The sequence below is a fragment of the Flavobacterium sp. 1355 genome (assembly GCF_017833415.1).
In the GTDB taxonomy this organism is placed as follows: Bacteria; Bacteroidota; Bacteroidia; order Flavobacteriales; family Flavobacteriaceae; genus Flavobacterium.
In genome coordinates this window covers 115,343-173,013 of record NZ_JAFICC010000005.1, presented here as the reverse complement: position 1 = coordinate 173,013, position 57,671 = coordinate 115,343, and the positions used below count along the sequence as shown (strand labels likewise).

General features: G+C 37.8%; 58 protein-coding genes (1 of these 58 cut by a window edge). 29 read left to right on the top strand and 29 right to left on the bottom strand.

Translation table 11 applies throughout. The features are described 5' to 3' along the window. The 3 genes from JOD96_RS08080 to JOD96_RS08070 all read left to right on the top strand — a co-directional run. On the top strand, window positions 1–850 hold the 3' portion of the coding sequence (locus JOD96_RS08080; protein WP_209563769.1) for a hypothetical protein. It extends 1,325 nt beyond the left edge of the window; the window shows 850 of its 2,175 coding nt (coding positions 1,326–2,175); the start codon falls outside the window, past its left edge; the stop codon is at window positions 848–850. 192 nt (window positions 851–1,042) lie between these two features. Then, complete coding sequence (locus JOD96_RS08075) at window positions 1,043–1,432, top strand: response regulator (RefSeq protein WP_209563768.1); 390 nt, start codon at window positions 1,043–1,045, stop codon at window positions 1,430–1,432. Next, entirely contained in the window at window positions 1,429–3,423 is a 1,995-nt protein-coding gene (locus JOD96_RS08070) for an ATP-binding protein (RefSeq protein ID WP_209563767.1), read from the top strand. Before JOD96_RS08075 ends, JOD96_RS08070 begins: the two co-directional genes overlap by 4 nt. A gap of 299 nt (window positions 3,424–3,722) precedes the next feature. Here the strand turns inward: JOD96_RS08070 and JOD96_RS08065 are convergent, their stop codons facing one another. Both JOD96_RS08065 and JOD96_RS08060 read right to left on the bottom strand, forming a co-directional pair. After that, window positions 3,723–3,926 carry a hypothetical protein gene (locus JOD96_RS08065; protein ID WP_209563766.1) on the bottom strand — a complete coding sequence of 68 codons (204 nt, stop codon included), beginning with the start codon at window positions 3,924–3,926 and terminating at the stop codon, window positions 3,723–3,725. Between the two features lie 124 nt (window positions 3,927–4,050). After that, window positions 4,051–4,506, bottom strand: coding sequence for a response regulator (locus JOD96_RS08060; RefSeq protein ID WP_209563765.1), 456 nt, complete (start codon window positions 4,504–4,506; stop codon window positions 4,051–4,053). Window positions 4,507–4,839: 333 nt separating this feature from the next. Here JOD96_RS08060 and dinB point away from each other — a divergent pair, with 333 nt between their 5' ends. The 6 genes from dinB (at window position 4,840) to JOD96_RS08030 (ending at window position 12,885) form a co-directional block, all read left to right on the top strand. After that, window positions 4,840–6,024: a DNA polymerase IV gene (gene dinB / locus JOD96_RS08055; RefSeq protein ID WP_209563764.1), complete on the top strand. Its 1,185-nt coding sequence runs from the start codon at window positions 4,840–4,842 to the stop codon at window positions 6,022–6,024. Between the two features lies 1 nt (window position 6,025). Then, window positions 6,026–9,082 carry a DNA polymerase III subunit alpha gene (locus tag JOD96_RS08050; protein WP_209563763.1) on the top strand — a complete coding sequence of 1,019 codons (3,057 nt, stop codon included), beginning with the start codon at window positions 6,026–6,028 and terminating at the stop codon, window positions 9,080–9,082. A gap of 64 nt (window positions 9,083–9,146) precedes the next feature. After that, a complete protein-coding gene (locus JOD96_RS08045; RefSeq protein WP_209563762.1) occupies window positions 9,147–9,761 on the top strand; it encodes an alpha-ketoglutarate-dependent dioxygenase AlkB family protein in 615 nt (204 codons plus the stop codon). A 194-nt stretch (window positions 9,762–9,955) separates the two neighbouring features. Beyond that, window positions 9,956–10,135, top strand: a complete 180-nt coding sequence (locus JOD96_RS08040) for a DUF3606 domain-containing protein (protein ID WP_245188371.1) — start codon at window positions 9,956–9,958, stop codon at window positions 10,133–10,135. Window positions 10,136–10,137: 2 nt separating this feature from the next. After that, window positions 10,138–10,317 (top strand): hypothetical protein, encoded by a 180-nt coding sequence (locus JOD96_RS08035; RefSeq protein ID WP_209563761.1) that lies wholly within the window; start codon window positions 10,138–10,140, stop codon window positions 10,315–10,317. Between the two features lie 180 nt (window positions 10,318–10,497). Next, entirely contained in the window at window positions 10,498–12,885 is a 2,388-nt protein-coding gene (locus JOD96_RS08030) for an ATP-dependent helicase (protein WP_209563760.1), read from the top strand. A gap of 57 nt (window positions 12,886–12,942) precedes the next feature. Here JOD96_RS08030 and JOD96_RS08025 read toward each other — a convergent pair whose 3' ends face one another. The 4 genes from JOD96_RS08025 to JOD96_RS08010 all read right to left on the bottom strand — a co-directional run bounded on the left by JOD96_RS08025 (window position 12,943) and on the right by JOD96_RS08010 (window position 15,746). Beyond that, window positions 12,943–13,191, bottom strand: a complete 249-nt coding sequence (locus JOD96_RS08025) for a hypothetical protein (RefSeq protein ID WP_209563759.1) — start codon at window positions 13,189–13,191, stop codon at window positions 12,943–12,945. A gap of 153 nt (window positions 13,192–13,344) precedes the next feature. Next, on the bottom strand, window positions 13,345–13,551 hold the full coding sequence (gene xseB, locus JOD96_RS08020) for an exodeoxyribonuclease VII small subunit (protein WP_209563758.1): 207 nt from the start codon (window positions 13,549–13,551) through the stop codon (window positions 13,345–13,347). Next, window positions 13,529–14,965, bottom strand: a complete 1,437-nt coding sequence (gene xseA, locus JOD96_RS08015) for an exodeoxyribonuclease VII large subunit (RefSeq protein ID WP_209563757.1) — start codon at window positions 14,963–14,965, stop codon at window positions 13,529–13,531. Before xseA ends, xseB begins: the two co-directional genes overlap by 23 nt. Window positions 14,966–15,278: 313 nt before the next feature. Continuing rightward, a complete protein-coding gene (locus tag JOD96_RS08010) occupies window positions 15,279–15,746 on the bottom strand; it encodes a JAB domain-containing protein (RefSeq protein WP_209563756.1) in 468 nt (155 codons plus the stop codon). 593 nt (window positions 15,747–16,339) lie between these two features. On the opposite strand from JOD96_RS08010, the gene JOD96_RS08005 reads away from it, so the two are divergent. The 4 genes from JOD96_RS08005 to JOD96_RS07990 all read left to right on the top strand — a co-directional run bounded on the left by JOD96_RS08005 (window position 16,340) and on the right by JOD96_RS07990 (window position 19,141). Continuing rightward, entirely contained in the window at window positions 16,340–17,176 is an 837-nt protein-coding gene (locus tag JOD96_RS08005; RefSeq protein WP_209563755.1) for a DUF6585 family protein, read from the top strand. A 94-nt stretch (window positions 17,177–17,270) separates the two neighbouring features. After that, window positions 17,271–18,050, top strand: a complete 780-nt coding sequence (locus tag JOD96_RS08000; RefSeq protein ID WP_209563754.1) for a hypothetical protein — start codon at window positions 17,271–17,273, stop codon at window positions 18,048–18,050. A gap of 475 nt (window positions 18,051–18,525) precedes the next feature. Beyond that, on the top strand, window positions 18,526–18,690 hold the full coding sequence (locus JOD96_RS07995; protein ID WP_209563753.1) for a hypothetical protein: 165 nt from the start codon (window positions 18,526–18,528) through the stop codon (window positions 18,688–18,690). A gap of 10 nt (window positions 18,691–18,700) precedes the next feature. Next, window positions 18,701–19,141: a hypothetical protein gene (locus JOD96_RS07990; protein ID WP_209563752.1), complete on the top strand. Its 441-nt coding sequence runs from the start codon at window positions 18,701–18,703 to the stop codon at window positions 19,139–19,141. A 591-nt stretch (window positions 19,142–19,732) separates the two neighbouring features. Here JOD96_RS07990 and JOD96_RS22565 read toward each other — a convergent pair. The 11 genes from JOD96_RS22565 to JOD96_RS07940 all read right to left on the bottom strand — a co-directional run bounded on the left by JOD96_RS22565 (window position 19,733) and on the right by JOD96_RS07940 (window position 28,040). Then, on the bottom strand, window positions 19,733–20,014 hold the full coding sequence (locus tag JOD96_RS22565; RefSeq protein ID WP_317195276.1) for an IS1 family transposase: 282 nt from the start codon (window positions 20,012–20,014) through the stop codon (window positions 19,733–19,735). Window positions 20,015–20,046: 32 nt separating this feature from the next. Then, window positions 20,047–20,400, bottom strand: a complete 354-nt coding sequence (locus JOD96_RS22560; RefSeq protein ID WP_317195275.1) for an IS1-like element transposase — start codon at window positions 20,398–20,400, stop codon at window positions 20,047–20,049. A gap of 141 nt (window positions 20,401–20,541) precedes the next feature. Continuing rightward, entirely contained in the window at window positions 20,542–20,733 is a 192-nt protein-coding gene (locus tag JOD96_RS07980) for a cold-shock protein (protein WP_209563905.1), read from the bottom strand. Between the two features lie 125 nt (window positions 20,734–20,858). Next, a complete protein-coding gene (locus tag JOD96_RS07975) occupies window positions 20,859–21,965 on the bottom strand; it encodes an Ig-like domain-containing protein (RefSeq protein WP_209563751.1) in 1,107 nt (368 codons plus the stop codon). 281 nt (window positions 21,966–22,246) lie between these two features. Beyond that, entirely contained in the window at window positions 22,247–23,923 is a 1,677-nt protein-coding gene (locus tag JOD96_RS07970; RefSeq protein ID WP_209563750.1) for a PD40 domain-containing protein, read from the bottom strand. A gap of 223 nt (window positions 23,924–24,146) precedes the next feature. Beyond that, a complete protein-coding gene (locus tag JOD96_RS07965; protein ID WP_209563749.1) occupies window positions 24,147–24,740 on the bottom strand; it encodes a hypothetical protein in 594 nt (197 codons plus the stop codon). Then, window positions 24,724–25,233: an RNA polymerase sigma factor gene (locus JOD96_RS07960; protein ID WP_209563748.1), complete on the bottom strand. Its 510-nt coding sequence runs from the start codon at window positions 25,231–25,233 to the stop codon at window positions 24,724–24,726. Before JOD96_RS07960 ends, JOD96_RS07965 begins: the two co-directional genes overlap by 17 nt. Next, entirely contained in the window at window positions 25,223–26,101 is an 879-nt protein-coding gene (locus JOD96_RS07955) for an alpha/beta fold hydrolase (RefSeq protein WP_209563747.1), read from the bottom strand. Before JOD96_RS07955 ends, JOD96_RS07960 begins: the two co-directional genes overlap by 11 nt. A gap of 489 nt (window positions 26,102–26,590) precedes the next feature. After that, window positions 26,591–27,121: a hypothetical protein gene (locus tag JOD96_RS07950; RefSeq protein ID WP_209563746.1), complete on the bottom strand. Its 531-nt coding sequence runs from the start codon at window positions 27,119–27,121 to the stop codon at window positions 26,591–26,593. Beyond that, window positions 27,099–27,521 (bottom strand): hypothetical protein, encoded by a 423-nt coding sequence (locus JOD96_RS07945; protein ID WP_209563745.1) that lies wholly within the window; start codon window positions 27,519–27,521, stop codon window positions 27,099–27,101. The genes JOD96_RS07950 and JOD96_RS07945 overlap by 23 nt, the downstream gene beginning before the upstream one ends. A gap of 48 nt (window positions 27,522–27,569) precedes the next feature. Then, window positions 27,570–28,040, bottom strand: a complete 471-nt coding sequence (locus tag JOD96_RS07940) for a hypothetical protein (protein WP_209563744.1) — start codon at window positions 28,038–28,040, stop codon at window positions 27,570–27,572. A gap of 267 nt (window positions 28,041–28,307) precedes the next feature. Here JOD96_RS07940 and JOD96_RS07935 point away from each other — a divergent pair, with 267 nt between their 5' ends. The 3 genes from JOD96_RS07935 (at window position 28,308) to JOD96_RS07925 (ending at window position 31,503) form a co-directional block, all read left to right on the top strand. Continuing rightward, window positions 28,308–30,311 (top strand): sensor histidine kinase, encoded by a 2,004-nt coding sequence (locus tag JOD96_RS07935; RefSeq protein ID WP_245188369.1) that lies wholly within the window; start codon window positions 28,308–28,310, stop codon window positions 30,309–30,311. Window positions 30,312–30,313: 2 nt separating this feature from the next. Further along, window positions 30,314–31,054, top strand: coding sequence for a LytR/AlgR family response regulator transcription factor (locus JOD96_RS07930; protein WP_209563742.1), 741 nt, complete (start codon window positions 30,314–30,316; stop codon window positions 31,052–31,054). Window positions 31,055–31,173: 119 nt separating this feature from the next. Next, on the top strand, window positions 31,174–31,503 hold the full coding sequence (locus JOD96_RS07925; RefSeq protein ID WP_209563741.1) for a DUF4870 domain-containing protein: 330 nt from the start codon (window positions 31,174–31,176) through the stop codon (window positions 31,501–31,503). A gap of 651 nt (window positions 31,504–32,154) precedes the next feature. Here the strand turns inward: JOD96_RS07925 and JOD96_RS07920 are convergent. Together JOD96_RS07920 and JOD96_RS07915 are read right to left on the bottom strand one after the other, a co-directional pair. Continuing rightward, window positions 32,155–32,634, bottom strand: a complete 480-nt coding sequence (locus JOD96_RS07920; protein ID WP_209563740.1) for a hypothetical protein — start codon at window positions 32,632–32,634, stop codon at window positions 32,155–32,157. A gap of 92 nt (window positions 32,635–32,726) precedes the next feature. Further along, window positions 32,727–33,392, bottom strand: coding sequence for an IS6 family transposase (locus JOD96_RS07915; RefSeq protein WP_209563739.1), 666 nt, complete (start codon window positions 33,390–33,392; stop codon window positions 32,727–32,729). A gap of 569 nt (window positions 33,393–33,961) precedes the next feature. Here JOD96_RS07915 and JOD96_RS07910 point away from each other — a divergent pair. After that, the gene (locus JOD96_RS07910; protein ID WP_209563738.1) at window positions 33,962–34,231 is read left to right on the top strand and encodes an RNA-binding domain-containing protein; all 270 of its coding nucleotides are present in this window, start codon (window positions 33,962–33,964) and stop codon (window positions 34,229–34,231) included. A gap of 124 nt (window positions 34,232–34,355) precedes the next feature. After that, on the top strand, window positions 34,356–34,868 hold the full coding sequence (locus JOD96_RS07905; protein WP_209563737.1) for a hypothetical protein: 513 nt from the start codon (window positions 34,356–34,358) through the stop codon (window positions 34,866–34,868). 1,059 nt (window positions 34,869–35,927) lie between these two features. On the opposite strand, the gene JOD96_RS07900 is transcribed toward JOD96_RS07905, so the two are convergent. From JOD96_RS07900 to dinD, 5 genes are all read right to left on the bottom strand, one after another. Further along, window positions 35,928–36,881: an alpha/beta hydrolase family protein gene (locus tag JOD96_RS07900; RefSeq protein WP_209563736.1), complete on the bottom strand. Its 954-nt coding sequence runs from the start codon at window positions 36,879–36,881 to the stop codon at window positions 35,928–35,930. A 215-nt stretch (window positions 36,882–37,096) separates the two neighbouring features. Then, window positions 37,097–37,924 (bottom strand): helix-turn-helix domain-containing protein, encoded by an 828-nt coding sequence (locus tag JOD96_RS07895; RefSeq protein ID WP_317195274.1) that lies wholly within the window; start codon window positions 37,922–37,924, stop codon window positions 37,097–37,099. Window positions 37,925–38,054: 130 nt separating this feature from the next. Further along, window positions 38,055–38,270: a hypothetical protein gene (locus tag JOD96_RS07890; RefSeq protein ID WP_209563734.1), complete on the bottom strand. Its 216-nt coding sequence runs from the start codon at window positions 38,268–38,270 to the stop codon at window positions 38,055–38,057. 794 nt (window positions 38,271–39,064) lie between these two features. Next, window positions 39,065–39,505, bottom strand: a complete 441-nt coding sequence (locus JOD96_RS07885) for a hypothetical protein (protein WP_209563733.1) — start codon at window positions 39,503–39,505, stop codon at window positions 39,065–39,067. A gap of 35 nt (window positions 39,506–39,540) precedes the next feature. Next, the gene (gene dinD, locus JOD96_RS07880) at window positions 39,541–40,413 is read right to left on the bottom strand and encodes a DNA damage-inducible protein D (protein ID WP_209563732.1); all 873 of its coding nucleotides are present in this window, start codon (window positions 40,411–40,413) and stop codon (window positions 39,541–39,543) included. A 231-nt stretch (window positions 40,414–40,644) separates the two neighbouring features. On the opposite strand from dinD, the gene ppsA reads away from it, so the two are divergent. From ppsA to JOD96_RS07850, 6 genes are all read left to right on the top strand, one after another. Continuing rightward, window positions 40,645–43,050 carry a phosphoenolpyruvate synthase gene (gene ppsA / locus JOD96_RS07875; RefSeq protein ID WP_209563731.1) on the top strand — a complete coding sequence of 802 codons (2,406 nt, stop codon included), beginning with the start codon at window positions 40,645–40,647 and terminating at the stop codon, window positions 43,048–43,050. Between the two features lie 115 nt (window positions 43,051–43,165). After that, the gene (locus tag JOD96_RS07870; RefSeq protein WP_209563730.1) at window positions 43,166–44,356 is read left to right on the top strand and encodes a PAS domain-containing sensor histidine kinase; all 1,191 of its coding nucleotides are present in this window, start codon (window positions 43,166–43,168) and stop codon (window positions 44,354–44,356) included. Further along, window positions 44,349–45,398, top strand: coding sequence for a response regulator (locus tag JOD96_RS07865; protein WP_209563729.1), 1,050 nt, complete (start codon window positions 44,349–44,351; stop codon window positions 45,396–45,398). The genes JOD96_RS07870 and JOD96_RS07865 overlap by 8 nt, the downstream gene beginning before the upstream one ends. 118 nt (window positions 45,399–45,516) lie before the next feature. Continuing rightward, the gene (locus JOD96_RS07860) at window positions 45,517–45,966 is read left to right on the top strand and encodes an Hsp20/alpha crystallin family protein (RefSeq protein WP_209563728.1); all 450 of its coding nucleotides are present in this window, start codon (window positions 45,517–45,519) and stop codon (window positions 45,964–45,966) included. 91 nt (window positions 45,967–46,057) lie between these two features. Further along, a complete protein-coding gene (locus tag JOD96_RS07855) occupies window positions 46,058–46,888 on the top strand; it encodes a restriction endonuclease (protein ID WP_209563727.1) in 831 nt (276 codons plus the stop codon). Between the two features lies 1 nt (window position 46,889). Continuing rightward, the gene (locus JOD96_RS07850) at window positions 46,890–48,245 is read left to right on the top strand and encodes an MBL fold metallo-hydrolase (RefSeq protein WP_209563726.1); all 1,356 of its coding nucleotides are present in this window, start codon (window positions 46,890–46,892) and stop codon (window positions 48,243–48,245) included. Here the strand turns inward: JOD96_RS07850 and JOD96_RS07845 are convergent. Continuing rightward, window positions 48,242–50,746: a cation-translocating P-type ATPase gene (locus tag JOD96_RS07845; RefSeq protein ID WP_209563725.1), complete on the bottom strand. Its 2,505-nt coding sequence runs from the start codon at window positions 50,744–50,746 to the stop codon at window positions 48,242–48,244. The genes JOD96_RS07850 and JOD96_RS07845 overlap by 4 nt on opposite strands. Window positions 50,747–50,850: 104 nt before the next feature. Continuing rightward, complete coding sequence (locus JOD96_RS07840; RefSeq protein WP_209563724.1) at window positions 50,851–51,288, bottom strand: OsmC family protein; 438 nt, start codon at window positions 51,286–51,288, stop codon at window positions 50,851–50,853. Window positions 51,289–51,610: 322 nt separating this feature from the next. Here JOD96_RS07840 and JOD96_RS07835 point away from each other — a divergent pair, with 322 nt between their 5' ends. The 5 genes from JOD96_RS07835 (at window position 51,611) to JOD96_RS07815 (ending at window position 55,465) form a co-directional block, all read left to right on the top strand. Next, the gene (locus JOD96_RS07835; RefSeq protein ID WP_209563723.1) at window positions 51,611–52,138 is read left to right on the top strand and encodes a hypothetical protein; all 528 of its coding nucleotides are present in this window, start codon (window positions 51,611–51,613) and stop codon (window positions 52,136–52,138) included. Between the two features lie 49 nt (window positions 52,139–52,187). Then, the gene (locus JOD96_RS07830; protein WP_209563722.1) at window positions 52,188–52,856 is read left to right on the top strand and encodes a BON domain-containing protein; all 669 of its coding nucleotides are present in this window, start codon (window positions 52,188–52,190) and stop codon (window positions 52,854–52,856) included. A gap of 404 nt (window positions 52,857–53,260) precedes the next feature. Beyond that, the gene (locus tag JOD96_RS07825; protein WP_209563721.1) at window positions 53,261–53,740 is read left to right on the top strand and encodes a hypothetical protein; all 480 of its coding nucleotides are present in this window, start codon (window positions 53,261–53,263) and stop codon (window positions 53,738–53,740) included. A gap of 72 nt (window positions 53,741–53,812) precedes the next feature. Then, window positions 53,813–54,649, top strand: a complete 837-nt coding sequence (locus tag JOD96_RS07820; RefSeq protein ID WP_209563720.1) for a universal stress protein — start codon at window positions 53,813–53,815, stop codon at window positions 54,647–54,649. Between the two features lie 249 nt (window positions 54,650–54,898). Beyond that, window positions 54,899–55,465: a hypothetical protein gene (locus JOD96_RS07815; protein WP_209563719.1), complete on the top strand. Its 567-nt coding sequence runs from the start codon at window positions 54,899–54,901 to the stop codon at window positions 55,463–55,465. A 59-nt stretch (window positions 55,466–55,524) separates the two neighbouring features. Here JOD96_RS07815 and JOD96_RS07810 read toward each other — a convergent pair whose 3' ends face one another. Genes JOD96_RS07810 through JOD96_RS07800 form a run of 3 tightly spaced genes read right to left on the bottom strand, consistent with a single transcriptional unit; the run spans window position 55,525 to window position 57,623 of the window. Further along, window positions 55,525–56,253, bottom strand: a complete 729-nt coding sequence (locus tag JOD96_RS07810; protein WP_209563718.1) for a TIGR00730 family Rossman fold protein — start codon at window positions 56,251–56,253, stop codon at window positions 55,525–55,527. Window positions 56,254–56,273: 20 nt separating this feature from the next. Continuing rightward, on the bottom strand, window positions 56,274–56,945 hold the full coding sequence (locus JOD96_RS07805; RefSeq protein WP_209563717.1) for a BON domain-containing protein: 672 nt from the start codon (window positions 56,943–56,945) through the stop codon (window positions 56,274–56,276). Between the two features lie 18 nt (window positions 56,946–56,963). After that, on the bottom strand, window positions 56,964–57,623 hold the full coding sequence (locus JOD96_RS07800) for a BON domain-containing protein (protein ID WP_209563716.1): 660 nt from the start codon (window positions 57,621–57,623) through the stop codon (window positions 56,964–56,966). Window positions 57,624–57,671: the final 48 nt, after the last annotated feature.

Here is a 57,671-nt window from a genome sequence, read left to right as displayed (position 1 = left end):
GCTTACCAAAGAAAAGCGTTATCTGAACGAAGCGGAAAAAGCGGCAAAAAAACTGGAAGATCTCGGGCTTGATATTTTATACCAGGCCAATAATACCGCCTTTGCAGCCGGCGCATTACTGGAACTGTATAAAATTACCCATAAAAAATTATACCTGGACTTAAGTTATACCTGCCTTACCGGATTATTTAAAAACATTCAGCTCTATGACTGCAAATACGGCTTTGGCAAGAATTACACGAATTTCTTCTCGATCTTTCCCCTCAATGACGCGCCTTATACGGCCGCCTATGAAGAATTGGAAGTATATGCCGCCCTATCCGAATATATGGTTCAGGCCAAAGATGTGGAAATTTTACCGGCCCTAAAAACACTGCTTCCGGAGTTCATTAAGTATGCGGTTGCAAGGATTGCCTACTATTATCCTGCAATGCTGCCCAAAGAAATGCTTTCAGAAGAAGTAAAAACCGGAGAAATACAGCCGGATTTATGGGTTCCCCTGGAAGATCTGTACAATGGCTGGGAAAAAAGCGGACAGGTAGGTCAGGAAGTCTATGGCGCCGGCATGCCATTTGGCGTGGTGCCAAGGCAATACATTAAAATAGAGGATGACTTTCTGCTTTTTATCGATTATCCTATTATCGGGCAAAACAAAAGAGGAAAATCAATCACCATCCATCTGGATGGTGATATAGCCATGTGCTGTAATTTGAAGATTATAAAACTGGGAGACCGAAAAATTAACATGAAAGTGTTTCAGGATAAAGAACTTCTGAAAGCCTTCCACGAAAATGCTAATAGACACGAGTATAGAGTTTCAGGTCAGAGCGTAATTAAGGTGCAATGGTAAAGCCTCACAATGGAGGAAAGAAAATTTAATACTAAAAAAAGGAGTAAGGATTCCAGAATTGGCTCATTATCAAAATATAAGCTTATGGAAAATCGGGCAATGCCCTGATTAATCCATGCAGTGTAAAGCGATAAATCGCATTTTTTAAATAAAGTATTTTTTAAAATCACGATAATTGATTAACTTGCTGTAATGGGATATACAAAAATTTTTCACATTGACGATGACGCTGATGATATTGAATTCTTTCTGGCGGCCGTAGAGTACCTCTCAGATGGGGCAAGCTGTTTTTCTTTTACCAATTCTGTAAAGGCACTGCAAAAACTGACAAGCGGCGAGCTTATGGCCGACATTATTTTTCTGGACCTCAATATGCCGATTATAAACGGGCAGGAATTTCTGGCTGCCTTAAAATCGACGGCAGGCTTAAAGGATATACCGGTAATTATGCTTTCTACATCGTCGGATGCTGCAGCAGCCCGTAAACTCAAAGCTGAAGGAGCCAGCGGTTTTCTCACAAAACCTACCAGTATAAAAGAACTTTCGAATCTGCTGCGTCCCTATTTAATCCAAAACTTATGAATATCGAAAACCAACAGGAACTTTATTTATTAGTAAAAAGCGCTCCGGTGGGCATCTGTATTTTGGATGCCGGGTCCCTTATAGCGGAAATAGTAAACGAAAATTATATAAAAGCAACCGGAAAGCCGCGCGAGGCCATCCTTGGGCATCACCACTGGGATACATTCGCCGAAGCCCGCCCCCACTACGAGGCTGCACTGGCCGGTGTTATAAAAAGCGGCGAGCCTTACTCGGCAGAGGAAGCCCAGGTCACACTCGTTAGAAACGGCAGAGAAGAGACCGTCTATTTTTCTTTTGTCTATTCCCCACTAAAAGATGCTGCCGGGAGGGTAAAAAAAGTCGCCATCTGGGTTATGGACCAGACCCTGCAGGTTATCCAAAGACGTAAGGTGGAGGAAAGCGAAGAGTTCTCCCGTACGGTTTTTTACAATTCCCCGGTGGCCAAACTGGTTTATATGGGACCTGATATGGTGCTGCACCAGGCCAATGAGAAAATGATTGAAATATTTGGCAAAGGCGACTCGATCATTGGCAAACCGATAATGGAAGCAGTGCCGGAGATGAAGCAGACACACCTCTTTGGCGTTTACCAGCATGTGCTGAGCACTGGCGAGATCCATACCGAAACGGCATCTCCCATTATGTTCATACAGAATGGATCACCTTATCATGGCTACTATGATTACACCTACAAACCTCTGTATGACTCCAAATGCAAAATTTATGGTGTTATCTGTACGGCTATTGATGTAACTCAGGAGGTTATTGCGCGCAACAAACTCGAGGAGGCAGAACAAAGCATGAGGGGCGCGGTTGAACTGGCGCAGCTCGGTACCTGGAGCATTGATGCGGCCACGAATGGGCTCACCTATTCCGACCGCCTGATCGAGTGGTTTGGTTTTGATCCGGCGGCAAAAGAGTATAATAAAGTAATACCGATTATCTCTGATGAAGATCAGGAAAGGATAGCAAACGCCGTAGCATGGGCACTGGATCCTGAGTCGGGAGGGCTGTATGATGAGACTTACACAGTGATTCATCCCACAACGGGAACGAAAAGAATATTGCATGCCCAGGGTAAAACTGTGTTTGATCCCGAGGGCAGGCCTCTGCGTCTGAACGGAACCGCCCAGGATATTACCATCCGGATGGAACTGCAAACGGAACTGGAAAACCAGATACAGCAGCGTACCGAAGAGATCGGAGCGGTTATAGAGGAACTAAGGGCCACAAATGAAGAATTGGAAAACACCAACATGCAACTCATACATTCCAATGGGGAACTCGAGCAATTTGCCTACATAGCTTCCCATGACCTGCAGGAACCGCTTCGCAAGATCAGCACCTTTGTACAGCTGCTCGAGGGAAAAATCACAGCACATCTGGATGAAAAATCACAAGGTTATATCCATAAAATAAAGGATGCCACAAGCCGTATGGGCAAATTAATCCGTGATGTCCTGGCCTACTCTGCCCTTCCGAAAGATGATGCCGATTTTGTGGCCGTCAGCCTTGAAGATACCGCCAAAAATGCGCTGGAAGATTATGATGTGGTGATGGAGCGCACCGGGGCTAAAGTGACCTGGGATACCCTGCCGGTCATAAAGGGCATTCCACTGCAGATGTCCCAGCTGTTTTTCAACCTTATCGGGAATTCGCTAAAGTTTATACGCCCCGATATACAGCCTAAAATCCATATCCATTGCAGTATTGCCTGCGATGAAGAGATTCGTTCAGTACATCTTAAGGAAGGAATATCCTATTATAAGATCCAGTTTACCGATAACGGGATTGGCATGAAGCCCGAAGACACCCCGAAAATTTTTAATATATTCCAGAAGCTGCACGGAAAAAATGAATTTGCAGGCACGGGAATCGGTCTGGCCATGTGCAAAAAAATCGTCCAGAACCATAATGGCGAAATTGATGCTAACCAAAGCAATGAGAATGGAGCGGTATTTAACGTGTACCTGCCGATACTAAATCCCTGATTATCAGAAATATAAAAAGCCGGCAACAAAATAAGTGACCAATAGAAGTCTGCTTTTACTTAAATTTATTATATCGCACTTTAAAAAATTACCTTACATCCAAATCAGCAGCCCTATAGACCTGCCTCTGATTTTTCCTAATAGTAAGCTAAGTGGTAATTACCTAAGATAAAACGATATACTTTTATCGGAGCGATTTGGATGAGTGCTTAACAGGCAGAAATATAGTATAGCCAAAGAACATCAGATATTGTCGCTGGGTGGTCCGGTTATTCAGGCAATTTATATTTTTGGCGCTTTCAGCTGTTTAATTGCTGTGTTATTGCTACCCAGGTCATCATAAAAGGAACCTCAATAATTAAAATGCCTGTATGAAACTCTTTGCCGCCAGCTGTTCTGGCCCTACTATACAGCCACGATTGCTTTGCCAGTTCGCTTCGCTCCTGTGCAGTGAAATCCTTTTGTGCCGGGGTTCGGCACAAAAGATTGCTTGGCCAGTTCACCACGCTCAGCTGGAAGGTATAGCGGGAAGAGCTTCTAAAAAACAGCAGCAGCAACTCCCGCCAATCCAAATCCCCTTTTCAATAGCGTGAAGTTGCAAAAAGTCTCTTTTAAGCAGCCTAAAATCTAAAGCAAAAGAAACTTTTTCTTTTCCTGGAGGGTCCCAACAGGATTCATCGAGAGCACTTCCCGTAGCAATGATTTGAGTTTCTCAAAAGAACTGGGTTTGACCGCATAACAGGTAGCCCCGAGTTCTGATGCTTTCTGTATATTTTCCGGATCACTGCTGGTGGAGAGCATAATGATGCTGACTTCTTTAAGGCCTCCTGAAAGATTTCTTATCTCCCGGAGACATTCCAGTCCTGACTTGCCGGGCATGTTGATATCCAGGAAAATAAATTCGGGAAGCTCCGAGCCGGAAAGTGTAAGCAGGCTATCCATTAAATGCATGCCATCCTGCTCCTGTCTTAGGATAACATCCTGGTCAATTTCGCTCAGCGCATCAGTAAAGAACTCCCTGTCATCGCTGTCGTCATCGGCCAGGTAAATAAACCGCTGGGAATTGTATTTTTCAAATGCCATTTTACTATACTTTATATTAACGGGTAAAATTAGGAAGCTGCTTTGGACAAACAATTCCAAAGTAAAGGCACGTGTCATTTTAAAACTGCAAAATGATATCCTGAATTTGATAAGGGGAGTGTAAAGGTAAGGTATAATTCAGAAAAAACACATTAAAAAAAAATCTTTTTACCTTTTCTTAATCTTCCTGTTTTTTAAAGTTTTCAATATTGGCGCGCCTTTGTGCTGTAAGAAAAAAATGGCTAATCAAATTTGTTATAAATTAGAACATACCAATACTGAAATAATGTTATAACCTGTACTAATTTTGTAGTGTATAAATGAGAAAAGACTATGGAAAGGGCAGTTGTGCACATCGATATGAATACGTTTTTCGTGTCCTGCGAAAGACTGACTAATTCCGAATTAAACGGAATACCGCTGATCATCGGCGGAGGCGAAAGGGGTGTTGTGGCCTCGTGCTCTTATGAAGCACGTCGTTTTGGAGTGCGCTCCGCGATGCCCATCCATATGGCCATGAAGCTTTGCCCACAGGCCAAAATCATGAAAGGTGACATGGAATTATACTCACGCCTTTCCCATGACATCACCGCGATCATTCAGGAAAAAGCGCCCGTGGTGGAAAAGGCCAGCATCGATGAATTTTATCTGGATATTACCGGCATGGACAAATTTCATGGCAGTTATAAATGGACAAATGAACTTGCCCGGACCATAATTAAAGAAACGGGCCTTCCCCTCACCTTTGCGCTTTCCATCAATAAAACCGTATCGAAAATCGGGACCGGGGAAGGCAAGCAGAAACAGAACCTGGAGATACCCCAACAGCTGGTGCAGTCTTTTTTAAATCCTTTGTCCATCCAGAAAATACCCATGGTCGGGGAAAAAACATTCCAGCTGCTCTCGCGCATCGGGATCCGTAAAATCCAGACCCTTTCGGAGATGCCCTGTGAGGTCCTGCAGCAGATGATCGGCAAAAACGGCGTCGAGCTATGGAAAAAAGCCAACGGCATCGACCATAACCCGGTAGAGCCTTATACCGAAAGAAAGTCCATATCCACAGAACACACCTTTTCCCAGGATACCATCGATATTCCTAAGCTCAAAAGGGTACTATTGGGTATGGTGGAAAAGCTGGCCTTTCAGCTCCGCTCCGAAGAGTGGCTGACCTCGACTGTTACCGTTAAAATCCGTTATGCCAATTTTGACACCGAGACCAAACAATGCCGGGTGCAGTATACCTCAGCGGATCATATCCTGACCCAGTCCGTTACGGACCTTTTTGAGAAACTCTACCAGCGCCGCATGCGGCTGCGCCTTATCGGGGTAAGGTTCAGCGGACTGGTTCGCGGCACGTATCAGATTGATCTTTTCCAGGACACCCAGGAAATGCTCGCTCTCTACCAGGCTATGGACCGGATGAAAAGCCGTTATGGTTTTGATGCTGTGATGCGTTGCGCCGGGGCATCGTTTAAACCCAACAATAAAAATGAAATCTTAAAACGTAAAACCCGTTAAAATGTATCTCAATTGTCATTCCTTCCACTCCCTGCGTTATGGCACTATTCCCCTTGGGGACTTAATTGCGCATGCTTCCGCCTGCGGTGTCACCGCTATGGCACTTACCGACATTAATACGGTAACGGGAATTTATGATTTCATAAAAGGATGTGAGACCGCAGGTATCAAGCCTATTGTAGGGATGGAATTCCGCTGCGGGTATCAGCTGCGTTACATTGGTCTGGCCAAAAATGCATCCGGTCTTGCCGAAATGAACCGCTTTTTGACCCGACATAATTTTGAAAAAACAACCCTTCCAATCTCTGCTCCGGATTTTAAGGATGTTTTTATTATTTATCCTTTCGGGAATGCGCCGGATCTGCTAAAGGAAAATGAATACATCGGCATTCGTCCCGAACAGCTTCAAAAACTGGTATTGTCCCAGTGGAAAACACGGCAGGAAAAAATGGTCATTCTCCAGCCGGTTACCTTCCGTACCAAACGGGAATACAACCTGCACAAAATACTCCGGGCCATAGACCTTAACCTGGTTTTATCGCGGCTTACCGCGGATGATTACTGCACGGATTCCGAAGTAATGGCACCACAGGAAACATTATTGTCCTGTTATCAGCAGTACCCGCATATTATCGCAAACACTCTCAGGATCATTGACCAGTGCCACTTTGAATTTGATTTTGCAACGCCCAAAAACAAGAAATTTTATACCAATAACCGCAAGGATGATATGAACCTTTTGACCACCCTGGCCAGGCAGGGCCTGGAATGGCGCTATGGGAGTCATAATGCTGAGGCCAAATCCAGAATGTTCAAGGAGCTTAAAGTTATTGACCAGCTGGAGTTCAGCGGTTATTTTTTAATTACATGGGATATCATCCGATTCAGCAACTCCCAGGGCTTCCTTCACATCGGCAGGGGAAGCGGGGCCAACAGTATTATTGCTTATTGCTTAGGGATAACGGATATCTGTCCTTTGGAACTGGACTTATACTTTGAAAGGTTTCTAAACCTGAACCGCAAGAGCCCTCCTGATTTTGATATTGACTGGAGCTGGAAGGAGCGCGACACCATTCTGCAATACATTTTTTCGCGTTATGGTTATGAGCATGTAGCTTTCTGCGGCACCAATGTGGAATTTAAATACCGTTCCATCTTCCGGGAAGTGGGAAAAGTTTTCGGGCTTCCCAAGGAAGAGCTTGACGTGCTGGCTAAAAATCCGATGGAGCTTCATTCCGCCAATAAGGTTGTCAAACAGGTTCAGGAATACGGAATGCTTTTGGAAAAGTACCCAAATCAAAGGAGCATGCACTCCTGCGGGATCCTGATCTCCCAGGAGCCTATTACCAATTACACGCCCCTTGAAATGCCCCCAAAGGGTTTTCCAATTGTGCTTTTCGATATGCATACAGCCGAGGATATCGGCCTTGAAAAATTTGATATCCTGAGCCAGCGTGGGATAGGCCATATCGATGACAGCGTGAAACTGATTGAGAAAAACCGCGGCATCCGCCTGAATATCCGCGATACCTCGATTTCAAAAAACCAGGCCAGCTGCAATGCGTTTTTGGGAATAGGCAGAACTATCGGCTGTTTCTATATCGAAAGCCCGGCCATGAGAGGGCTCCTGCGCCGTTTGAAATGCAACAATTATAAAACTTTAGTTGCCGCTTCTTCTATCATACGTCCCGGTGTTGCCCAAAGTGGAATGATGAAGGAATACATTTTCCGCCATAACCATCCCGATAAATTCGAATACTTCCATCCGGTCTTCCAGGAGCAGCTTGGGGAAACCTATGGCATTATGGTGTATCAGGAAGACGTAATCAAGATTGCCCTGCATTACGGGGGCCTGCCCGCTGCAGACGGGGATATCCTGCGCCGTGCCATGTCGGGCAAAGGACGTTCCAGGGCCGCACTTCAAAAGGTGAAGGATAATTTCTTTGCATCGTGTAAAGCGCAGGGACACCCGGAGAAACTCAGTGAGGAAATATACCGCCAGATCGAATCTTTTGCCGGATACTCGTTCTGTAAGGCCCACTCGGCATCTTATGCCGTGGAAAGCTACCAGAGCCTTTATCTCAAAGTGCACTACCCGATAGAATTTATGGTCGCGGTCATCAACAATCAGGGCGGTTTTTACCGCACAGAGGTCTATGTGCACGAGGCGAGAATGTCAGGGGCTTCCATTCACAATCCGTGCGTGAACAAAAGCGAGTTTGAAACGACGCTTTACGGCTCGGATGTCTATCTGGGGTTTATGCACCTGCAGAGCCTGGAATCAAAAATAGCCCTGCTTATACAGGCCGAACGGGAAAATAATGGCCAGTACCAATCACTGGAAGATTTCATCAACCGCATTCCCATCGGTATTGAAGGGATACAGATCTTGATTTTCATCGGTGCTTTCCGTTTTACGGGCAAGACAAAAAACCAGCTGCTGGTCATAGCACGCCTTATACTGGTGAATTTCAAACCCGAGAACAGGAACCTGATGCTGATTCAGCAGCCCGTTAAGGAATATAAACTCCCGGAACTGGAGCGTTCCGAATTTGAAGATGCCTTTGATGAAATTGAGCTTTTAAGCTTTCCCGTCTCGTGCTCTCCCTTTGACCTGCTGCAGACCAGATTCCGCGGTGATGTAATGGCAAAAGACCTTTTGAAACACCATAAAAAAACAGTCCGCATGCTGGCCTATCTGATATCCCGCAAGCATGTACCCACCAAGATGGGCGCCATGTACTTCGGTACCTGGATTGATGCCGAAGGGGAACTCTTTGATACGGCCCATTTCACGGGAAGTCTCAAGGAATATCCTTTTCAGGGCGGGGGCTGTTACCTGCTGCTGGGACATGTGGAAGTGGATTATCATTTCCCCACTATCACGGTTAGCAAAATGGCCAAGATGCCTTTCATTGCCGATCCCCGGTATTCGAACTCTGATGAGCGGCAGTTCAAAGTGCATGGACAGCTGCGCGAGGATGTGTCAATGACCGACCGCCAGCCCTACCCGCAGGAACACGAAATCAACCTGCCGAGGCTCCGGATGAGCCATTAGGAACCTCTTTTATGGGATTATTTGGAATGCTTTATAAAGAATGAACAATTTAAAACTTATGAAAATGATGCTATTTGATGATACCGAAATTTTTTCATCAGGCAAAGGCGGCAAAAGAGTATTTGACGTCCCTGATGCGGATCTGATGCTGATTGATAATTTTTTCAGTAAGGAAGAATCCGATTATTACTATAATTTTTTATACCATACCACCCAGTGGAGGGAATATGAAATGCCGATGTACGACAAGGTGGTTACGGCCCCCCGAATGATATCATGGTATGGGGAAACCAGCAGGACTGACCGGAAATCAAACCCCGATTGGCCGGTTCAGCTCCTTGAGATCCGCCAGCGTGTGCAGCAGCATACCCATATTGAATTTAATGCCGTACTGCTTAATCTCTATCGTGACGGCAGTGACGGGGTTGGCTGGCACAGCGATAAAACCAGCAGCACCAACAAGGACATGAACATCGCATCGGTAACCTTTGGGGAAACACGCCTTTTCCGTCTGCGCCATAAAACCCTCAAACACCTTGCGCCAATTGAAATCCCGCTGCACCATGGTACCTTTCTGCTGATGGCGGGCCATACGAATACCTATTGGGAACATCAGGTGCCCAAAACCCCCAGGGATGTGCTGCCGAGAATCAATCTTACCTTCCGTCAGGTGAGATAAGACATTGGCATTGAATGGCCGGAACGTGATTTCGTTTTTCCCTCGGATCATTCTTGTTTCGCCAAAGAGCGCTATGGAACCTGAACATTATGCTGCTCTTTATCATTGCAATCCTGTAAAAATCAGCGATTATCCTATAACAGGATTCTTTCACTGTTATGGTAACTTTAGCTAAACTATTAAATGCAAAAATCATGGATGATAAAACAAAAACAGGAAAAGCAGATGATTCGCAAATCAATATAAACGAATCCTATGAGGTGCAGTACTGGTCTGAAAAGTTCAATGTACCGCAGGAAACATTAAAAAGTGCCGTGAGAGCCGCAGGCACAAAAGTGGATGACGTCAGGGACTATCTGGCAGAAAATAATTAATCATGCCATGGCACAACGGGGATTATCCCCCATCCTATAAAAACCAGCCTGCTGAGCTAAGGGAAAAGGCAGTAGAAATAGCCAATGCCCTGCTTCAGGACGGCGTGGAGGAAGGAATTGCAATAGCCACCGGGCTCAAACAGGCCCGCGAATTGTTGAAAAATCATAAAGAGAAACCCTAAAAAAACCGGAGATCACGGAAAACTGTCCGACATTTAATTCTTGCATGATCATTACACCTTAATCCTGAAAGAATTTAGTATTTTTATAATGGATTCTTTTCAGGATTTTGGTTCATCTCAAGATTTAAAATGCGCCTGATACTGTCCCAAAAATGCCGTCTTCCCCATAGTAGAAAACAAATGACTGATCCGATTTTAGAGAACCTTAACCAAAAGCAGCTTCAGGCAGTGATGACTACCGAGGGGTACGTGCGCGTGATTGCCGGGGCCGGATCAGGAAAAACAAAAGCACTGACCTCCAGGTTTGCCTATATCGTGGACAGGCTGGGGATCAATTCCTCCAATATCCTGTGTGTGACTTTTACCAACAAGGCAGCGCAGGAAATGAAAAAAAGGGTGAAAATGCTCATAGGCGATACCTATGACGTGAGCCTTATCACCACCTATCATGGTTTTTGCGTGCGGTTTCTGCGAGAGGAAATAAACAAGATCCAGTATCCCAAAAACTTTATCATACTGGATGCGGAAGATCAAAAGACGATCCTGCGCGAGGTATTTAACGAACTGGACATCAACTCCAAAAACCTGACCTTCAAACAGGTCCTGCAGTTCATTTCCAAATCAAAAGGCACCTCTGACTATTTAAGCTACATTCTGGCCAATAAAAGTTTTGAGGGCGAAAAGACCGAGGATTTACCGCTTAAGGTATTCCATAAATATCTGGATAAACAGAAAAGAAATTATGCCCTGGATTTTGACGACCTCATACATTTTACCGTTTATATCCTCAATACTTTTAATGAGGTACTTGTAAAATGGCAGGAAAATATGCATTACATACAGGTTGATGAAGCGCAGGACAGCTCCGAGAGTCAGTTTGAGCTTGTGGAGATGCTCTCGCGTATTCATCAGAATTTATTTGTAGTGGGCGATCCTGACCAGACCATTTACGAGTGGCGCGGGGCCAAACCCGAATACCTGGTGGATTTTGACAAAATGTTTCCCAACTGCGAAACTATCGTCATGAACCAGAATTACCGCTCCACGCCCAATATCCTGAAAGTGGGAAACCACATTATTAAAAACAACAGGATCAGGATCGACAAGGATATGATTACCGAAAAGCCTGCAGGGTTTGAAGTGGTCCATTTTCACGGCAAAAATGATTTTGAGGAATCGCTCTGGGTAGCCTCGGAAATCAAGGAGATCCTTAAAACCGAAAAGGCCAGGTACTCCGACATCACCATACTGTATCGCGCCAATCATATCTCCAGAAACATAGAGCAGTCCCTGATCAGGGAAAATATTCCCTACACCATTTTTGGAGGTGTTAAGTTCTTTGAAAGAAAGGAAATAAAAGATGTTTTGTCCCTTTTAAGGCTTATTGTCACGGGTGATAATATTTCGTTCCTTCGTATGTTCAACCATCCCTCCCGCGGTCTTGGCAGGAAGTTTATGGAACGCCTGAGTCATCTGGCACGCGAGCAGAACCTTTCCCTTCTGAGAGCGCTTGAACAAAACAGTACTGACAGGGAACTGGCTAAAAAAGGGGCCTTTGAATTTCTGGATTTGATCGCTGAACTTAAAGAGCTTGCCAAAACAAAATCCATATCGGACCTGGTCAAAGAGATACTGGAGCGAAGCGGACTGGCCGCGTTGTACCGCAAAGACGGCGATGAGGACCGGCTGGAAAACATCAAGGAGCTGGTCAGCTCCATGCTGCTGCTTGAAAAAGAAAATAAAGCGCCTGTCAATGTGGAAGAATATCTGCAGGAAATTGCACTCTACACCGACTTGGACACCCATAATGAAAATCAGGACAAGGTAAAACTGATGACCATCCACATTTCAAAAGGATTGGAATTTCCGTATGTCTTCCTTTGCGGTTTCACTGAGGGTGTTCTGCCAAGTGCGCTGTCCATAAAAGAAAGAAGAAGCCGCGCGATTGAAGAAGAAAGAAGGCTTACGTATGTGGCGGTAACCCGCGCCGAGAAAAGATTTTACATCACCGACTCCGAAGGGTATAATTTTACCACGGGGCTCAATAAATATCCATCGCGTTTTCTCTTTGAAATCAGCGAGGAGTTTTACATCCGTAAAGGCAAATTAAGTCCTGAAATCCTTCAGGCCTCCAAAGTACCGTCCAGAAACTCCGATGCTGAAAATACGGAACTTTTTGCTGTCGGGGATCTGGTTTTCCATTCTGTATTTAAAAAAGGGCAAATCAGGGCAGTCAATCCGGATAAAAACCAATACACGATCTACTTTTTTGAAATTGGCAGGGAAAAGCCAATTGACTTTAATTTCCGCTTTCTGCAAAAAGTAACCGACCACTCCATTTCAGGATCCAATGAAACGGTTGGTACTGATGCTGCACAGGATTTACGATCCCATTTGAAGTCCCAAAAAAATCCATTTGAGAAGGGCCTCAATGCCCTTTCAGATGCGGAGCCATCAGAGGACCAGCAATTCGGTAAAGATGTAAAAGCTGCTGCAGGCGGGCATCTAAGTGCAGACACTGCTGCCGATACGGTTAAAAGCAAGGATAAAAAATGGTGGAAGTTTTGATACCGATTACGCCGCCTTAGATTCTGGTAACAATTCATAATACCGCAATACACTTCACTACTTGAAAACAGATACACTGTCCTCAAGCTGCTCCCTTGCAATAAATGCCGCGATAAATTCCTGTACTTCCCCGGCCGCTGCTGATTCAATATCAAAAGAATTGATATGAAACTCCTCATCCTGGTCCAAAATGTGTATGATCTGGGTGTAGCCCTTTGAGATCAGACTTCCTTTTAATTTAATAATATTGGACTGCTGCCTGCCGTCAAGCTGTTTTCGAACCTTCAGCTTCATCCCCTTTTCCATTTCAATTTAATTTAAATAATACTGATGCTGTCTGGTATCAAAAATAAAATTATTTACTGAATTCTAATTGACCATTCTATAAAATAAATGGATAGTTTCATTATTATTCTCGCGGCCATTGGCTGGCTATTTCCGCACCTGGACAGCACTTTATTAGTGCTCCGGATTCTCCATCCTGCTGATGATTTTATTCACTTCCGCTTCCGTGTTTTGAAGCCTGGCCTGGCAGAACTCAATAAGCTCTGATGCCCTTTTGACTTTTGCAGCCAGCTGGTCAACGGATATTTCTTCGCTTTCTATTTCTTTTGAAATGGCTGTCAGCTCGGACTTTGCCGCCTCATAGGTGAGTTTCTCTTTCATCGTATTGTATTTTTTCTTTAACGGTGCTTTTAAGTTTTGCGTCTCTCAGTATCACTTCTATCTCCTGCCCGGCTTCTATGTTCTCGGCGCTGCTGATAATTCTGTCATGCACTTTCACAATAGCATAACCTTTGCGAAGGATATTATGCGGAGACATCATTCGGATGCTTTTATGGTGGTACTCCAAATCAAGCTTCTCACGGCGAAGATACTCACCCGCAGCATTTTTTATGCTGTCTTTCACATACAGTAAATCATTTTTTTGCTGCTGAAACAGCATTCTCGGACGCTGCGCCAGCTGCTGTACAGTTACCATAAGTTTCTTGTGGTGGTCATACAAAACAGCCCTTGAACCACTTGCAATCTGATGGTTGGTACGCGTGAGTTTTTCGCCGTGCCTCTGTACCAATTCCTTTGCATTGCGGGAAATAGCGTTTTTAAGCTCGCTTAACTCTTTGTAATGGAGATGAAAAAGCTGCTGTGATTTGATGACAATATTGTGCTGAAGCGAAAGTATCCCAAGCTCAAAACCTCGGTTATGGGCAATGATAAACTCTGCCGCCCTGGTTGGGGTTTTGGTCGGGGTATGGGCCATGAGGTCCGTTATACTGATATTTTTCTGGTGCCCGATACCGGTGATAACCGGAATGGGAAACTTGGCCACTGCCCTTGCGATATTGTAATTGTCAAAGATCAAAAAATCAGATTGGGACCCTCCGCCCCTGTTAATCACAACGGCATCATAGGGTATACCGGTAGTATAGATTTCAATGAGTTTAGTCAAAAAAAGTCTGGCATTGTTATCTCCCTGCACAACGGTATAATATTCATCGATCCGGAAAGCGTACCCGAAATCATTATGCTGCATCGTGTGGCGGAAATCCTCATTTCCGGCCGAACTGCTCGAAGAGATTACAGCCACCCGCTGGATTACAGCCGGAAGTCTCAGCCGGCTGTTAAACGTGGAGTAACCATCCCCTTCTTTTTGAATAAAATCATTTTCCCTGACCAGGCGCTCCAGGGTGGCCTTTCGCTGCTGCTCGAGTATGCCCAGCATAAAATTGCTGTCGATATCCAGCACACTCACAGACAAACCGTACAAGGGGTGATAATCCACGCTTACCTGAACCAGCACATGCAGGTTGTTGGTAAAGGCCTGTCCGGTATTTTTTTCAAACTCCTCAATACGAACAGCTCCCGCGCCCCATGATTTTCCCATCATCCTGGCGGTGATCGCATTGCCGTCCTGCGCTTTTTCGACCAGCTCAAAATAGTGGATCTTTTTATCTGCTTTATAGGAATGATTCGTGATATCGGCCAGTACCCAGAAACGCTGCGAGGCAAAACCTGCGCTGATCGTATCATGGATCATGTCATTAAGCGCTGAGAGTCTGATATACTGCTGGGATTCCATCGGCCGGGTTTCTTACTGCCTGCTAAGGTACTACTATTAGACGAAAATCTCAAAAGGCTGAAAAGTATAGTCTGATTTTCATTCCAAACGGTTAAAAGGGCAGCTGATGAACGATTTGATACCGCATAGTGCCCTGACTCTGGGAATAGTTTATCCGGGAGATCACATCAGATGAATATGAAAAAAGCGGCGTAAGTTTAAATTGGGCCTTTCTAAAATATAATCGAAATAATGGGGGTCAAACGGTTGAAATGAGTATTTATTTTATAATGAAGCCTACAGCAAATTTTGGCTTTAACAAAAACAAACGGCGCTATAAGGCGCCGTCATCTGCAAAGGAATAAAAGGATTCCGGGGTTATGATCAGATGATCCAGAAGCAGGATATCCAGAAGCCTGCCGGCCTCGCCAACCTTTCTGGTAATGCAGGTATCGGGCCGGGAGGGTGCCGTTCTGCCTGAAGGATGGTTGTGGATCATGATAATACCTGTCGCACCCGCTTTCAGGGCAGCTGAAAATACCAGCCGGATGTCCACTACCGTTCCGGTGAGGCCTCCTGAAGATACCTCATACAGGCCCAGTACGGTGTTGGACTGGTTGAGCAGCAGTATCTTAAACTGCTCTATAAATTCGATCTTATCCGGATCCCAGCAGCGGACTGCCAGTTGATAGGCTGATCTGGAAGAAGTGACCTTTGGCCTGTGGGTATTCTTAATTCCCGGTTTGTATACCAGCTCGATTTCTGAAACGATTTCCCATTTGCTTTTTGCTGTAGTTTTCATGATGCTATTATTTAAGATTAATTATAGCACCCGCTACGGGCAAAGGAAAGCAAGCGCAAAAAGCAACGCAATAAAGCAGGCCCGGCCCTGCATTTATGGGGGAATTTTTTGCAGCGAACCGCATCCGCCGCCCGACCTTTGTGATGGAATTAAACGGTAATTAAAAGGCCCCCAGACTTATAAAGGCACTTTCAAGAGAAGTAAAAGATAATTTACGTATTCGATAAATTATGCTGATTTCATAATTAGAGCAATTATTATCCTCCCAATAAATTCCTAACTTATAGCGCGAAGAGCTCCTAAAGAACGTAATATATCATTTCAAATCACGTACCTCCATACACCAGTATCTCGCTTTTTAAGCGCGCGACCGATGCGGGTATGAGGTCTTAATGTACACAAACTACTATCGTATTCCGGCTTTTGTAGATACTAAATAGATATCCCTATATCCGGCAGTAGACATTATTTATATGTAAAATATACTTTTTTTCCCACTGCCATAACTACTTTTGATAAACTAAAAAACAATTAGCAAAGAACACTTTCAAAGATTTTTAAATAGTGGTTTATCAATGTCAAAATTTTAGATTATGAAATCAAATCCGGAGTTAGGTACGTTTATACGAAAAAGCGCAGTATCAAAAGCATTTCTTTATTTTTCATATGTAATACTTGTTTTATTTACAGCAATTAGCCTTTTTATTTATTTTAAAGCAATTAAACCTGTTAACGAAGGCACTATGAACTTTTCAGGGAATGTTAGTATTTTATATTACTGCATCGTTTTTATTATGGCACTCGGCCTGATTATATTTACAACAGCACTTTATCTATCAAAAGGATCTGTATTTTATTTATACCAAAATGCTATCGTTATAGCTAATAAAGGCAGTAAGGAAACTTTATATTTTAAGGATATAGAAGATGTTTATTTGTTTACTTCCGGCAAACGGATATTTGACATTAATAATATTGCGGTACGAAAAAACAGTACAGCCCCGTGGCATCCCATTTCTGCAAGATATTCAGATATCTATAAAGTAATTGCCTTTATACGATCAGCACACCGTTCTGTTAATGTGCCCCTACTTTTGAGAAAACTCGAGGAAGGTGAAAGCGCGACTTTTACTTATGTTGATTTTAAAGATTTAGCCATGAAACAATTTATGGCTATAAATACCAATTCGTATTTAAATATAAAAACGAAAACGATATTGCTATTTCAGGATAAATTAGTTTTGGATTCGCAGGTTATCTATTTTAAAGAAATTCACCATTTTTCCATTACCGATTTGACCAATCAAATTCAGCTTGTCAATAATAATGACGAAACAGTGTTTAAAAAATCATACAATTCTGTTTTTAGCACCGATACTTTTACAGCCCTGTTGAATGAATTGATCAATAAGAATAAATTCAAAGACTAATATTTCACTCCAAAACATCAATTGGTTTATAGGACTTAAAAAATTAATTTTTCCTATAGATGACCTAATTTCCATAATTAAATTCAGATCGTATATGCTAATTTTTATTTATCAAATTATAACGAAGCCTTTACAAACAAAACCAATCATTGGCGAAGCCTGTCCTGTCTGCGGTAATAAGGACACAATAGATTTAACGCTGTACATGAGATATATCGCTATGGGAATACCTCTGTTTGGAATGGGCAGGCGAACCGGTGTTTCCTGCACTAACTGCGGAAATATTCTTAAAAGTCCCGATAGCTCTATATTTGCCAAAAAAAAATACTCGCCAAGGGTAGCTCAGGCGATTACTGACATCAGACACAACCATAAAAGAACCCTTTGGCAATTGGTATATCCGTGGTCAATTTGGTTTGTTATGCCATTCCTGATTTTAATATTATGGGGAATTACTTCAATAAATAAAAAAAGGACCGGTGAAAAAGCAAAAGAATACAAAGAATTGCTAATGCATCCAAAACCGGGCGATATTTATAAATCAACATGGGTGGAAAATAGTACGTCCGGAGGAGTATTGGTAAAATTAATGCGTATCAATGGTGATACCATGTATATCGCTAAAACAAAAAAAAATATTCCGCTTAGTTTTTCTCAGGATGAATGGGATAAGCTAGAGGCAGATGCCGGGTCATTTGAGAGTAAAGAATATAAAATAAAGAAATTTTCGGCATTAAAAGAGGCAAATTATGGTGACTTTTTCATGTATAATAATGATGAAAACGGAAGAGAATACCCTAAATACCTGGGCGCGGTACTTAATAGTAAATGCGAAATGGATCTGGGCTTTGAAACTATATATCGCAAAAAATAAATTTTCTCTTATTTAAAAGTACAATCAGAAAAAGCCAGAATATATACATAAGTTTCCTGGGCTTTTTTGTAATAAATCTGAAGTTAAATGCTTTCATTAATTTTTTAAATTACCTCACTTTCAGACATTAAATTTTAATAATAAAGTTTCATCAAGCCCCAATAGCAGTAAAATTCTTTTGTGCAGAGGTCCGGCAAAAAAGATTGGAACGAATAGCGGGAAGAGTTCCTAAAAAATTAATATACCTAGAATTTATAGTTGAATTTAATGCCTTATTAATTTTATTTTGAGCTGTCCAACAGCAACAAGTTGTACGTTGTTGCATATCAGTCTTATTAAGGAAGTCGTATGGGTCGCGCCTGGAAAAGTGGGTGGTACTGTATTGAGATAGGCATTGAGATAAAACTAAAAAATTCAATACAAAAAAACTACATAGGGTAAAAAAGAATAAATTTACTTTAAATATTAGTAGTCAATGACAGTAACTTCAAAATTGAAAATTGGGCTTTTGGGGAAAATTATAATCCAATACCAGGAATACGATCCGAAAAAATCGTTGTTTGATGCCGATAATCAAAAAGACCTGGATTCCATATTTCCACTCCAAGTCCAGATTCCGATGTATCTGGTCTTATATTAAAATTTAAATAATGAAAAGCATATTTTCTTTTTTTACTGTAGTGGTTTTATTTGTTTCCTGCAATGAACCAAAGGATACTGATAATTGTCATTACAAAATTAAATTTAAAAATAACACCGCTAAAGTGTTGTACCTATATCCTGCGCAGGATTCAGTCATTCCTGACAGGGACATCAGAACTGATCCTTATTTTAAACCAACTCCTGCCCATGCGGGTAATGGGACTATAGAAGCGGGCACAATTAGGTTCACAGGCGGTGGCAAGCCGATGTGCATTGAAAGCTTATATCCCCTGGAACAAAAGTTTTACATCTATTTACTGGATTCTGCAGCAATTTCCCAAATAAGCTGGAAAGAAGTCGTTGATGAAAATTTAGCGGTTAAACGATTTGACATATCTGTAAAAGAACTACAGAAAAATGATTTCCTTCTTGAATACAGGGAAGAATAATTACACTGATATGCCCAGAGATAGTTTTAAAAAACTTTTTCGGCATTTTTTCATCAAAACATCGTAGACTAATTAATTTAAAACCCTTATTCACAGAAAAGAATAAGGGTTTTTTTGATGCTTACTGGTTCTTGGCGATGAGGACCAATTAACTCCAAACATTAAGTCTCTTATAAAGGACATTTTAGTATGCTGATTGTGGCAGAATCGTGGCACACCCTGCTTGGAGTGGATCTCTTTTTGCCACAAAAAGCTAAGGCTGCTTTAAAGGTATTTCACAAGTCTAAGTTCTATGGCAGAATCGTGGCGCATGACTAATAACGAATAAGGAAGTTCAATAAATTAAAGGCATAACAGATTTAGGTTCGAAACTTTTAGATACGTTGTCTTTTTAGTTTTTTTATCAGGAGGATTCGAGTCCCGTTCCCGCTACTAATAAAAATTAAAAGCCGAGAAATCTAGATTTCTCGGCTTTTTTTAAGGTTCGATAAATCTTGTTTCATTTTTTAGAAGTAAAAACCACCAGTGTTTTCAAGGCAAATTGGTTCGATTCCCGTTAAGTTCAATCTATAAACAATCGACTAACTAACCTCAAAACCAAAAGTAAATCTTTAAAATGGCAATCAAAACTACCAAACTTTTACTATAACATATTGTTCTTCGATTTAGTCTTTTAAGATGAGTTCTGAGTGTCAAATTTTTCCTTTCAATATGATTTGTACCAAAACGCTGTACAGAATGCAGTTTTTCATCAATCAGATATCTGCAATTTTTTAATCGATCTGTAAATATCTTTTTTGCTTCAGATAGTTTTAAAGTTTCTAGAACATGGCTTAATGTTTTATTGGTTCGTTTACCAACATTAAAACTCACAACTGTTTTAGAATTCTTTTCCAGAGCATAAACTAGCCTTTCTTGTGTCTGATGTAAGTGCAAAGCTCATCAACTTCATAAGTTTTACCTCTGCTGATATTTGGTTTGGAAATACCTCTAGCAATTGATACAATTCTTTTCAATAATGTTGTCGTTGATATTTTCAGTATCCTTGCGGTGCTTCTTATCCCTAAACCTTCTTTGGTTAATTGAATAATATTTTGATTCATATCTAATTTATAAGCGTGATATGCATAATTGTCAACTCTGGTTTTCCTGCACACTCTGCAAATATACCTTTGATTACCAGACTTTGTCTTTCCATACTTTATCATGTTTGGAATGTCACCAACACATCTGAAACACCTAGTTTGGTTTGAACTCATTTTTTTCGATTTAAGACAATATAAAATAAAAAAACAACCCGAAGGTTGTTTAAATTTTTATGCGATATTAATATAAATCATTGATAATCTGTAAATGTGTGATGCAATAAATAACCACCAACACATCTGATACATTACCTATTAGGCTATAACTACGTTTACTGCGTATGGACCTCTAAGGCCTTCTTCAACGTCGTATCGTAATTCATCGTCTTGACGTATTTTTTCTGATAGACCTGAAACATGACCAAAAACTTCGTTTTCTCCATTGCTTGGAGTTATGAATCCGAATCCTTTTTCTTCATTGAAAAATTTTACTTTACCTTCTTGAATTTAATGTATTTAATTACTCAAATTTACCGCTTTAAAATTAGAAGTTACCGTTACCAACAGTTATTAAAGCAACAAATCAGTGAAGCTACTTTCAACTTCCCTGATTTGTTTACTACTTTTCTTATCTAAAACTCCTGATATTCAATAGTGCGTATTTCTTTTAAAGCACCGCTGTTGCTATCTTTAATTTTCATTTCGGTGACCTGATTTTTGTTATTGTAGGTATGTTCTATAGTATGTGAAGAAATCATATTGCCTGTGGTAAGTGATTTACGGGTGTAAGCCTGCGGATTGTTGGGCGTAAACAAATTAGTACCTTGGAAACCTAATAAAATATAAGGCACTGTGCTGAGTACCGGACTTGAAATAGAACGCAATTTATTATCATAGTTACTGTAAGTATATTCGAAATCTTCCCCGGCTGTATCCCACACGACACGCTCTATATTACCTGTTGCACTGAACTTGTAAAAGTATGTTTGAACAACGCTATTAGCAGCATCAGGGTCTTTTATTCTTCTTTCTTTTCCGCCATCAGCACGGTAAAACCATTCATAGTTATACGCGAGAACATTATTATAATACAGTTCTTCTTTGGTCATACCGTTACCATCATAATAATAAATATATTTTTCCAACGGTTTTACAGCATCTTCCCAATCGATAAACTGTATTATTTTGCCGTTTTCATAGCTAAAATTTTGTATTGCATTGAGATTCGAATTTTGATTAACAATAACGAGTTTGTTAATACGTTTTTGCGTGTCGTAAGTTATGGTACTAGTTTGAAAAATGGTTCCACTAGCGTTTTTGTACATTACTTTTACAGGTAGGCTTGCAGTTGTAGGTACTGATGCAAGGGTAGTAAATTTAAACACACTACTTTCTGTTTTTGCCCCTTTTGCATCGGTAGCTACTACTTTCCAATAATAGGCGGTATTGTTTTTTAATGCTGTGGCTGGTGTAAAACTAATGGCAGTTAATCCGTTTTGCAACAAAGTGCCAGGATTGGCATTTTTGTCCAAATACACGCTGTAAGTAACAGCGTCGCCATCTAGGTCTGTTGCAGCCTGCCAGCTTAATGCAGGATTTACCGTTATGTTTGTAGCGTTATTTGAAGGTGCAGTAAGCATAAATGCTGTCGGTAGATTGTTGGAAGTCATATTATCGTCATCACTTTTTGAGCAGGAAAAGATCGTCAATGAAAGTATGATTAATAAAAAGTGTTTCATAATGCTGATTGAATTAATTGTTAATTATTTTTTTTATTATATCGGCTTAATGTTCTTGTTTAAATTGATTTTGTTCTTAAATCTTATTTGAAACAATTTTATTTTGTATTGGCATTTTGCATCTACATTTGATGCAATAATAAAGAAAATCTTACAGAGAGCGAGTTTTTAAATATGTTACTTTGTTATTGTTTTGCTATCGCTATACCCAATGATATCGCTTTTTCTGTACCGTCGGTAAGATTGGTCGCCGTGCCATTTTTCCTTATGGTGGATTTGTTTTAAAAACTATCCAGCACTTCGCCAATTTCAACTTTCAGGACCTCGTCTTTTCCCTGTCTTTTTCCTTCTGTAAAAACAGAACGGGTAAAATACAGCGTTTTGTTATCCAATGAAAATCGTGGTTGATATTCCATCGCATTTGTATTTATTTTTGACCCTAGATTAACGGGATTTGACCAGCCATTTTCCGTTTTTTTGGAGAGAAATAAATCGTAAGTACCATAAGCACCTGTTCGATTAGAAAGAAAAACCAGGTATTTTCCATTGCGGCTGACAGCAACATTGCTTTCGGAAAAATCTTTGGTGTTCAATTCGCTTACAGCGACAGGATTTTGCCATTGCCCATTTTTATATTCCGCATAAAAAACATCGCCTTTGCTGGAATAATAAAGATGATTTTCGCTCGTGAGTTCCGGGTAATATTGGTCGATTTCGGTATTAATATTTTCGGGTAAAAGCACAGGCTTCTGCCAATTTTCCTGTTCATCTTTTTTAGAAATAAACAAATCAGGGTTTTTACCAGTTTCCGAAATTCGAAGCAGTGCAAATGTTCCATCGTGACTGATTACAGGATTGGAAACATTAGGTGTTATTTGCCAGATATTCATTCTTTGAGAATTGATAAAACGGCCATTGGAAGCAATTTCTAAGCGATAAATTTCGCAAACGCTTCTATCGGCTGTGCTTCTGGTGGTGTATGCATATTTACCATCAGGCGAAAAGCTAATTCCGTAAGCATCCCCATCAGGAAATGTTTTATCAAAAATCGTTGTTGGCTGTAATGCCGCTAGAGCTTTAAGAAATGAAATATTGATTTTTGTGGAATAGATATTTTCGACCAAATCATCGGCAACTTTTTGTGAGCGGGCAAAAATGAGTGTATCATCATTAAAAACAGTTGGACAGAAATCGTTTTGTGCCGAATTAATTTCTGCGCCAAGACTAATTGGTATCGACCATTGTTCCTTTTGGTTAAAACTGATATAAAGGTCGGCTTGTCCAAAACTCGAAGTATTACCATCCGAAGAAAAAATCATATAGCTTTCATCGCCTGCAATATAGCTATTGCCTTCATCGCTTTTTGTATTTATGGGATAGCCCAAGTTTTCAGGTTTTTGGTATCTTCCGTTAACTAATCGCGACACATAAATATCGTTTCCGCCATAACCTTTTTTATCACTGCGCAATCCAAAGTAAATATTGCCGTTATTTACCATCGTTGCATACGTTTCATTTTCAACGCTGTTTATTTCATTAAGCGGAAAGGGTTTTCCCCATTTGCTTTTATTTCGTTTTACCATCCAAATATCCAGATCTTTATTATCAGTCATATTTTTTTGCAGGCTTTTTCGGCTGTTGTACAAAATGCTGTTTCCATCAGGAGAAACAATCGGATCAATTTCTCTAAATTTTAGATCAGAAAAAAAAGCAGGTTTTGGAGCTTGCCAATTTCCGTTCACTTTTTCGCTTTGCATAATGTGGAGTTTTTTTCTTCCTCCAAAAGAGTTGACGAAATAGGCTGTATTGCCATCGGGCGAAATGGTTAATCCGAAAACTTTATTATTGGAAATAGTTTGGGGTGCAAATAATTCAACCTCCGAATTGATTTGAGCATCTACTATATTATTAAGAAATAAACTGCTGCTCAACAAAAATAGATTTTTGATTTTTCTCATAAGACTGTTCTTTTTTAATTTAGATGCAGCGAGAGGTGAAATCTTACGGTGATTTGTTTCTTTTTTTTTAATTATAGAAACAGAAAAACGCTTAAACTTATCAAGATAAATTTAAGCGTTTCCTATTGTGTATCTCTAACTTGTCATCGAACAGTACTAAATTATCATAACAAAGACAGGTTGAAAAGAGATGAAAGAAAACTGCAATATCTAATCATATCTCCTATTTAATAGAATGCATATATTTTTCAAGAATAGCAACATCTTTTTTCATCCGTCTTCGCTTGATAAAAAAGGTATAAAATATCATCCAGACAATACAAGCGCCCCAAACCCACCAAAAACAAAGGATGGTGCGTCCTGTTTTGTCCAGTAAAAACTTATCGAGAACAGGACGCAAGTATAAATATACCCCAAGGCCCAATACCAAAACATACAGAACTTCGCCGTAAGTATGCATCCATATATTCAGTTTTTTATAGCTTTCTAATTGCTTGATGGTTTGCAAAACCGTTTGGGTGGGTTTTATTTTAGTCAAACGATAAAATAAATAAGTTTTACTTAAAGCATAATACAAGGAACAACCCATTAAAATCCAAAATCCATAATCTGATGTTTCCAACTTTTCTGAATTGAGTTTATCAATAAAAACTAAGGCAATCGTCGTTATGATAAATGTAATGATGGTTTTAAGATGATTTCGTTTCAATAATGAGATTTCATCTTTGGCTTTTAGGCCAGCAACCTTTTGAGATAAGGTTACTGAAGCCTTTTTCTGCTGAAACAGCGTTTTTAGTTCTTCAAAATCCTTTTCCATGCCCGTTGTTTTTTGATAATAATTCTTTGAGTTGTTTCTTAATGCGATACACTTTTATATTTACATTATTTTCGGTAATACCTAGGACTTCGCCTATTTGTTTTTGAGGAACATCTTCCAATATCATCGAAATAATAATCCTATCCACTTCGTTGAGCTGAGCAATAGCGTTGTATAAAATAGTGGATTGCTCTTCCTTATCTTCGTATTTTTCTTCGGTAGGTTTATCTTTTAAGTCATCGTAATACTCTATGGGGTTGTTCTTTTCTTTACGCAGCTGCATTAGACAGGTATTGGCCGCAATCCTGTAAATCCATGTACTATAATCAGAACGATGTTGAAATGATGATAGATTGAGCCACACTTTAGAAAAACATTCCTGCACCAAATCTTCTGCCTCTGTTTCGCTTCTGGTGTAGCTATAACACAAACGGAAAATCCAATCCCGATATTCGGTAAAAAGCTGGTCGAATATTTTCTGTTTATTTTCCAAAAATAGGCTGTTTTAAGAATTTATCCATTTCAATAATAAACCATTGTGGGAGGTCGTTTGCCATAAAGTCTTTTGCATCTTCTGTAATAGCATGTGTAACATTAGGCGTACCGGCATACATTTCGTTCAGTTTTTTATCCGCTTCAGGAATTGGCATATTTTTATACTTTTTCGCAAAATACGAGGTTGTAAATACTAAAATTGGGATTTTATTTTCTCTCAAATCAGGAAGTAAATTTCCGCTAAATTGTTCACAAAGGGTTTCTGCAAGCGTTTTTCTATCCGATTTTTGTTGCCATTGTACAAAACGGTTTACATCTTCGGCACTGGTAAAATTCATCATTTCGGTAGTTTGCTTCAGGGCTGCCGTAAAATCGGCTTCACTCATTTCCATTGTTCCCTTACGGATGCCCTTTTTCATTACCTCCAACTTTTCAATTGTTATTGTTGGATCAAGCACCATGCTCAGTTTTGGGTAAAAATCAGAAGCGATGATGTTCCTTATATTCAGAGTTTTGTCTGAAGCTAACTTTATAGCTACAAAAGCTCCATAATTTTGCCCGACTAAAATAACATTTTTCAGCTTTTCTTTTTTAATAAATCTATTTAAATCATTTACATAAGTATCAGTATATAAAGTATCAATAGGTCTTTGACCATTAAAACCTGCAAAATCTACAAGATAGACTGCATTTATTTTTTGATAATAAGCTGCAATATCTTTCCACATTTCTGATGAACAGCCAATGTGGGGAAGAAAAATAATCGGATTTCCTTTTTTACTGATTGATGTAACCTTAACAGCATTTTGTGCAAAAACCTGTACGGTAGAAAATAATAGTGCGACAATGAAGAATAGTTGTTTCATAATATAATAACATTGTTGTTTAATAGGTTTAGATGCAACGAAGATTAAAATCTTACAAAGACATATTATATTATTAACAGTGTATCGAATTACTAAATAGAATGTGAAATTACTATTGTCATAAAAGAAAGCTGTCAAGAAAATCGCCTTGACTGAGCAGATAAAAATTATACATTGCATAGAACTATTGCAATTAAAAAGCTCCCTTTTTAAAAAGAAAAGAGAGCTTCAATGTGTTTTTCTTAAAAAAAATTAGCGCCAGCCCATTTCGGGGGGGGTATATGTGTTAAAATAGATGAAGCTTAATGTACTAACTTAACGTGGAGTTTTAGTTAAGAACAAAGTGATAAATCTTAATTTAAAATACACTACCTGAAGAATGATATATTTTGGATGACAATGACCTTTTAGCATTCATTTTTTAATGGGTTTAAAATTATAAAGATAAAGTTATTCCGAAATGCGAGAGAACCTTTAAGTTTCATACTATTAAGTGTTTTTGGTTTCAGCATTTTTTAAAACTGAATCTTGTAATTTGTCAATTTTCATCAGGACAAAATTTTCATACGCATGCTGCTTTATTTCGCATTTTTTACCCGCACTAAAGCCTTCACTTATAATATAACTCTTTATAAATTGCCTTTTTTTAGCTCCCAAGGCATAATAGGAGCTTCCCATTTCTGAATGAATGAAAATAACGATTTCATCCAACATCATGATTTTTGTTTTTGCTCTCAATGGACTGCTTCTGTAAACCGCATTTTCATTGGTATCAAAAGTGTAACGTATTTTACTTCCTATTTGTATATCATACAAAGTATGCAGGACAAAATACCCCATTAAAATATAAATTGCCCATCGCATGGCTTGGTCAAGAAGATTATTAAAAAACAATAATATCACAATACCCACAATGATACCCACCAAAAACCACCACGACATAGCAAGCGTTGGTTTTTTGGGACAAAAAGAAAAGGTATTGGCTGTTTCCTGAATATTATATTTTTCCTGAATGTTCATCTGTTTTTATGATTTCATGAATTTCATTAAGTAAATTTTGCATGGCTCTGGTAGTGAATCCCTGAGCAATTCCGGTACACTGTTCTTTCCCGTTTTTTAAATAATAAAGATTCAGTGAAACATTTATAGTAACGAAATACTGTTTGATTCTGACCAATTCAAAATTGACAAAATCACTCAGTGGAATCTGAACCGGAGGAATAATCAAACCGTTTTTGATTAGGATAACTTTTCGGTTCATATCTAGTACAACGTGGTTAATAAAGAGTGAAATCAGGCATAAAACTGTCAGAATCCCAAAAATCCAGATCATCACTGGTTTTTTTAACCATATGCCGGCAAAGGCCAAAGCTGCCATTCCGAAAACAATAATCAGACCAAAACCATATTGTCTTTTCATGACGTACTGGTTTCCTTTTTTTGTAAATTTTTGCAAAACTTCCATAAATTATTCAATATTTACTCCATCAATAATCAGTGTTGCACATATAATTGACATGTAGGTACTGGTGTAATCTGCGGTAATCTGATCGCTTAAGGAATCTATATTCGCTTTTGTAAATTCTAATTTTCTGGAAGGCATTTTTCCGTAAGAATCCACCATAGTGATTTGGCCGTCGAGTCCGTTTTTATTTGCCATAAAGGCTTTTAACAAGGCAATATTAGGCTTTTCAAAATCTATGGATAAATAATAATTTTTTGTCTGCCCCTTCTTTTCCGTACCATCAGTTGAGGTACCATTGTTGATAGAAGTAGTAAAGGAGAATGTTGCAGTCCGAACCGGAGCAATAATAGTTTTATTGCCGTCTTTTACGGTAATTTCTATCTTGACACGTTTGTCTTCCAGCTGCTGACTGAAGCTCAGTCCAGTCAAAAAACAAAAGGCGATTATCAATAATGTAAGATTTTTTGTATTCATAATTTAAGGTTGTTTAAAATAAATGTTTACAGCAAGATTACGCTATACCTCAAATTACTACAATCCGAAATTGGCAAATGGTATATTTAGATTTTTATTTGGTCAGCAAGAAATGGTATGAGAAAAAAAAGGCTTTCGAGGATTTTAAAACCATGCTCAGATACCCTTTAAAATAAATATTTCAGCCTGCAAATGTTTGGTCAGTAATCATACTATTTGTACTTTCCCTCAGTAATATTACTATTTATGTGCTCCAATTTTATAATCTTGCCAGTAAAAATCAGCAAATTAAAATTCATTATTTTACTATTGCCTTTTTTCTTTTTGGGTCTTTCGGCCTATGGCCAAAAAGCATCTGCTATTGAAAAATTAGCGGCTTATGGCTATTCAAAACGTTTCTCCGATACTTCTTCGTGCAAAAAAATGCAGCAGCTGGCATTAGATTTGGCAAAAAAGAAAAATGATATCGACGACAAGATTATTTGCTATTCTTATTTAGCATTAACCCAAAGACGTTTACTCCATTTAAAAGAGTTTTCACACTATGCTGACAGTGCCTATTATTTGTCGGGCAAGACCAATAAAATAAGACCAAAGGCTTATGCATTCCTGGCCATGGGAACGTTAAAATCTTATATTGACGAAAAACAGCAGGCAATTCAATATCTCTTGGATTCTTACAAACTTTTTGACAAGGCGGATGCGCACGATCACTGTGCAAAAATTGCCTCGGATATATCGTATCTTTTTTCCCCGGCTTCCCCGACAAAAGTCGAAAAATATGCCCGGGAAGCCCTGAACCATGCTTCAAAAGCTGGTGATAATGAAAGTATTTTGCATGCCCGGCTGGCTTTTGGAAGTCATTTAACTGATGATCTTGAAACGAAAGACAAGGCAAAATGGCAAAAGGCATTAGCTTTTTTTAACGCAACGGTTATTTTTGCCGAAAAAAACGCCAGTACTATTGTCAGTAAAAGCAATATTGGAATTGCTTACATCAATCTGGCAGACCTTTATTCGAAAGGACCAAAACCTATTGACGAGAAATCGTTTTTAAAAAATCTTGAAAAAGCAACTGTGATTGCTCAACAGTACAACATCAGGATTATCTACAGAAGTGCCATTGGCCTTCAGGGATTTCATTATACCGAAAAAGGGGATTATGCCAAAGCAGAACTTCTTTTTAGAGAAGGAATAAAATACCAGCAAAGCCTTCCTTACACAGACAATTACCTTCTAGCGACTTTTTACGATTGCCTGAAAGATGTTGCTGCAAAACGAAAAGACTTTGAAGCCTATTACAGTTATGATACAGAATATGCCAAATACAATGAGTTAAAATATGATGAATCGACTCAAAAAATATTGCAAAATGCTGATGTCAGATATGAATCTTCCAAAAAAATAGAACGCATAAAGCAATTGGAACTCGAAAACCAATTGGTAAAAAAAAACAAACTTTTAGGCTACGGAATTGCAGGTGTATTACTGATTGGGCTGGTATTTATGTTTAGATCGTACTACTATCGTCAGCGTTATTACCAAAACCGTGAAGATTTCATGAAACAGGAACAAGCCAACAGCGAACTTAAGGTACAGCTGATGGAAAAGGAAACAATTGAGAATCTGGCTGCGACACTTTCCCTGGAAAGAAGACTGCTTCGTTCTCAAATGGATCCGCATTTTATCTTTAATGCCCTTGGAAATATTCAATGCATGATTCTTCAAAAAGATTCCCTTCCGGCAGTTTCTTATCTGAATAAATTTGCCAAACTCACCCGTCAGGTTTTAGAGCAGTCCCGTAAAGAAACCATTTCGCTTGACGAAGAAATCAGCACTTTAAAAAATTATATCGAACTACAGCAGCTGCGTCTCAATAATGGTTTTGAATATCGAATTGAATGTGATGATACTGTTGAAAGGGATACGTTGATTCCGCCACTACTCATTCAGCCTTTTATAGAAAATGCTGTTGAACATGGCCTAAAACCCCAGGCAAAAGAAGTTAAGGGTTTAATAACAATTCATTTTACCCAGCACACTGATGAAAAAAAACTGGTCTGCACGATTAAAGACAACGGAATTGGTCTGGCTGCTTCGCGAAAATTAAAATTAAAAGACAATCACAAATCCTTGTCTACTAAAATTACAGATGAAAGATTAAACAAAATGCAGAAAGAAAATCCGTATGCCGGTTTTCAGGTTCTCGAACGTGACATCACAACAGACGAATCGGGCTGTATGGTGATTTTAAATATTCCAATATTATAAAGATGTATAAAACTATTATTATTGAAGATGAACAGCGCATAAGAGAGGCGTTGTCTATTATGCTTGAAATGACGGCTCCCGATACGATACAGATTGTAGCTTATGCCGAAAGTGTCGAAGAAGCCGTAAAACTAATAAACCGCCTGAAACCTGATTTGGTTTTTATGGACATCATGCTAAGAGACGGAACCGGTTTCGATGTCCTGCAGCAAATTACTTTTAATTCGTTCCATCTCATTTTTACAACAGCTTATGAACAGCATGCCATTAATGCTTTTAAATACAGCGCCATTGATTATCTTTTGAAACCCATAGATTCGGAAGAACTTAAAACGGCTATCGAACGTATTGCTGTTTTACAGCAAAAGGTTTTAGAAAAAAAACAGCTTAGTGAACTGCAGACCAACCTTACCAAAACACCTGACCGGATTATTTTGCCGACACAGGAAGCGATGTATGTGGTGAAGCTGGATCAAATCATCAGATGTGAAACTTCCGGTTCGTACACGACTTTCTTTCTTATTAATGGCAGAAAAATCATGGTTTCAAAACCGCTAAAAAATTATGAAGATTTGCTCGAACCGCCGGCATTTTTCAGGATCCATCAGTCGCATTTGATAAACGTGAATTGCATTGTGAGTTATTCCCGGGAAGGTATGGTACAGATGACTGATAAATCGTTTGTACCTATTTCAAGAGGGAAAAAAGAATCTTTTTTTAAGCTTATGAAGGACGAAATGTAGTTCTGATACGCATTATCCGCTTAAAGGAACAAAATACCAACCAGAAACGACAGATGACAAAGTATGGGTTTCATCTTATAAAGGTAATGTCTAGTTTTGACCAATAAATATAATTAACGATGAACAGAAAAACCCTATCTATCTTAAGCTACATCACTATTATTGGTTGGATTGTAGCCTTCATAAAAAGCAAAGATTTAACCCCAAAAAGCGATTTGGTAACATACCATTTGAAACAAGGCTTCGGAATCTTTTTAGTATCTTTTGCCGTAAATATCATTCTGTCTATTGTGGTAATGACAGTGACTTCACTTTATTTCCTGAATTACATTGGTTACGCCATTTTTATCTTATGGATTTTTGGTATCATAAATGCCGTTAACGAACAGAAGAAGCCAATTCCTGTAATTGGAAAAATGTTTGAAGATCAGTTTGGTTTTATAAACTAATTCCGACTCCCTTTTTACTGACGTTTTTATTTTTGGAAGTAGAAAAAGATTCTCAATACTCTTAGTTTAGGACTAGGAAATTGGGAATCTTTCTATTTTAGAGAAGGTTAAAAAATCTTTATAAAGAAGCCTAATGTTTGAAATTAGCCCCGACAGAAGCGATATCCTTTGCCTTTCTTCTTTATGGCAAGTAAAGATATAGCGAATGCGGGGAATCATATTCTTATAAAAGCCAATTGCGCTGCTCTTGATCATTAAGTAGAATCCGAAATAGAAGCACTAAGCTGACTGCCCTTGGCTTTGGCTGTGAAATACTAGAAGGGTAAAAGCGACTACCCTTAATGTTTAAACAATTTATAGTATCGGTTGGAACAGGTACACAATTTTATAGTACGGGGAGGTAATTTGAGGTTTAAATCGTGGAATTTGGTATTAAAACAGCCGATACAGGGAGGGAGGATGTTCTGAATACTATTTTTCTATTCGATTGAGGTTTCGTAGCAAAAACAGGCTAACATGAATTCTATTTTAACAGTTTGGTACACTTTAAAGAGCTATAAAAGCAAAAGCCGCTCCGTTATGAAGTGGCTTGTTGATTCTACATGTTTATGACTAATACTCAAATTAGACTGGGTATTTTAACTATTTAGTCTAACTTTTTCTTACTCGTAACATTTGACCTCTTGATGATTCTACTTCAAAAGTATAATTCTTAGTTTTCGAAAGTGGTTCAATCTTATTTTTATATTTTCCTTTTCCAAGATTGTAGAGGCGAAGTATGTTATATGTGTCTTGTATCCAGATTTTATTATATTCAATTAAAAAATCACAAGAATTTATTTTGCCATTAGTATAATTACTTTGGTTATATCTTAAATACATACTTTTTGTGTTATCTGAAATCAATTTTTCATAATCTGCTTGACTAAGTGATAACGTACCAGGATAATATGTTGCTAAAATTTTATCCTCTGAATTTTCAGAATTAATTAAAAAAGTAATATTTGTATTTGCATTTAATATTTCACCATCAACCACCAAAACAAAGCTTATAGTTTTGTTCTTTTCTTGTGCTAAAATATTGTTGAAACCTAATAAGCTAAAAAATAAAAATAAAAATAGATTCTTCATAAGTTAATTTTTTAAAATTTTTTGTACTGCCTTTTTTTCTGGTTCTGTCGCATCTGTCAGAATCCAATATAAGAATTTAAGTCATTTAAAATTTAGCTCGCCAATTTACAGAATGATTTAAACATGGATATCCCTGGTCTAATCATCTGATTCTTTCTAAGCATATGCACAACTTCAATTCCACTCAATGTTCGTCTTGCTGATTCAAAGCTTTTAAAGCCTAACCCGTTTTGTATCCTCCATTTTATAAATCGATGGTCCTGTTCTACAATATTGTTAAGATATTTACACTGCAGAATTTTAATCTTTGAGAACGAACTCTTATTATAGACTTTGATCGCTGCGATATTAGAACCGCTTTTATCAATGTTTATTACTCTTGGTATGCAGTTATTACTAATTGCTTTAATTAGAAAAGACTGCGCGCTCATTCTTTGTCTTCTTCTGGTCAAAAGAAAGTCTACTGTATTGCCTAGTTTATCTATTGCTCTATATAAATAACACCAAATACCTTTTACTTTGATATAAGTCTCATCCAATCTCCAACTTGTCCCCACTCTAACCTTTCTCTTCTTCATCTCTGACTCAAGCAACGGTGTAAACTTATAAACCCATCGCTGAATGGTAGCATGATCAACATGAACTCCTCGCATTTTCATGATCTCTTCAACATCCCTGTAACTAAGGGTAAATCTTAATTTAAAATACACTGCCTGAAGAATTATAGATTTTGGATAGCTATGACCTGTGGTATTCATTTTTTTTTAGTTTTAAAAATTCCAAAGATATAAGCTATTCCCAAATGCGACAGAACCCTCAGCCATTATTCTAAACAAAAAAATCAATTATGCAACACATCTTCTATACACTATAAAGATATCTGGATTGTATTTTATATCTTAAAGCATATAATTTTGCTGTAACTGTTTGTTTTATATCTAAAAGCATATAATTATATCGTTCATAATTGGGTTACCAAAGAACATATAAGAATGAATTCCATTCAATTTCATTTTTTATAAAAAAGCGAAAACATTAAGACGTGACTCAAGTCTTAAACAAGTATAACTTTAATTTTATAAGATAAACTGACCATGGTTAGATATCCAATGCAAATCTGGTTTTAAGAATGTTTGGACAAATCTTAGAACCTAAATCAGCCAATAATTAAACATTAGCAATCTTAAATTATAAAGTTGTTCTTTACAATCAAATCTTTTATGACCTAAGATCAGTAATTTTTTGAAAGTTAAATTTAAAAAGACCTTTAAAAATTAAATTGACAAAAAGTTGATTATTTTTGCTTTATACTTGCTAAAATTATTTCATGGAGCCTATTAAAGATATTTTAGAACATTTAAATATTACTGACGAATGTACAACAATTGAAGCCAAAAGAGGGAGCGAAATTGACACATCTATAATGGAAACTATTTGTGCTTTCTCCAACGAGCCGGGCTTAGGAGGAGGATTAATAGTTTTAGGAGTGGTTAAAGACGAAAGCGCCTTATTTCAAAATTATATAGTTGAAGGAATTACAAATCCAGACAAATTACAATTAGATATAAAAATCCTCCCTAGCACCGCCGACATTTGAAAGTGACCACACCGCAAATTTATTTACCACTCGCCTTTTACTGCATCATTTTCTTAATGAAAGTGACCTTCAATGGCTAAATACTTTTGCTGAATATGAGTTAAATACTGAGCAGAAAAAAGGATTGATTTTCATTAGAGAAGCTGGTGCCATTGATAATTCAACATATCGACAATTAAATGCATGTGATGTATTAAAAGCAAGTAATGAATTAAGAAGTCTCCGAGACAAAGGTCTTATTGAACAAAAAGGAAAAGGAAGATCTACATATTATACTACTGGTGGAGTTCTTAACACAGATGATGATGTTCCTAACACAGAACCTAATGATCTTAACACAGAAGCTAATGATCTTACAACAGAACCCTATGATCTAACACAGGAGCTACCTTCTGATATAAGAGAACAAATATCCAACCTAGGAGTTAGAGAAAATGATCAAAATAAAATAAAAGATATAGTTTATAAAATATGTAGCTTTAAAAGCTATTCTGCAAAACAGATAGCTCTAATACTTAATAGAAATGAAAATTACATTTATCGAAACTATATCCTGCCGATGAAAGATGAAGGCAGATTACAGCATACAATAATAGATATGCCAAATCATCCCGACCAGGCTTACAAAGCTGTTTAATATAAATGTACTTCTTTCATTAATGTAAAATATAAATATTTTACATATTTAAATTAAGTTCAAACATTTCCAACTGCCTTTTAATTGATATATAAAATTTTCTAAAATGTTACTTATAACATAAAAAAGTCTATTTTTGTCATATTAAAAAAAACAGAGCTATAACCTGTTAAAAAACAAGACATTACGACATAAAAAAGCGTGTTTTAAAGTTTGTGGCAGAATCGTGGCACAGCAGGTAAAAAATATAGGAAATGCAGTATAAGAGCGGGATGCAGAATTTAGGTTCGAATCCCTCTTTCTCCAAAGACAAATTGGATCTGTTGCAGATCCTAGCCCCAATTGCTTCGCCAATTCGCTTCGCTCGTGTGCAGTGGAAATCCTTTTGTGCCGGGGTTCGGCACAAAAGATTGGAACGGATAGCGGGAAAAAGCTCCAAAAAATAAAACTATATACAATTCACTAAGTACAAAGTACAACCCCGAACAAGCACACCAAAACCGCCCAGCCTGCCCCGCCTCCGCCCTTTAAAAAAACAGCAATAATCTAATTCAAAAAATAAAACGACAAACTCCCATACAACAAAAAATTACCACAAGGACCACCGTAATTCCCAAAACCAAACCAAAGCCGCAAAACGCGCAGCCAAAAACACCCAGCCCCTACGACCCGCAGCACCCTTATAAGGAACCCCAAAGCGGCCCCAAAGACATAACGGTGAAGGACATAGAGAAGGACCTTATAGAGAATGACCCTTCAAAGGGTCTGAAACGGATATGGATACTGAGAAGAACTATGAGGCTCAAAGCCAAACCTTTGAGACCATAGCGTCCGAAAAAGATAATCGGTGTAGAGGAATTTAAAAATTGGGCAGCTTGGCCAACAGGAGCTTCAGGAAGATGAAAGCACACGGGATGAAACGGATGGTGCACCGGGCAATACTAAACCTTCCCAGCGAAAATTTTAATGCATTGATCGTGAAGAAAAATAAAAAAGGCACTGACCGGTTTGCTGGCAGCACCTTTGATTCATAAACAATCCAGCGTATGGATTCCCGTATTATTTGTTGTCGATACGCGCTTTTGCATCAGGATCGTTCTGAAAATCCTTTTGCAATTCTGCCCAACTCTTATCACTCGGATCCATTGCCGAGCGGATGTATGCCAGAATAGATTCACAGAGAAAGGCGACAAGCTGCGGGCTTTCATCTGTGGTTTCCGCCACATCCCATCCCGAAATGCCCCCGTAGATATGTTCGGCGCCAAATACGGTAAGCAGGCTTGACTGTACCGGACTTTGATAGTAGGGATCGGCGCGCCAGTTCTCAACGTTTGAAAAATTCAGGTTAATGTCCCTGTCGCCATTGATTACAAGTGTGGGCAGCGACATAGATGTGTAGTTGATCCCTTTTAAGACCGGATAATGGGTTAGGGCAAAATCACCATTAAGGCCTTCTGGTCCTCCGGGTGCCCCTATCATTACAAGGGCTTTGAGCCTTGTTTCGGCCAAACTTATTGTTTCACCCAGAGTATCGGTAACTTCCGCGCCTGCAAGCATTCCCACAGTAAGCGCGCCAAGGGAATGGCCAATAGCCGATACCTGCGATTTGTCGGCGCGGTGCTCCAGGCCCGGAACTCTGGCCAGGATATGGTCCAGGTTGTCCAGGATAAAATGGATGTCTTTGGCCCTTGATTTCAAAAACAAACCTCCTTCAGGGCCTGTAGTGTCAAGACCTAAGAGCTTGGCATCAGGGTGGGTTGGCTGAATTACAATGAAGCCTTTGGAAGAGAAGAACTCGGTCAGGGGTGCTAGTCCCCTTAATGAGGAAAGATAAGTCGAGGCGCCATGCCCATGTGACAGGATTACGATAGGAAGATTGTTCCCGCTGACAGGTGCCGATACTTTTAGGTGCATATCTGCCGGCCTGCCAGAAACAGGCATTACAATTGGGCTGTACGTGATAACGGGATTGGAGCTGAGTCCGATAACTGAAATTTGATCTTGATTTTTCATCGTGTAAATGTTTTAGTTTAACAATACACAAAGGTTGATAGATAACCGCTGCCGCACGTAGCCAAATTGAGGACTTGCGTAGTCAAAACGAGAATGGATATTTAGACAATTCAAGCTGAATTCAAATTGCTATAAAAGCAAAAGAGAAACTAAATTCCAACTTGGAATTTAGTTTCTCTTTTATAACGCTGGCAGTGCCAACTACTGTCTTGCCACTAATTGAATGAATGCCTGAAATCGACAGGCGACAGTTTGGTCTTGGTCTTAAAGAGTTTGCTAAAAGATTGCGGATGCTCAAAACCCAGCTGATAGGCAATTTCTGAAATCGTTAGATCTGTCCCAGACAATAACTCCTTGGCCTTTTGAATCATTTTAGTATGTATGTGCTGCTGGGCATTCTGGCCTGTTAGCAAGCGCAGCATATCGCTGAGATAGCTCGGTGACAAGTGTAAAAGCCCTGCAATATAATGAACTGTCGGGATACCCTGATTAGCTGTCCTTTGATTGTTAAAGTAATCCTCCAGTATGGCTTCGAGTTTTTCGAGCAAACTATTGTTTAGAGCTTTTCTTGTAATGAACTGGCGTTTGTAGAAACGGTTACAGTAATTGAGCAATAATTCAAGCTGTGAAATAATTACATCCTGGCTGAAATCGTCAATACGGCTGTCCAGTTCCTCGAGAATAATGCCGAAAATAGACAGTATGGTAGTTTTTTCCTTGTCCGATAAATGTAATGCCTCATTGGCCGAATAGGAAAAATAGCCATAGTCCTTTATCTTTTTTGCCAAAGGGTAGGTTAATAAAAAATCAGGATGAACCAGCAGCACATATCCGGACTTTTTGGTTTCATCCGGACTTTCAAACAACTGGTTTGGGGCCGTAAAAATCAAGCCGCCCTCACTGAAGTCATAATGATTCTGACCATACCGAACCTGGGATACTATATTGGTTTTGTAGGCAATTTTATAGTAATTGAGCACCATCATTTCAGGCAGCGCGTCCGGCAATACATTTACATCATCAAGATTGATCATGCTTATCATCGGGTGTAAGGGCCTTGGCAGCCCAAGAACCCTGTGGAAGTCATGGAGGGAGTCAATTTTGCGGTGGGTAGTTTCTTGCTTTTTCATCGCTTAAATTTAAATAAAAATAATTAATAACAGTACGGTGAATCTATTGTTTCTCCAGCCATTTTTTAAATAATCCGGTATAAAGCGGCATTATTACATAGGTCATCAGAGGGACCAGTATTGCTGAGAGTATTAGTGTACGAAAGGGTAATGGGACCTGCATCAATACATCATCAAAAAAATAGGACACGATGTTCATTACCGGGTAAATAGCCAGCCAGGATAAAAATGCTGTTTTGTGTGTTAACGTATTTTTCATTTCTTAAAATTTTATACTGCAAATGTCATTAACTGCTATTTGCAGCATGAAGTGTAAATGAGCAATTTGTTAGCCAAAATGAAGGTAGCACACGGTAACCGCATTCCGCAAAAAATTCGAATATATAAAAACGACTAATAGGAACGTAAAAAAGCGCAGGCCATCAACAACGACTGTAACGAAGTTGGGCAATAATTATAATGGGAAGCTGGTTTTGTATGTGAATGATTTTGGGCAATTCCGAAAATAGAACTTAATTTAATCACAAACCAGCTGAAATACCTGAACCTTGTGCGGTACTACCATAGACCCGATTGCTTCGCCAGTTCGCTTCGCTCTTTTGCAGGGGAAATCCTTTTGTGCAGGGGCCCGGCAGAAAAGATTGAAATTTATGGCGCGGAAAAGCTCCAAAATGAAAGTATTAATTACAATCGACAATACCGATCACTCACATCAGATTCCGTTAACAATTTTTAAAACACCAAAAACGCGTGCGTATTTTGGGCAATATGTTGCCCTATTATTACTTTAGATATCCTGCATTTTTCAGGATTACAATACAAGGACCCGGACATATTGCCACAGCTGCAAATACAAGTGTTTTAGTTCAATTTATCCTTAATTAACTCCAGGGGATTATAGGCTGCATCAAAAGCCGCAGAAAGGGATAAGCAGCTTTATGAGCATATTGGCATTTTTTATCAGCTATCGTTTAAAGAGTAAAATTAGCCTCGATTATATGTGATTGGGTTTTATAATATCAGGCTAAGGCTTCTTAAATAACCGCATTTGCACTATTTTAACTGTTTCAATGCATCTTCCAGTTTATATTTTTCCCGAACATAGTCTTCCTCTAATGAGTCAATAGTATACTGCAGAGATGGATCATACTGTTTAATATCAGCTGCAAACCGCTTTGTGAATTTTACTTTTTCTTTCAGTATGTTAAGCTGCTGCTGAGCCTCTTCTATGCACGTATTGATGTACTCACGCTCATCCTGAGGGTAAGATTCTACTTGTGTACTCTGCTGATCAATAATCAGTTGTGCCGATTTAATTATACTGTCTGATTCTTTGTTCAATGCAAACCACTTTCTAAGAAGATTATCATTGATACCAGAAACTTCATCTAATTCTGTCTCTAAACCATTTTCATTTGAACCCGTCCAATCTTTTTGCTGGCAGCAATACAGCAGTATAGCAATAATAGCCAGTATGTAAAACTTTGCTTTCATATAATTTCTTGTTTAATTTCTCTTGTGATTGTTTTTCAATTATAAAACAGTTTTATTTTACTGCTTTTTCTGGTTTTCATTTTTTTTTCTTTGCTTTTCGTTAATTTAATATTATCGGCAAAGGGAAAATCTTCTGGTAAAATTCCTATTGTTTCTTCAATTGCTTTACGAGTTTTTAATCCAACAGCAAAATGAATACTATTGGCCTCGACAAGATCATCAACATTATCATTATTGAGCTTCTCTGTAGTTTGGGTAACTCGAAATAAATTAGCCGCTAATTCAATATTGTCCATACGATCCAGAATATTTTCATCAGGATCAAGGCCTCTGATTTCCCGGATCGCTTTTACATCCAGACCTCCATAGAGTCCTCTATATCCATGGTTTTGAAAAAACGCATAATCTGCAGGCTTCACAATACCTGCTTTTCTGGCTACTCCGGCTAACTGAAGATTTTTTTTGGCCAGTTCTTTGCGAAGAAAATATCTTCTTTCTTTTACTATCCTGAAATTCTTACTTTTCTGCTGCTGACTTAATTCCTGCAGACGAGCCTGTATCGCAAAATACGCTTGCCCAAGCGCTACCGGTTTTAAAGCCGGGTCTGAGTTTTGAATTATAAGATAACAGCCATAGCGTGATAATTTGACATCGCCCCCATTTCTTTGTAAATCATTCCCAACTGATCTTATTGCACTAAAATCTTTAAAATGTACTGCTGTCTCCTGACCTGTATTAATACAGGAAGCCTTTGCTTTATCCAGCACCTCAATAAATGAACTATAGCTGGAATACCCCAGTAATCTTGCAAGATCTTTGGCACTCCAGTATTCATGACCAGTCTTATCTGTTTTTCTAAGTTTCTCAAATATAGATATGCTTTTGCGTTGTGGTTTATTTGCTTTCATATTGTTTTATTTAAAATCTGAAATTGTTTTCTAGACTTATCTGATAATAAAATTATCCCAACCGAATACAGCAAATATCATCTATTAATCTCAGGAGTAAAATGATCTGTATCATCTTATAAGAAAGATTAAAATATAAAAAAATGATCGTAATCATTTTCAATTTTTAGGTATCAACTACCTTTAAAAACAAATTTAAGAGCCATAAAAATTGATTTAAAACGAATGAAAATGGAAAAATATATTTTAAAGTTTTGTGATATCAGTATTGGAGATATTAGTAACGTCGGAGGTAAAAATGCTTCTCTGGGAGAGATGTACAATAATCTTAGTCCTCATGGCATTAGAGTTCCTAATGGTTTTGCCATAACAACAATTGCCTACAAAGATTTTATAGCATATAATCATTTAAGCCTAACGCTAAATGAATTAATGGAACTTCTGGATAAGGATGACTTTACTAATCTAACTGAAATTGGTTCAAAAGCAAGAAAGCTGATATTTGATGCAAAATTCCCGCTGGATCTTCAAACCGAAATTTCAGATGCATACTCCCTATTATGTGAAGACAGTGATATGGCGGTTGCCGTTAGAAGCAGTGCTACGGCAGAAGATCTAGCCAATGCAAGTTTTGCGGGACAACACGATTCATTTCTAAACATTAAAGGTACAATGCCACTGATTTATGCCGTAAAATGCTGTTTTGCATCACTCTATACAGACAGGGCAATAAAATACAGGCTTGACAAAGGTTTTGATCATGACAAAGTATTTCTTTCAATCGGTATTCAGCAAATGGTTCGCTCCGATTTAGCTTGCTCGGGTATTGGGTTTACTCTGGAACCAGAGTCAGGATTTCTGGATGTGATTCATATTGCAGGTACTTGGGGTCTTGGCGAAACAATCGTGCAGGGTATTGTCACCCCTGACGAGTTTCTGGTGTTTAAAACATCCATTAAAAATAATAAAAAAGCTATTTTACAGAAAAATCTTGGAGCAAAAAATAAGATGCTCATCTATAATGATAATCCTTCGGGTACGAATTCAACCGTTTTAAAAGTTACGCCCCGAAAATGGTGTGACAAATTTGTTCTTGATGATTCTGAAATTGAAAAACTCGCCAAATGGGCCCTCATTATAGAAGAACATTATACTAAACCTATGGATTTTGAATGGGCAAAAGACGGCCTTAATGGCGAACTTTATATTATTCAGGCCAGACCAGAAACTGTGCATTCGTTAGGAAAGCCTCTATTCATAAATACTTATAAACTGGAGAAAAAAGGAATCGCATTAGTCCAGGGAGAGGCTGTTGGAAACCGTATAATTTGGGGTCCTGCGAGAATTTTATTATCGCCAAAAGAGGCTTCAAAATTGCATAGCGGGGAAATTTTGGTTACTAATTTTACCAGTCCCGATTGGGATCCTATCCTAAAAAAAGTTGCAGGAATTATTACCAATAAAGGAGGAAGAACAAGCCATGCCTCTATAGTAGCGAGAGAAATGGGAACCCCCGCCATTGTTGGTGCAGGTAATGCCACGGAGATTATTAAAGACGGAGATCTTATTACCCTGAGCTGTGCAGAAGGAAAAACCGGCTATGTTTATAAAGGTAAATTGAAATACCTGCAGACAACCTCTCCACTAAACAAAATACACCTCCCTGAAAAACCAAAAGTACAGCTGATCGTTTCCGAGCCTGAAAAAGCGTTTGAATTATCATTTTATCCAAATGATGGCGTAGGACTACTTCGGCTTGAGTTTATAATAACCCACGATGTAAAAATACATCCCATGGCTCTGGTGCATCCGGAAAAAGTACTTGATCCTGATCAGAGTTCAGCGATAACAAAACTCACACAAAACTATAGTAATAAGCCCAATTACCTCATCGAAAAACTCTCACAGGGCGTCGCTACAATAGCTGCAGCTTTTTATCCCAAAGAAGTTATTGTGAGAATGAGCGATTTTAAAAGCAATGAATATTCTCAGCTTCTCGGAGGTTCTTATTTTGAACCTCACGAGGAAAATCCGATGCTTGGTTTACGTGGTGCTTCGCGTTATTATCACGAAAAATACCGTGAAGGATTCAGGCTTGAATGTGAGGCTATGAAAATAGTGCGCGACTTAATGGGACTTACCAATGTAAAGCTAATGATCCCTTTTTGCCGAACACCGCAAGAAGGGGAAAAAGTGTTGTCTATCATGGCAGAATATGGTTTAAAACAACACGATAATGATCTGGAAATATATGTAATGGCTGAAATTCCCTCCAACATATTACTGGCCGAAGAATTTGCTGCAATTTTTGATGGTTTTTCTATCGGTTCCAATGATCTTACACAACTCACATTGGGCATCGACAGAGATTCTGAATTAATTGCGGATCTTTTTGATGAACAGAATGCAGCTTCCAGACAACTTATTCTTCAAATGATAACTGCAGCCAATAAAATGGATAAGAAAATTGGCCTTTGCGGACAGGCGCCAAGTGATTCGGCAGAATTTACAAAATTTTTAGTTACAGCAGGAATCAACAGTATCTCTTTTAATGCCGATGCTTTGATAAATGGCATTAAAAATATCAATACATCCTTAGCCCAAATAAGGCTAAAAAGAAGTATTTCTGTGCACTAAAAAGAACTTCTGAAGTTATAAATTTAAAATGGAATTATTAGATAAAAATAAAAACACAAAACATTGATTATCAAAAACATTTAACGAAATTTGTTTAAAACAAATCGATTGCAAAATGAGAAACCAGGCACTTTTAAATGCAATTATAGAAAATGCAATCGATGGAATTATTACAATCAACGAAAAGGGAATTGTTGAATCTATCAATCCTTCTGCGTGCCGGCTTTTTTTGTATAATCCTGAGGAAGTTATCGGCAAAAACATTTCTATGCTGATGCCTTCTCCAGATAGAGAAAAACATGATTCTTATATAGAAAACTATAAAGCTTCAGGAATTCCACATATTATTGGACATGACAGAGATGTTCTTGGGAGAAAAAAAGACGGCAACATATTTCCTTTTAGACTTGGAGTAAGTGAAGTTAAATTTGAGGGTGAGCGAATTTTTGCAGGTTTCATTCATGATATGAGCCACCAAAAAGAAGCAGAAAACCGTTTAATGCAATACACACAGCATTTAGAAGAACTTGTAAAAGACCGTACACAAACTTTAAATGAAACAATTGAGGCCTTAACCGTCACACAAGAAGAAGTAAGCAACACCCTGGAAAAAGAGAAGGAACTCAACAAAATTAAAAGCCGGCTCTTATCTATGGCATCTCATGAATTCAGGACCCCATTGAGCACCATTCAGCTCTCTACTGCCTTAATTCAACGATATGTGGAAGATGTAAACAACCCAAAAATTGAAACACATATACATAAAATAAAAAGTGCCATTGCAAACCTTACCGCAATTCTGAATGATTTTCTGCTTCTTGAAAAGGCTGAATCGAATAAAATTATACTGCAGGTATCCAGTTTTAATCTGCAGGATTTCATTAAAGAGGTTATAGGAGAACTGAAGCTTCTCACAAAAAAGAAACAAAAGATAATATGTGTATCAAGTACCGAGGTTGCTTTTGTAAAACTGGACAAAAACCTACTTAAAAATTGTATTATTAACCTCGTATCCAATGCTATAAAATACTCTGGAGAAGAAACCGAAATCGAACTATGGACTGCCATAACTGACAATGCCATAACCATCAACGTAAAAGATAACGGGATTGGTATACCCGAGGAAGATCACAAACATTTGTTTGAAGCTTTTTTCAGAGCCCATAATACAGGAAATATTCCCGGGACCGGCCTGGGACTCCATATTGTTTCACGTTATGTGTCATTGATGAAGGGTACTATTTCATTTAAAAGCGCCATTGATAAAGGAACCTTATTCACTATTGAACTCCCACGTTATGACTAAAATACTTATTATTGAAGATAATGACAATATCAGAGAAAATGTTGTTGAAATACTTGAACTTTCAGGATACGAGGTTTTTGCCGAGGCTAATGGAAAAAAAGGAGTTGAAACAGCGCTTAAAATAGTACCTGATCTTGTATTATGTGATATTATGATGCCTGAACTTGATGGATATGGCGTATTGCATATTCTTCATAAACATCCTGAAACACAGGCAACCCCTGTTATATTTTTAACTGCCAAAGCAGAAAGGGCTGATATTCGAAAAGGCATGGAACTGGGAGTTGATGATTACCTTACAAAGCCATTTGATGATATCGAATTATTAAGGGCAATAGAAGCCCGATTGAAAAAAAAAGAGCTACAGCAGCTTTTTTATGGACAGAGTGCCGAAAACCTAAATGCAGCTATTTCTAAAGAAGACGGGCTCGTAAAATTAAAAGAAATCATGCTTGATCGCAGTACGCGACACTATAAAAAAAATCAATATATACATTACGAAGGTGATCATGTATTAGGCATTTATTATATCATAAGCGGAAAAGTGAAGACCGTAAAACTTACTCAAGATGGACGTGAACTTATTACGGGTGTTTATAAAGAAAATGATTATCTGGATATTAGCATACTGTTCTCAAATGATACTTATAATGATGCCACTATTGCACTGGAAGATACGTTTTTGAGCTTCCTGCCAACAGAACACCTTGATAAACTTCTTTTTTTATATCCGGATGTGGGAGCCAAATTCATTAAAATTCTCGCAAACGATATGCGGGAAAAAGAAGAACGATTGCTGCAGATTGCTTATATGTCAGTACGAAAAAGAATTGCCCAAGGCATTGTACACCTGCTAAAGCAACATAGCTCTAATGGAACCAGTATTAAATTTTCCAGAGATGATCTGGCAGCTTTTTCCGGAACTTCACCTGAAACTGTAAGCCGCACTTTAAGCGATTTTAAAGAAGAAGGATTAATCGAAAAGACTTCCAGTACGATACATATTCTTAATTTAGAAAAACTAAGCAGAATAAAAAACTAATTTTTCAATGTGATGAGTATCAATTTCTCACATGATTTGCGTCATCTTATCTGCCGATAATCTGCGCTAAATTTGATTAACAATTCAATGAAATGTTTAATCTAAATTTTAGAACATCATGACAACACTAGTGCCAACCAAGAAAAACGTTTCTTTACCAAACGTTTTCGATGATTTTTTTAATGATGGCTTTTTGGACATGCCATCTTTTTTTGCTTTTACAAATCAAAAAGGAGCTTTTATGCCCAATGTTAATGTTATTGAGAATAGAGAAAATTTTGAAATTGAACTTGCTGCGCCTGGGCTTCAAAATAAAGATTTCAAAGCAGAGGTTAAAAATGGAGTATTAACTATCAGCGCAGAAAAAGAAGAAGAAACCAAAGAAGAAGGCAAAAATTTTAGAAAAAGAGAATTCTCTTATAGCTCCTTCAGCCGTTCTTTTGTTTTACCCGATAATGTGACAGCTGATAAAATTGATGCTAATTATAAAAATGGCATTTTAAAGTTGACATTACCCAAAAAGAACAGCAGTCCTAAAACTCCTGCAAAACAAATTAAAATAGGATAAACTAAAAATAAGATGTGCTTATAAAATATATTTTGTGAGCACATTTTATTTGCTATTTTGATAATCAGAATCTGCCGTAATAGTGAATAACATGAAAGTAATTAAGCACTCAGGTCATGTCGTACCTTTCGATATTGAAAAACTAAAACTTTCTCTTCAAAAATCAGGAGCTGATCCTGATCTTATCAGGGAGTGCCTGGTACAAATACAGAATCAAATCTATGAAGGCATAACAACCAAGCAAATATACAAGCTGGCATTTGCGATCTTAAAAAAAGCATCAAACGGACATGCTGCGCGATATAACCTGCGCTACGCATTACAAATGCTTGGTCCGGCAGGCTTTTTCTTTGAAAAATTCATATCAAGACTTTATGCCGCAGAAGGTTATAAAACAAGGACAAATCTCAACTTGCAGGGAAAATGTGTATCGCATGAAGTAGATGTGGCACTGAAAAAAGAAAACAAAGTCTGGATGGTCGAATGTAAATTCCACAGCAGCAGAGAAGGCGCTTCAGATGTAAAAGTGCCGATGTATATTCTTTCCCGGTTTAATGATCTCAAAGCGAAACAGCATACTATTTTTAGCGGAAGCGAAAACATCGATTCCTGTATAATAGTAACTAACAACCGATTTACTAAAGATGCTGAAAATTTTGCGATCTGTAGTGAAATAACGCTCTTAAGCTGGGATTATCCTAAAAATGAAAGTATTAAAAATAAAATAGACAAAGGAGCACTCTACCCCCTTACCTGTCTCACAACACTCTCAATAGGTGAAAAAGAAAAATTGCTTATTCTCAATCAGATGCTTGTAAAAGATCTAATTAATGATTCGAAAAGTCTTCATAAAATAGGAATTAGTGAAAACAGGATTAGAAACGTATTAAAAGAAGCTTCACAAATTTGTAAACTTATTTAAAATGAAAGTAAAATTTATTGGAGGAGCCGGAACCGTAACAGGCTCAAAGACACTCCTAGAAAGTAATGGTGCCAGAATATTGATTGATTGTGGACTTTTTCAAGGCCTTAAAGCTCTTAGACAACTTAACTGGGAGCCCTTACCGGTCTTGCCTTCTACAATAGATTATGTACTGCTTAGCCATGGTCACCTGGATCATTGCGGATGGCTTCCAAGACTCGTTGCACAGGGATTCAAAGGTAAAATATACTGTACTTCGCCTACTAAGGATGTGGCAAAACTTGTTCTTTTAGACAGTGCTAAAATTCAGCAAGAAGAAGCTAATAAAGCCAACAAAGAACATTATTCCAAACATGAAAAAGCAGAACCGCTCTATACTTTACAAGAGGCTGAAGCTGTTCTTCCATTTTTTAAAATTATACAGCCCAATATATCAACGGTTATAGCCAATAATATTGCTGCCGTTTTTACTGGTGCAGGACATATTATTGGTGCCTGCAGTATTACACTTACTCTTGAAAATAAAACTTTGGTTTTCTCCGGTGATATAGGACGTGATGATGATGTCCTCATGTTTGCGCCCACAAAACCTATACTTGGAGATTATCTTTTTTTAGAAAGTACATATGGTAACCGTATTCATCCTGATCTGGATGCTAAAAAAGAACTCGAATACTATATCAATACTACCATCGAACAAAAAGGAACTATTATTATTCCTGGATTTGCCGTTGAAAGAGCACAATCCATAATGTATTTGATATGGCAGCTTAAAACAGAGGACAGAATTCCAAATGTTCCGTATATACTGGATACACCGATGGGTGCCAGTGTCCTGGATATTTTTTTACAGAATATGCAATGGCACAAACTCTCTTCCGATGACTGTCATGAAATGTGCAAAATGTTTAAAATAGTTTCCCAATACGAACAAACTATGCGAATCATTGAAGATCCTCAGCCGAAGGTAATTATTGCCGCAAGCGGAATGGCCACCGGAGGACGTGTATTATCTTATTTCGAGCATTATATAGGCCTCGAGAAAACTACTGTTGTAATGGTAGGCTATCAGGCTGAAGGCACTCGAGGAAGAAGACTTCTTGAAGGTGCCGATGAAATTAAAATATACGGAAACTACTATAACGTAGGGGCTAAAATAGTTCAGATTGAAGGACTCTCTGCTCACGGCGATCAGCAAGATCTTGTAAACTGGCTTTCAGCTCTTAAAAATGTTCCCAAATGTATTTACTTAGTACATGGAGAAAATCTTCCGGCAGATGAACTTCGAATTAAAATTCAGGAGCGATATGGTTATAACTGCAGTGTTCCGCTTATAGGAAGTGAGGTAGAAATCTAGGAGATTTTGCATTTCCTTGTAAAATATTTTGGAACCTCAAACCATAATACGGATACTGATCCTGCCAAAACACATACAATGAGCTGATAAATTGTAAGCATTTCAAAATTAAATAAAGAGCGTAAAAAGGGTACTGCAAAAAGCAGTATAACCAAAAGCACTGTAATACCAATTAAAAGAGAAACCATGAAATTTTTATATTGAAGTGTTACCCATAATGAATAATAAAAAGATCGGTTTACTAATGTGAGCACAACATTGGCCGTAATCAAAGTCAAAAAAATCATACTTCGCGTGCTGTCTTCATTCCATTGATTGTATAATGACCACTGGTATATACCTAATACTCCAATACTAATAACAACACCCTGCAAAATACTTGTTATCAATTCTTTTGTCTTGAAAAAAGTAGATGTCAATGCTCTTGGTCCTCTTTGCATGGTATCGGCTTCAATAGGTTCATTCTCATAGAGTATCGAACAGGTTGGCCCCATAATAAGTTCAAGCAGAATTACATGGAGCGGACTGAAAATATTGGGATAAATCCATCCTAAAGCAAGTGGAATAAAGACGATCAGAATTATAGGGATATGTATTGATATAATATATTGAATTGCCTTTTTGAGATTCGTATAAATTCTCCTTCCCATTGCGATGGCATCTACCATTTTAGAAAGATCATCTTCTACCAGAATAAGGGAGGCAGCATCTTTTGCTATGGCTGTTCCTTTTTTTCCCATGGCAATGCCTATGTGAGCTGCTTTAAGTGAAGGTCCATCATTGACGCCATCTCCAGTCATAGCTACAATTTGTCCATTAGCTTTGAGAGCGTTGACAATTCTTAGCTTGGCTTCGGGAAACATTCTACTAAACAAATTGATATCCATTACTTTACTTTTTAATTCTGAATCACTCAACTTCATTAGCTCATCGCCTGTAATCGCTTTATCAAATCCTTTAAAACCAATCTGCTGAGCAATAGCCTTTGTTGTGCGGGCATTATCTCCGGTAATGATCTTTACTCCTATTCCGGCTTCGTAAAAAGATTGTAGAACATGAGTAATATTATCCTTTGGCGGATCATAAAAAGCAATTAGACCTTTAAATACAAATGGAATTTTCTGCTGTGTTTCAGGATAACTATTTCCTGCAAAAACACCTTTGGCAACACCAAGAACCCTGTAGCTTTTTCCGGTTAACTTATCCATTGCCAATAGCATAGTTTCTCTTTCCTTACTTGCAAGATGACAAACTTCAAAAATTGCTTCAGGTGCTCCTTTTGCGGCGATAACACGATTTCCTGCAGCATCTTCAAAAATATGAGTCATCATGGGCGGCTGGCCTGATAAAGGATATTCATGAACCATTTTAAAATTGGAAGTTAAATCCTTATCCGTAAACTTTTTATAAGTGCTATGAAGAGATATCTCCATCGGATCAAAGGGTATGGGTTCACTAGCCCACATAGCAGTTGTTAAAAGATCCTGCGTTTCTGTTAATTCTCCAAAAGTATTAACGTCTGCCTCGAGTCCTGACGGCAAATAAAGACTGGCAAATTCCATTCTATTCTGAGTTATGGTTCCCGTTTTATCTGTACAGATAATGGTTGCACTGCCGAGGGTTTCAACCGTTTTCATTTGTTTGACTACAATGCCCATTTTCATTAGCCGGCGCGCTCCTAGTGCCATAAATGTTGTAAAAGCAACAGGAATCTCTTCTGGTAATATACTCATTGCCAAAGTAAGCGCTACCAAAAGACTTCCCAGAATATTACCCATTCTTGAATAATTGATAGCCCAGACTAAAATAAAAACTATAACTCCGGCAAAAACCATTTTTTTTATAAAATTCCCGATCTGAATCTCTAATGGTGTCTTTTCTTCGGCAATAGCTTCGAGGCTACTTCCTATTTTACCCAGCCTTGTTTGATTGCCTATTTCTGTTACTTTAATTATAGCCAGTCCGCTCAGGACGTTAGTTCCCGAAAACACTTTATTATCTTCCTTTTCTTTATCTTTAAAAACAGTCATTGATTCACCAGTAAGTATCGATTCGTTTACCGAAAAATCATTTGAACGCATGATTACGCCATCAGCGGGAACCAATCCTCCTTCTTCAACTAGTACCAGATCACCCACAACAATATCTTGTGTTTTGATATTCTGTTGCTCGCCATTACGAATAACTTTGCATAAAGGCTCTGTAAATTCCTGTAATTTTGCCAATGCATTTTGACTTCTCTTTTCCTGGTGAAGTGATATTGCAGCAATTAATAAAATTGAAAATGCAAGGAATATTGCATCGCTATATTGTTTATTGATAAAGTAAATCGCTGATGCAACAAGTAATAAAAGAATCATTGGTTCTGCAAAAATGCTTTTTAAAAAAGCTAAAAACCTGATGGCTTTTTTATAATTATAGGTATTAAGTCCAAATTTTGCTCTAAAACCTGCTACCTGCTCAACACTTAGTCCCTGTATTTCTTGTTCATTTGTATTCATAGTTCATATAGCTAAATTAGGTTACAACATAATATTTAAAGTACAAAATAAGCGTTTCGTTTAACAGCTGCTTGATTTAAAGTATTGAAATAGAACAATTACAATTATGCAAGAATGACTGATGGAAATATATGTAGTCGTACTTTTAAAGCTTTTATAACCAAAGAATGTTCCTTGCAGAGTGTAAAAATTTTGAGCGTTTTATTGACCGTACTACTTTTCTCAATAATTACAATCGGTTTGAGTACAATATCGGTTATCTCTGAAAATTCATCTGATAGTAGTATAGTTGCACGGGCTGTACTTTTAAAACTTTTAAATTTTATTCCTTTATGTTTGGCTGTACTAAAAAATGCTGTCATATACGAACTTTCTACGGCGGCGAGAAATAAATGTTCTGCTGACCATGCATCGTCGTTTAGATTTTTTAAACACGAATAAGACGACACCTCTATATCATCGCTAAAAATAACGGTACTTACACTTGCATTTTGATTTGCGTTACATTTCAAATCTACCTGATATTCCGCTGAAGTCTCCATATAATGATTTTTTGAAATATAGAAAGCAATTCTCCACTGCTTCAAATCAATTTAACTGCTCATAACCGTACACTAAATTAGTGAGTTACCAAATAAAAACAAATGATATCAAACATATCGTTTTAGGTGTTAAATATTCAGACTGCGGTTAAAAGTGCTAAAAGTCATTATTAGAAATGATTCAGATCATTTTTACTCTTTGTGTTTTAATGCAATTTTACAAAGCTATTTTACAGCAATTTTTAGATACCTGATAGTAAACCGGCTTCTAATGATTTGTAAAAACTGAACCTAATCTTAACAACTAAAAAAATAGTGAGCCATGGAAAATCAACAATTATTTGTAGCAAATTATAAAACACTGCAGCAGGCTGAAGATGCAGTCAAAAAACTAAAAAAAAGTGGTTGTGACATTACAAAATTTTCAATAATTGGTAAAGACTGTTATACAGAACAAAATGTTCTTGGATACTTTAACATTTACGACAAAATGGAAAAATGGAGCACTACCGGCTTATTTGCTATAGGACTAGCCGGACTATTATTTGGACTTCTTTTTATTTTCAACTTCACCGCGAGTCTTCCTTACTTTAGAATACCAATAATATATGCCTGTGCAGCTATACTTTTAGGAGCTACTCTGCCGCTTATCGGTATGGGATTTTCAAAAGAGAAAAACATAAAATATAAAACCGAAGTAAAAGCCCGAAAATATGTGTTAGTTGCTCAAGAAACAAATACCAAGATTGAAATGATACGCAACATACTGGAAATTCATATTCCTAAAGAAAATTCAATAGCAGAGAAAGAAAGCCGAATGCTTTTAGAAAGTCAAAGTTTCGAATTATAAAACAAATTCAAGATCAGTCGCTTTATTAACTATCAAAATGAAATTTAAAATGAAAACAAATGAAGAATTGCAAAGAGATGTTCAGAATGCCATTAAATGGGAGCCGCAGCTACATGCTGCGGAAATTGGTGTAACTGCAAAAGATGGTGTCGTAACCCTTATGGGCACTGTGGATGCCTACTATAAAAAAATTGAAGCAGAAAATGCTGCTAAAAATGTTGATGGCGTAAAAGCAGTTGTCGAGGAAATTGAAATTAAATATTCAAGTAATACGAAGTCTGATGAAGACATTGCCAAGGATGTTTTGAAGGCTTTGATAGATAATTGGACTGTTCCCCAGGAAAAAATTCAGGTCAAAGTTGAAAAAGGATGGGTTACCTTGGAAGGTGAGGTAAGCTGGAATTATCAAAAAGAAGCTGCAACTAAATCTATCAGCCATCTTACTGGTGTTAAAGGAGTAACCAACCGTGTCAAAATCAAGTCCGAGGTAGAAAATGAAATTGAGAAAAAAAATATTATAAGAGCCTTAGCAAACAACTGGTCACTGCACTCTGAAAATATACTTGTTAGGGTCGATGGTACAAAGGTGATGTTAACCGGGGCTGTTTCTTCGCTTTATCAAAAAGATCTGGCAGAAAAAATAGTTTGGAAGACCCCGGGAATCTGGTCCGTAGATAATCAACTTGTTGTGGAACATAAATATGCCATAACAGAATAAATTTTAAAGGGAGATTAAATTCTCCCTTTTTACAAGCTTTTAAAAAACAGACAGCAATTTGATTTTTACAATTCTTCCCAATAATTAACCTTAAAACAAAAAGTTATGAAAACAATAATAACCTTAATGGCAATTACAGCAATCACAGCTGTAATTCTTGTCAATAATATAAGACAAAACTCTATAAAAACAAACTCTTAACTATCAATATCATGGAGGCAAGCTGGATAATATTAGCATTTATGAGCATCGTAATTTTAATTGTGATGATTTACATCTTTATACAAAACAATAAAGATCGCAAACAATACGAAAAAGATTTAAACACACCCCCTAATCTTTATGAAGAGGAATCCGAAGTAAATGACTTAGATAAATTTTGATTTTTATAAACATCATAAAATATGAAAAATACAATACTATATCTGCTGTTTGTTATTACAACAGCGCTGACTCTAGTGAATCGTTATACCGCTTTTTATATTAATAATTCAAAACTTCATTTTATCATCTTTTTTATTGCTGCCTGCACATTTGTGTTTATTATCGGCCAGTTAACCGGAAAATTAAAAAGCTACAAATCACAGTTAATGACTTTCATTCTGGTAGGAATTTTATGTTTTATACAATCCTTTCTAACTTGGGGTGGTGACTGGAAAACACAAACAATTTTATACCAAAACCTAATAAATAAAAATAAAACCATAGAATTTCAAATGCGCGGTGATCGTTTTTCATTTGGGTATAAAAAACGTGTTATAAACAGATTAAAATTATTTCCCGGATTTGACTGGAATACTGAGATTGACACTACAGCCATCAATCACAGGCAATGGAAAAAAATGGACCTGTATGTCAATGAAATGAAGTTAGCTTCAAAATAGCACTAAAAACGCGATTTCTCATCAAATTAAAAATAGCCGCAACCTTTTTCTATTATAAAAAACTTCGAAAGCATGAAAAAAATACTTGTTACAACCGACTTATCTTACCATTCCAAACCAGCCGTACGTTTTGCCATACAGTTTGCCTCACAGACTGGGGATGAACTTACGTTTTTATATGTAAACACATCATTTGTTATTGACCCCTGGTCAACTGTTGCTTTTGCCGGCCTTTCTGAGCCTGATACTAAAAAACAAGAGCAAGTTCTTATCAAATTTATACATACACTATACAGACAAACCAATATCCAACCGGGTAAAATAAATTATAGAGTTGAAAACAAACTAGATGTAAATGAAGCTATTTTGGACTGTGTAAAAACAATCAAGGCCGATTACATTTGTATGAGCACAAGAGGAGGCGGAATTGTAAATAAGCTACTGGGCAGTCATACTACCAGAATTTTACAAGATTCTCCGGTTCCGATACTGGTTGTTCCTAGGCATTACAGAATAAAAAAATTAAGCAATATTTTATACCCGTCTGATTTAGAAAACATCGAAAGTGAACTGCCTCTGATTAAAAAATTTGCAGCTTCATTTGATGCTTCAATCGCAGTATTCCATTATGATTATTTTAAAGAGGAAGAAGAAATCAAAAAAAAATTTAATAAAATAGAACATAAATTCAAATCCGACAAAGTATCATTTTATTTCAAAAAATTAAACCCGGAAGTGTCTTTATTGCGCCATCTGCAAATTGACATTATGAAAACCAAACCTTCTATTATAACCATGTTTAACAAAGAAAACCGAAGCTGGTTTGAGCAACTACTTGATCCCCTTAAAACTTCTGAAAAAGGTTTTAATACAAGAACACCAATGATTGTTTTTAGAAAAAATAAATAATTACGGCCAAATTCAGATAAAGCAGCTTGAACTTTAAGTCTTTCCTGAGTCTGCTTTATAGAGTAAGAGTTATCAAATGTTTTCCCAACGATTTTTTAATCCCTCAGTATTGCTGCTTAATGCAATTATGTTTTAGTCTGGTTGAACCCTAATTCAAAAACCGTCACAATGAAAATAATTAAATGGATTACTATAGTGTCTTGCGTTTTATTGATACAATGTTCAAGCTCCAATATAGTGAGTTCCAGAATGATTTTAGAACCAATTAATTTGGAAACTGGCCGAATTGTTGTAGTTGCAATACTTAAAGAGGAGGACAAATCACTTTGTAAGCAAATGGAAAATCATCTTGCTGCTGATCTTTGCAACCTTGGTTATGATGCCATTTCTTCTATTGAACTATATGGTTTTAAAACAATTGAAGGACTTGATGAGAAACAGATTGTTTCAAAATTAATGAAAGATGACATACCAGCAGTTTTAACAATCGTATTACTTAGTAAACAAAAAGAAAAAAATCATGTACCAAAAAGCATGTTTGATTTAGAAGAAAGGTATAATACCAATGATTTTTCAATTTACTATACAGCTATTCATAACAAGATTTACGAAGAAGGATACTATGTTAACAATACTAATTATTTTTGGGAAAGTAATCTTTTTAGTGTTTCTGACCAAAAGTTTATATATTCTGTACAGACACAATCCTTTAATCCTTTCAATAAGGCAAGCCTGGCACATGAGTATGGAAAATTAATTATAGATGATATGCTCAAAAATAACATTATTAAAGATATTCATAAAAGTAGGGAGTAAAAAACATGGCTTTTACTTAAGATGAAAAACTTAATCAGGATATCGAGATTTCAGGAAAATTAAATACGGCCAATAGGTATTTGTTGAATTTTTGGTTTTAATCCATAATGTTTAATACTATGTTCAATGATAAAAAGTCTTGCCTCTTCAATATCATCTGTTATCATAAATAACTTCGAATCAGCATCATTGATGGTTCCCTGCTGCTTCATAAGGTTAATATGTTCAATAAGTGCTCTATGATATTGTGCATTGAAAATTATAATTGGAAAGTTTTTAATCTTGCCGGTCTGAATTAGTGTAAGAGCTTCAAAATATTCATCTAACGTTCCAAAACCACCAGGCATGACGAAAAAGGCAAAAGAATATTTTACCAAAAGTATTTTACGAATAAAAAAATGTTTTGTTTCTACCCATTTATCAAGATAAGAATTGGGCATTTGATCAACCGGAAGTTTAATATTACATCCTACAGATTTCCCTCCAACTTCTTTTGCTCCGCGGTTTGCTGCTTCCATAAGCCCAGGACCGCCTCCTGTCATTATCGTAAAACCAAGTTTGGCATATTCACCGGCGGCTTTTCTGGTAAAATCATAATATGGATGATCTTCATTAAAACGTGCTGATCCGAAAAAAGTAATGCAAGGACCAATATTATATAGTTTTCTAAAGCATCTTATGAGTTCAAATAAAGTAGCCAATATAAACTTCAGTTCGGTAAACCTAGATTGCGGGCCTTCTAAAAACTGAATTTCAGATATATCAGTTTGGGTTTTGTGTTGCATCATAATTTATATTATTTAACTGCTTAACATAGATAAGGCAGTTCGAGATTCACTTTTAAATGATTTACTACTTTGATGACGCCGGGGGTTTTATAAGCAATTCTTTCCGCTTCTTCTTTTTGAAAAAGAGAACCAACCATTCCGGATAACTGAACCGTTGCACCCGCAACCTGAATGTTAATTTCATCCATATCAAAAGCCCAATGTCTTTGCAATGCCTTTTGGAGTAATTCTTTTTCTACCTGATCACAATGTTCTTTTTTGAGTTTAATGTTATTGATTACACCTCTTATTCCTACTTGGTTTTCTACCAATTCCTGTGCAATGTCTCTCTGGAAATTCCAAGCTAATATGCCATCAAGTGTAACCAAACCTTTTTCTACCGTTATGGTGACAGAATTTTTTGGAACTATATGGTCCTCTTTAAAATGACTGACAAGCTCTTCTGCAATATGCTGGTCTGAAACTGCAGCTGATTTCTCAATTATTACCCGGATTTCATCTACAATTGCCGCTACTCCTTTAATTTTCTTTGCAGCATGCAGGGCTTCTGTTTTCTTTACAAGTGAATCAACATTTCCCGTAAGGGTGACTATGGCATCTTTTACAATCACACCAATTTCGGCTGCATGCAACAAAGGCTCAAATTTAATTGCTTCCTGCACCTCTCTTTGCAAAATTTCATTAGTTTTCATCTCTTTTTATCTTACTTATTAATTAAATTCTACCACCAGTTCATTATCCACACACCATACTCCCGGCGTATTCCATGCAATTCTTTCCGCTTCATCTTTCTGAAAAAGAGAATCAACTATACCACTGAGGTATATTGTTTTACCTTCAACTCTGACTTTTATATTGTCTACATCAAGAATCCAGCTGCGGCGAAGGGCTTTTTCAACAATTTCTTTTCCCAGTTCATTTTTTATCTCGGCTTCTATCTTTATCTTATCAATAACTCCCCGTACTCCGGGCAGGTAACGAATAGCATTATCTGCCGCTTTCCTTTGAAAATTCCAATGGAGAATTCCTTCAAGAGTTACCCAGCCATTCTCTACGGTAACTTTTAACCTATGGTCCGGAACAGCCCAGTTGCCATGCAGGGCTTTTATGACAGAGCTGGCAATATCGGTGTCGCTTTTAATGGCCGAAAAATATAAATCAACTTTTACATCATCTACAACTGCCTTTACTCCCGCTATACTTTTAACAGCATGCTCAGCCTCTTTTTTTTGAGTGTAATTATCCACTGTTCCGCTCAGGGTAACAATACCATCTTTGACATTAACATCAATTTCATTAGAGCTTAAAAGGGGTTCCCATTTGATGGCATCGATTACTTCTTTGCGCAAAACATCATTACTTTTTTTCATGGTAAAAAATTTTAAAATTCCACATAGACTACTATTATTTAAGCTTTT

Bases quoted from the DNA above. Each gene is read 5' to 3' on its own strand.
- JOD96_RS08010 (WP_209563756.1), bottom strand. From the start codon at position 15,746: ATGAAAACTACAGCAAAAAGCAAATGGGAAATCGTTTCAGAAATCGAG.
- JOD96_RS07805 (WP_209563717.1), bottom strand. From the start codon at position 56,945: ATGAAAACTAATGAAATTTTGCAAAGAGAGGTGCAGGAAGCAATTAAA.
- JOD96_RS07890 (WP_209563734.1), bottom strand. From the start codon at position 38,270: ATGAAAAATACGTTAACACACAAAACAGCATTTTTATCCTGGCTGGCT.
- JOD96_RS07830 (WP_209563722.1), top strand. From the start codon at position 52,188: ATGAAAACAAATGAAGAATTGCAAAGAGATGTTCAGAATGCCATTAAA.
- JOD96_RS07925 (WP_209563741.1), top strand. From the start codon at position 31,174: ATGAACAGAAAAACCCTATCTATCTTAAGCTACATCACTATTATTGGT.
- JOD96_RS07840 (WP_209563724.1), bottom strand. From the start codon at position 51,288: ATGGAGACTTCAGCGGAATATCAGGTAGATTTGAAATGTAACGCAAAT.
- JOD96_RS07865 (WP_209563729.1), top strand. From the start codon at position 44,349: ATGACTAAAATACTTATTATTGAAGATAATGACAATATCAGAGAAAAT.
- JOD96_RS08045 (WP_209563762.1), top strand. From the start codon at position 9,147: ATGATGCTATTTGATGATACCGAAATTTTTTCATCAGGCAAAGGCGGC.
- JOD96_RS07815 (WP_209563719.1), top strand. From the start codon at position 54,899: ATGATTTTAGAACCAATTAATTTGGAAACTGGCCGAATTGTTGTAGTT.
- JOD96_RS07850 (WP_209563726.1), top strand. From the start codon at position 46,890: ATGAAAGTAAAATTTATTGGAGGAGCCGGAACCGTAACAGGCTCAAAG.
- JOD96_RS07945 (WP_209563745.1), bottom strand. From the start codon at position 27,521: ATGAAAAGACAATATGGTTTTGGTCTGATTATTGTTTTCGGAATGGCA.
- JOD96_RS07825 (WP_209563721.1), top strand. From the start codon at position 53,261: ATGAAAAATACAATACTATATCTGCTGTTTGTTATTACAACAGCGCTG.
- xseB (WP_209563758.1), bottom strand. From the start codon at position 13,551: ATGAAAGAGAAACTCACCTATGAGGCGGCAAAGTCCGAGCTGACAGCC.
- JOD96_RS08030 (WP_209563760.1), top strand. From the start codon at position 10,498: ATGACTGATCCGATTTTAGAGAACCTTAACCAAAAGCAGCTTCAGGCA.
- JOD96_RS08000 (WP_209563754.1), top strand. From the start codon at position 17,271: ATGCTAATTTTTATTTATCAAATTATAACGAAGCCTTTACAAACAAAA.
- JOD96_RS07920 (WP_209563740.1), bottom strand. From the start codon at position 32,634: ATGAAGAATCTATTTTTATTTTTATTTTTTAGCTTATTAGGTTTCAAC.
- JOD96_RS08040 (WP_245188371.1), top strand. From the start codon at position 9,956: ATGGATGATAAAACAAAAACAGGAAAAGCAGATGATTCGCAAATCAAT.
- JOD96_RS07870 (WP_209563730.1), top strand. From the start codon at position 43,166: ATGAGAAACCAGGCACTTTTAAATGCAATTATAGAAAATGCAATCGAT.
- JOD96_RS07990 (WP_209563752.1), top strand. From the start codon at position 18,701: ATGAAAAGCATATTTTCTTTTTTTACTGTAGTGGTTTTATTTGTTTCC.
- JOD96_RS07955 (WP_209563747.1), bottom strand. From the start codon at position 26,101: ATGAAACAACTATTCTTCATTGTCGCACTATTATTTTCTACCGTACAG.
- JOD96_RS07930 (WP_209563742.1), top strand. From the start codon at position 30,314: ATGTATAAAACTATTATTATTGAAGATGAACAGCGCATAAGAGAGGCG.
- JOD96_RS07950 (WP_209563746.1), bottom strand. From the start codon at position 27,121: ATGAACATTCAGGAAAAATATAATATTCAGGAAACAGCCAATACCTTT.
- JOD96_RS07810 (WP_209563718.1), bottom strand. From the start codon at position 56,253: ATGATGCAACACAAAACCCAAACTGATATATCTGAAATTCAGTTTTTA.
- JOD96_RS07975 (WP_209563751.1), bottom strand. From the start codon at position 21,965: ATGAAACACTTTTTATTAATCATACTTTCATTGACGATCTTTTCCTGC.
- JOD96_RS07855 (WP_209563727.1), top strand. From the start codon at position 46,058: ATGAAAGTAATTAAGCACTCAGGTCATGTCGTACCTTTCGATATTGAA.
- JOD96_RS22560 (WP_317195275.1), bottom strand. From the start codon at position 20,400: ATGAGTTCAAACCAAACTAGGTGTTTCAGATGTGTTGGTGACATTCCA.
- xseA (WP_209563757.1), bottom strand. From the start codon at position 14,965: ATGGAATCCCAGCAGTATATCAGACTCTCAGCGCTTAATGACATGATC.
- JOD96_RS07970 (WP_209563750.1), bottom strand. From the start codon at position 23,923: ATGAGAAAAATCAAAAATCTATTTTTGTTGAGCAGCAGTTTATTTCTT.
- JOD96_RS08075 (WP_209563768.1), top strand. From the start codon at position 1,043: ATGGGATATACAAAAATTTTTCACATTGACGATGACGCTGATGATATT.
- JOD96_RS07885 (WP_209563733.1), bottom strand. From the start codon at position 39,505: ATGAAAGCAAAGTTTTACATACTGGCTATTATTGCTATACTGCTGTAT.
- JOD96_RS08050 (WP_209563763.1), top strand. From the start codon at position 6,026: ATGTATCTCAATTGTCATTCCTTCCACTCCCTGCGTTATGGCACTATT.
- dinB (WP_209563764.1), top strand. From the start codon at position 4,840: ATGGAAAGGGCAGTTGTGCACATCGATATGAATACGTTTTTCGTGTCC.
- JOD96_RS07900 (WP_209563736.1), bottom strand. From the start codon at position 36,881: ATGAAAAATCAAGATCAAATTTCAGTTATCGGACTCAGCTCCAATCCC.
- JOD96_RS08035 (WP_209563761.1), top strand. From the start codon at position 10,138: ATGCCATGGCACAACGGGGATTATCCCCCATCCTATAAAAACCAGCCT.
- JOD96_RS08060 (WP_209563765.1), bottom strand. From the start codon at position 4,506: ATGGCATTTGAAAAATACAATTCCCAGCGGTTTATTTACCTGGCCGAT.
- JOD96_RS07910 (WP_209563738.1), top strand. From the start codon at position 33,962: ATGGAGCCTATTAAAGATATTTTAGAACATTTAAATATTACTGACGAA.
- JOD96_RS08025 (WP_209563759.1), bottom strand. From the start codon at position 13,191: ATGGAAAAGGGGATGAAGCTGAAGGTTCGAAAACAGCTTGACGGCAGG.
- JOD96_RS07835 (WP_209563723.1), top strand. From the start codon at position 51,611: ATGGAAAATCAACAATTATTTGTAGCAAATTATAAAACACTGCAGCAG.
- JOD96_RS07940 (WP_209563744.1), bottom strand. From the start codon at position 28,040: ATGAATACAAAAAATCTTACATTATTGATAATCGCCTTTTGTTTTTTG.
- JOD96_RS07820 (WP_209563720.1), top strand. From the start codon at position 53,813: ATGAAAAAAATACTTGTTACAACCGACTTATCTTACCATTCCAAACCA.
- ppsA (WP_209563731.1), top strand. From the start codon at position 40,645: ATGGAAAAATATATTTTAAAGTTTTGTGATATCAGTATTGGAGATATT.
- JOD96_RS07860 (WP_209563728.1), top strand. From the start codon at position 45,517: ATGACAACACTAGTGCCAACCAAGAAAAACGTTTCTTTACCAAACGTT.
- JOD96_RS07845 (WP_209563725.1), bottom strand. From the start codon at position 50,746: ATGAATACAAATGAACAAGAAATACAGGGACTAAGTGTTGAGCAGGTA.
- dinD (WP_209563732.1), bottom strand. From the start codon at position 40,413: ATGAAAGCAAATAAACCACAACGCAAAAGCATATCTATATTTGAGAAA.
- JOD96_RS07995 (WP_209563753.1), top strand. From the start codon at position 18,526: ATGACAGTAACTTCAAAATTGAAAATTGGGCTTTTGGGGAAAATTATA.
- JOD96_RS07915 (WP_209563739.1), bottom strand. From the start codon at position 33,392: ATGAATACCACAGGTCATAGCTATCCAAAATCTATAATTCTTCAGGCA.
- JOD96_RS08070 (WP_209563767.1), top strand. From the start codon at position 1,429: ATGAATATCGAAAACCAACAGGAACTTTATTTATTAGTAAAAAGCGCT.
- JOD96_RS07800 (WP_209563716.1), bottom strand. From the start codon at position 57,623: ATGAAAAAAAGTAATGATGTTTTGCGCAAAGAAGTAATCGATGCCATC.
- JOD96_RS07895 (WP_317195274.1), bottom strand. From the start codon at position 37,924: ATGATAAGCATGATCAATCTTGATGATGTAAATGTATTGCCGGACGCG.
- JOD96_RS08005 (WP_209563755.1), top strand. From the start codon at position 16,340: ATGAAATCAAATCCGGAGTTAGGTACGTTTATACGAAAAAGCGCAGTA.
- JOD96_RS07965 (WP_209563749.1), bottom strand. From the start codon at position 24,740: ATGGAAAAGGATTTTGAAGAACTAAAAACGCTGTTTCAGCAGAAAAAG.